The sequence below is a fragment of the Methanoculleus sp. MH98A genome (assembly GCF_000691865.1).
Lineage (GTDB): Archaea > Halobacteriota > Methanomicrobia > Methanomicrobiales > Methanoculleaceae > Methanoculleus.
Genome location: NZ_JMIO01000013.1, coordinates 1 through 55648, shown reverse-complemented (window position 1 = coordinate 55648; position 55648 = coordinate 1). Strand labels below are relative to the sequence as shown.

General features: G+C 63.4%; 58 protein-coding genes, 2 tRNA genes and 3 pseudogenes (1 of these 63 cut by a window edge). 33 read left to right on the top strand and 30 right to left on the bottom strand.

Annotated elements, in window-relative coordinates; genetic code table 11:
* From EI28_RS02830 to EI28_RS02805, 6 genes are all read right to left on the bottom strand, one after another.
* Positions 1–437 carry the 5' end (the start) of a hybrid sensor histidine kinase/response regulator gene (locus tag EI28_RS02830; protein WP_231476546.1) on the bottom strand. Its footprint begins 856 nt before the window's first position, so the window shows 437 of its 1293 coding nt (coding positions 1–437); the start codon lies at positions 435–437; the stop codon falls past the left edge of the window.
* A gap of 31 nt (positions 438–468) precedes the next feature.
* Positions 469–2763 carry a chemotaxis protein CheW gene (locus tag EI28_RS02825; RefSeq protein ID WP_048112479.1) on the bottom strand — a complete coding sequence of 765 codons (2295 nt, stop codon included), beginning with the start codon at positions 2761–2763 and terminating at the stop codon, positions 469–471.
* Between the two features lie 11 nt (positions 2764–2774).
* The gene (locus EI28_RS02820) at positions 2775–5135 is read right to left on the bottom strand and encodes a methyl-accepting chemotaxis protein (RefSeq protein ID WP_231476545.1); all 2361 of its coding nucleotides are present in this window, start codon (positions 5133–5135) and stop codon (positions 2775–2777) included.
* 151 nt (positions 5136–5286) lie between these two features.
* Positions 5287–6258: a chemotaxis protein CheW gene (locus EI28_RS02815; RefSeq protein ID WP_048112475.1), complete on the bottom strand. Its 972-nt coding sequence runs from the start codon at positions 6256–6258 to the stop codon at positions 5287–5289.
* Between the two features lie 197 nt (positions 6259–6455).
* On the bottom strand, positions 6456–7292 hold the full coding sequence (locus EI28_RS02810; protein WP_048112473.1) for an ABC transporter permease: 837 nt from the start codon (positions 7290–7292) through the stop codon (positions 6456–6458).
* 4 nt (positions 7293–7296) lie between these two features.
* Positions 7297–8247 carry an ATP-binding cassette domain-containing protein gene (locus EI28_RS02805; protein ID WP_048112471.1) on the bottom strand — a complete coding sequence of 317 codons (951 nt, stop codon included), beginning with the start codon at positions 8245–8247 and terminating at the stop codon, positions 7297–7299.
* A 348-nt stretch (positions 8248–8595) separates the two neighbouring features.
* On the opposite strand from EI28_RS02805, the gene EI28_RS02800 reads away from it, so the two are divergent.
* A complete protein-coding gene (locus EI28_RS02800) occupies positions 8596–9090 on the top strand; it encodes a hypothetical protein (RefSeq protein ID WP_048112469.1) in 495 nt (164 codons plus the stop codon).
* A 39-nt stretch (positions 9091–9129) separates the two neighbouring features.
* Here the strand turns inward: EI28_RS02800 and EI28_RS02795 are convergent, their stop codons facing one another.
* Complete coding sequence (locus EI28_RS02795) at positions 9130–9330, bottom strand: hypothetical protein (RefSeq protein ID WP_048112467.1); 201 nt, start codon at positions 9328–9330, stop codon at positions 9130–9132.
* A 196-nt stretch (positions 9331–9526) separates the two neighbouring features.
* On the opposite strand from EI28_RS02795, the gene EI28_RS13910 reads away from it, so the two are divergent.
* The 5 genes from EI28_RS13910 to EI28_RS02770 all read left to right on the top strand — a co-directional run bounded on the left by EI28_RS13910 (position 9527) and on the right by EI28_RS02770 (position 12776).
* On the top strand, positions 9527–9691 hold the full coding sequence (locus tag EI28_RS13910) for a hypothetical protein (protein WP_155937225.1): 165 nt from the start codon (positions 9527–9529) through the stop codon (positions 9689–9691).
* Positions 9692–9696: 5 nt separating this feature from the next.
* Positions 9697–10995, top strand: coding sequence for an arginine deiminase family protein (locus tag EI28_RS02785; RefSeq protein WP_048112463.1), 1299 nt, complete (start codon positions 9697–9699; stop codon positions 10993–10995).
* Between the two features lie 4 nt (positions 10996–10999).
* Positions 11000–11944, top strand: coding sequence for a carbamate kinase (arcC, locus tag EI28_RS02780; protein WP_048112461.1), 945 nt, complete (start codon positions 11000–11002; stop codon positions 11942–11944).
* Positions 11945–12032: 88 nt separating this feature from the next.
* Positions 12033–12344 (top strand): DUF5518 domain-containing protein, encoded by a 312-nt coding sequence (locus tag EI28_RS02775; RefSeq protein ID WP_048112460.1) that lies wholly within the window; start codon positions 12033–12035, stop codon positions 12342–12344.
* A 57-nt stretch (positions 12345–12401) separates the two neighbouring features.
* A complete protein-coding gene (locus EI28_RS02770; RefSeq protein WP_155937223.1) occupies positions 12402–12776 on the top strand; it encodes a DUF5518 domain-containing protein in 375 nt (124 codons plus the stop codon).
* On the opposite strand, the gene EI28_RS02765 is transcribed toward EI28_RS02770, so the two are convergent.
* Positions 12766–13980, bottom strand: a complete 1215-nt coding sequence (locus EI28_RS02765; RefSeq protein WP_048112458.1) for an MFS transporter — start codon at positions 13978–13980, stop codon at positions 12766–12768. The two genes, EI28_RS02770 and EI28_RS02765, sit on opposite strands and share 11 nt — an antisense overlap.
* A 131-nt stretch (positions 13981–14111) precedes the next feature.
* Here EI28_RS02765 and EI28_RS15255 point away from each other — a divergent pair, with 131 nt between their 5' ends.
* From EI28_RS15255 to EI28_RS02745, 5 genes are all read left to right on the top strand, one after another.
* A complete protein-coding gene (locus tag EI28_RS15255; protein WP_255342061.1) occupies positions 14112–14924 on the top strand; it encodes an MFS transporter in 813 nt (270 codons plus the stop codon).
* Positions 14813–15487 carry an MFS transporter gene (locus tag EI28_RS15250; protein WP_255342060.1) on the top strand — a complete coding sequence of 225 codons (675 nt, stop codon included), beginning with the start codon at positions 14813–14815 and terminating at the stop codon, positions 15485–15487. Before EI28_RS15255 ends, EI28_RS15250 begins: the two co-directional genes overlap by 112 nt.
* 87 nt (positions 15488–15574) lie before the next feature.
* Positions 15575–17188 carry an ATP-binding protein gene (locus EI28_RS02755; protein ID WP_048112457.1) on the top strand — a complete coding sequence of 538 codons (1614 nt, stop codon included), beginning with the start codon at positions 15575–15577 and terminating at the stop codon, positions 17186–17188.
* A gap of 85 nt (positions 17189–17273) precedes the next feature.
* A complete protein-coding gene (locus EI28_RS02750; RefSeq protein WP_011843108.1) occupies positions 17274–17432 on the top strand; it encodes a rubredoxin in 159 nt (52 codons plus the stop codon).
* 289 nt (positions 17433–17721) lie between these two features.
* A complete protein-coding gene (locus EI28_RS02745; RefSeq protein WP_338151806.1) occupies positions 17722–17883 on the top strand; it encodes a rubredoxin in 162 nt (53 codons plus the stop codon).
* Positions 17884–17988: 105 nt separating this feature from the next.
* Here the strand turns inward: EI28_RS02745 and EI28_RS02740 are convergent, their stop codons facing one another.
* Genes EI28_RS02740 through modA form a run of 5 tightly spaced genes read right to left on the bottom strand, consistent with a single transcriptional unit; the run spans position 17989 to position 21701 of the window.
* Entirely contained in the window at positions 17989–18510 is a 522-nt protein-coding gene (locus tag EI28_RS02740; RefSeq protein ID WP_048112454.1) for a hypothetical protein, read from the bottom strand.
* A gap of 34 nt (positions 18511–18544) precedes the next feature.
* Positions 18545–19594, bottom strand: coding sequence for an ATP-binding cassette domain-containing protein (locus EI28_RS02735; protein ID WP_048112452.1), 1050 nt, complete (start codon positions 19592–19594; stop codon positions 18545–18547).
* The gene (locus tag EI28_RS02730; RefSeq protein ID WP_048112450.1) at positions 19595–20407 is read right to left on the bottom strand and encodes an ABC transporter permease; all 813 of its coding nucleotides are present in this window, start codon (positions 20405–20407) and stop codon (positions 19595–19597) included. It lies immediately after the preceding gene.
* Positions 20408–20409: 2 nt separating this feature from the next.
* The gene (gene tsaA, locus EI28_RS02725) at positions 20410–20901 is read right to left on the bottom strand and encodes a tRNA (N6-threonylcarbamoyladenosine(37)-N6)-methyltransferase TrmO (protein WP_048112448.1); all 492 of its coding nucleotides are present in this window, start codon (positions 20899–20901) and stop codon (positions 20410–20412) included.
* Positions 20898–21701: a molybdate ABC transporter substrate-binding protein gene (modA, locus tag EI28_RS02720; protein WP_048112446.1), complete on the bottom strand. Its 804-nt coding sequence runs from the start codon at positions 21699–21701 to the stop codon at positions 20898–20900. The genes tsaA and modA overlap by 4 nt, the downstream gene beginning before the upstream one ends.
* Positions 21702–21867: 166 nt before the next feature.
* Between modA and EI28_RS02715 the strand changes: the two genes are divergently transcribed.
* Complete coding sequence (locus EI28_RS02715) at positions 21868–22236, top strand: nuclear transport factor 2 family protein (RefSeq protein WP_048112445.1); 369 nt, start codon at positions 21868–21870, stop codon at positions 22234–22236.
* Here EI28_RS02715 and thiE read toward each other — a convergent pair.
* Together thiE and thiM are read right to left on the bottom strand one after the other, a co-directional pair.
* Positions 22233–22867, bottom strand: a pseudogene (thiE, locus tag EI28_RS02710) (thiamine phosphate synthase). The gene EI28_RS02715 and the pseudogene thiE overlap by 4 nt on opposite strands.
* Positions 22867–23706 (bottom strand): hydroxyethylthiazole kinase, encoded by an 840-nt coding sequence (gene thiM / locus EI28_RS02705; protein ID WP_048112443.1) that lies wholly within the window; start codon positions 23704–23706, stop codon positions 22867–22869. The pseudogene thiE and the gene thiM overlap by 1 nt, the downstream one beginning before the upstream one ends.
* Positions 23707–23835: 129 nt before the next feature.
* On the opposite strand from thiM, the gene mch reads away from it, so the two are divergent.
* The gene (mch, locus tag EI28_RS02700; RefSeq protein WP_014866041.1) at positions 23836–24780 is read left to right on the top strand and encodes a methenyltetrahydromethanopterin cyclohydrolase; all 945 of its coding nucleotides are present in this window, start codon (positions 23836–23838) and stop codon (positions 24778–24780) included.
* A 515-nt stretch (positions 24781–25295) separates the two neighbouring features.
* On the opposite strand, the gene EI28_RS13905 is transcribed toward mch, so the two are convergent.
* The 5 genes from EI28_RS13905 to EI28_RS02680 form a co-directional block, all read right to left on the bottom strand.
* A complete protein-coding gene (locus tag EI28_RS13905) occupies positions 25296–25565 on the bottom strand; it encodes a hypothetical protein (protein WP_156147523.1) in 270 nt (89 codons plus the stop codon).
* A gap of 290 nt (positions 25566–25855) precedes the next feature.
* Positions 25856–26128, bottom strand: a complete 273-nt coding sequence (locus EI28_RS02695; RefSeq protein WP_014866042.1) for a 4Fe-4S dicluster domain-containing protein — start codon at positions 26126–26128, stop codon at positions 25856–25858.
* Positions 26129–26134: 6 nt separating this feature from the next.
* Entirely contained in the window at positions 26135–26614 is a 480-nt protein-coding gene (locus EI28_RS02690) for a hypothetical protein (RefSeq protein WP_048112493.1), read from the bottom strand.
* 5 nt (positions 26615–26619) lie between these two features.
* Complete coding sequence (locus tag EI28_RS02685; RefSeq protein WP_048112441.1) at positions 26620–27111, bottom strand: pyridoxamine 5'-phosphate oxidase family protein; 492 nt, start codon at positions 27109–27111, stop codon at positions 26620–26622.
* 18 nt (positions 27112–27129) lie between these two features.
* Entirely contained in the window at positions 27130–28218 is a 1089-nt protein-coding gene (locus tag EI28_RS02680; protein ID WP_048112438.1) for a (Fe-S)-binding protein, read from the bottom strand.
* 317 nt (positions 28219–28535) lie between these two features.
* Between EI28_RS02680 and EI28_RS02675 the strand changes: the two genes are divergently transcribed.
* Both EI28_RS02675 and EI28_RS02670 read left to right on the top strand, forming a co-directional pair.
* Positions 28536–29390, top strand: a complete 855-nt coding sequence (locus EI28_RS02675; RefSeq protein WP_048112436.1) for an Mrp/NBP35 family ATP-binding protein — start codon at positions 28536–28538, stop codon at positions 29388–29390.
* A 42-nt stretch (positions 29391–29432) separates the two neighbouring features.
* Positions 29433–29624 (top strand): hypothetical protein, encoded by a 192-nt coding sequence (locus tag EI28_RS02670; protein ID WP_014866047.1) that lies wholly within the window; start codon positions 29433–29435, stop codon positions 29622–29624.
* An 8-nt stretch (positions 29625–29632) separates the two neighbouring features.
* On the opposite strand, the gene EI28_RS02665 is transcribed toward EI28_RS02670, so the two are convergent.
* Entirely contained in the window at positions 29633–31504 is a 1872-nt protein-coding gene (locus tag EI28_RS02665) for a PAS domain S-box protein (protein WP_048112435.1), read from the bottom strand.
* Positions 31505–31714: 210 nt separating this feature from the next.
* Positions 31715–31799 (bottom strand) — tRNA-Ser (locus EI28_RS02660).
* Positions 31800–31850: 51 nt separating this feature from the next.
* On the opposite strand from EI28_RS02660, the gene EI28_RS02655 reads away from it, so the two are divergent.
* Positions 31851–32054, top strand: a complete 204-nt coding sequence (locus EI28_RS02655) for a hypothetical protein (protein ID WP_048112434.1) — start codon at positions 31851–31853, stop codon at positions 32052–32054.
* Between the two features lies 1 nt (position 32055).
* Here the strand turns inward: EI28_RS02655 and thsA are convergent, their stop codons facing one another.
* From thsA to EI28_RS02630, 5 genes are all read right to left on the bottom strand, one after another.
* Positions 32056–33645 (bottom strand): thermosome subunit alpha, encoded by a 1590-nt coding sequence (thsA, locus tag EI28_RS02650; protein WP_048112433.1) that lies wholly within the window; start codon positions 33643–33645, stop codon positions 32056–32058.
* Between the two features lie 214 nt (positions 33646–33859).
* On the bottom strand, positions 33860–34474 hold the full coding sequence (locus tag EI28_RS02645) for an orotate phosphoribosyltransferase-like protein (RefSeq protein WP_048112432.1): 615 nt from the start codon (positions 34472–34474) through the stop codon (positions 33860–33862).
* A 21-nt stretch (positions 34475–34495) separates the two neighbouring features.
* Positions 34496–34951: an NOB1 family endonuclease gene (locus EI28_RS02640; RefSeq protein WP_048112431.1), complete on the bottom strand. Its 456-nt coding sequence runs from the start codon at positions 34949–34951 to the stop codon at positions 34496–34498.
* Complete coding sequence (gene rtcA / locus EI28_RS02635; protein ID WP_048112429.1) at positions 34948–35934, bottom strand: RNA 3'-terminal phosphate cyclase; 987 nt, start codon at positions 35932–35934, stop codon at positions 34948–34950. The genes EI28_RS02640 and rtcA overlap by 4 nt, the downstream gene beginning before the upstream one ends.
* Positions 35921–36718: a ribose-phosphate diphosphokinase gene (locus tag EI28_RS02630; RefSeq protein WP_369792241.1), complete on the bottom strand. Its 798-nt coding sequence runs from the start codon at positions 36716–36718 to the stop codon at positions 35921–35923. The genes rtcA and EI28_RS02630 overlap by 14 nt, the downstream gene beginning before the upstream one ends.
* Positions 36719–36857: 139 nt before the next feature.
* Here EI28_RS02630 and lonB point away from each other — a divergent pair, with 139 nt between their 5' ends.
* From lonB to EI28_RS02550, 17 genes and pseudogenes are all read left to right on the top strand, one after another.
* The gene (gene lonB / locus EI28_RS02625; RefSeq protein ID WP_048112491.1) at positions 36858–38795 is read left to right on the top strand and encodes an ATP-dependent protease LonB; all 1938 of its coding nucleotides are present in this window, start codon (positions 36858–36860) and stop codon (positions 38793–38795) included.
* Positions 38796–38801: 6 nt separating this feature from the next.
* A pseudogene (locus EI28_RS02620) lies at positions 38802–40129 on the top strand (TldD/PmbA family protein).
* Positions 40126–41418 carry a TldD/PmbA family protein gene (locus tag EI28_RS02615; protein WP_048112427.1) on the top strand — a complete coding sequence of 431 codons (1293 nt, stop codon included), beginning with the start codon at positions 40126–40128 and terminating at the stop codon, positions 41416–41418. The pseudogene EI28_RS02620 and the gene EI28_RS02615 overlap by 4 nt, the downstream one beginning before the upstream one ends.
* Positions 41419–41682, top strand: coding sequence for a pro-sigmaK processing inhibitor BofA family protein (locus EI28_RS02610; RefSeq protein ID WP_048112425.1), 264 nt, complete (start codon positions 41419–41421; stop codon positions 41680–41682).
* A 243-nt stretch (positions 41683–41925) separates the two neighbouring features.
* A complete protein-coding gene (locus tag EI28_RS02605; protein WP_048112424.1) occupies positions 41926–42528 on the top strand; it encodes a hypothetical protein in 603 nt (200 codons plus the stop codon).
* Positions 42529–42640: 112 nt separating this feature from the next.
* Entirely contained in the window at positions 42641–42793 is a 153-nt protein-coding gene (locus EI28_RS14345; protein ID WP_197018459.1) for a hypothetical protein, read from the top strand.
* On the top strand, positions 42777–43313 hold the full coding sequence (locus EI28_RS02600; RefSeq protein WP_052379641.1) for a hypothetical protein: 537 nt from the start codon (positions 42777–42779) through the stop codon (positions 43311–43313). The genes EI28_RS14345 and EI28_RS02600 overlap by 17 nt, the downstream gene beginning before the upstream one ends.
* Before the next feature lie 51 nt (positions 43314–43364).
* Entirely contained in the window at positions 43365–43694 is a 330-nt protein-coding gene (locus EI28_RS02595; RefSeq protein ID WP_048112422.1) for a V-type ATPase subunit subunit G family protein, read from the top strand.
* Positions 43681–45621 carry a V-type ATP synthase subunit I gene (locus EI28_RS02590; RefSeq protein WP_048112420.1) on the top strand — a complete coding sequence of 647 codons (1941 nt, stop codon included), beginning with the start codon at positions 43681–43683 and terminating at the stop codon, positions 45619–45621. Before EI28_RS02595 ends, EI28_RS02590 begins: the two co-directional genes overlap by 14 nt.
* 4 nt (positions 45622–45625) lie before the next feature.
* The gene (locus tag EI28_RS02585) at positions 45626–45883 is read left to right on the top strand and encodes an ATPase (RefSeq protein ID WP_048112417.1); all 258 of its coding nucleotides are present in this window, start codon (positions 45626–45628) and stop codon (positions 45881–45883) included.
* An 11-nt stretch (positions 45884–45894) separates the two neighbouring features.
* Positions 45895–46473 (top strand): V-type ATP synthase subunit E family protein, encoded by a 579-nt coding sequence (locus EI28_RS02580; protein ID WP_048112415.1) that lies wholly within the window; start codon positions 45895–45897, stop codon positions 46471–46473.
* Positions 46474–46486: 13 nt separating this feature from the next.
* A complete protein-coding gene (locus tag EI28_RS02575) occupies positions 46487–47542 on the top strand; it encodes a V-type ATP synthase subunit C (RefSeq protein WP_048112413.1) in 1056 nt (351 codons plus the stop codon).
* Between the two features lies 1 nt (position 47543).
* A complete protein-coding gene (locus EI28_RS02570) occupies positions 47544–47846 on the top strand; it encodes a V-type ATP synthase subunit F (RefSeq protein ID WP_011843141.1) in 303 nt (100 codons plus the stop codon).
* On the top strand, positions 47846–49600 hold the full coding sequence (locus EI28_RS02565) for an ATP synthase subunit A (protein ID WP_048112411.1): 1755 nt from the start codon (positions 47846–47848) through the stop codon (positions 49598–49600). Before EI28_RS02570 ends, EI28_RS02565 begins: the two co-directional genes overlap by 1 nt.
* A 2-nt stretch (positions 49601–49602) precedes the next feature.
* Positions 49603–50987: pseudogene (locus EI28_RS02560) on the top strand (ATP synthase subunit B).
* Between the two features lie 6 nt (positions 50988–50993).
* Positions 50994–51620 (top strand): V-type ATP synthase subunit D, encoded by a 627-nt coding sequence (locus EI28_RS02555; protein ID WP_048112408.1) that lies wholly within the window; start codon positions 50994–50996, stop codon positions 51618–51620.
* A 22-nt stretch (positions 51621–51642) separates the two neighbouring features.
* Entirely contained in the window at positions 51643–52857 is a 1215-nt protein-coding gene (locus tag EI28_RS02550; RefSeq protein ID WP_048112406.1) for a phosphoglycerate kinase, read from the top strand.
* A gap of 1498 nt (positions 52858–54355) precedes the next feature.
* Here the strand turns inward: EI28_RS02550 and EI28_RS02545 are convergent.
* From EI28_RS02545 to EI28_RS02535, 3 genes are all read right to left on the bottom strand, one after another.
* On the bottom strand, positions 54356–55213 hold the full coding sequence (locus tag EI28_RS02545; RefSeq protein WP_048112404.1) for a DUF89 domain-containing protein: 858 nt from the start codon (positions 55211–55213) through the stop codon (positions 54356–54358).
* A gap of 42 nt (positions 55214–55255) precedes the next feature.
* Positions 55256–55329: transfer RNA gene (locus tag EI28_RS02540), tRNA-Pro, on the bottom strand.
* A gap of 63 nt (positions 55330–55392) precedes the next feature.
* Positions 55393–55590, bottom strand: a complete 198-nt coding sequence (locus EI28_RS02535) for a hypothetical protein (protein ID WP_231476543.1) — start codon at positions 55588–55590, stop codon at positions 55393–55395.
* Between the last annotated feature and the right edge of the window lie 58 nt (positions 55591–55648).

The following is a 55648-nucleotide window of genomic DNA, read 5'->3' as shown; positions in this document are numbered from 1 at the left end:
CTTCCGGCGGCGATGGTATAGGTGCTGCCGGCGAAGGGGATCTCCAGTTCGGCGGGAGAATCTTTTGGTTCCGGTATCTCCCGCGTTCGCATGACGGCCTCGATCTGGGAGCGGACGTGTTCGGGGTCGACGGGCTTGACGATGAAACTGTCCGCGCCCGATGCCAGCCCTTTCAGCACGTCGGCGGGATCGAAGAGGTTGGTGACCAGGATGACGGGTGTGTCCGGGCTCTGCTGCTTGATCCGGCGGCAGAGTTCGTAGCCGTCCATCCCGGGCATCACGATGTCGCTCAGGACGATATCGGGCATAACGGCCTCCATCCGCCGTATCGCCTCGGTGCCGTCGGCTGCCAGGGTGACGTCGAACCCTTCCGTCTCGAGGACGTGACGGATGAACTCGGCCTGCGTCCTGCTATCCTCTACCACCAGAACGCTCATTCTCGTTCCTCCTTCGTGTTTCCCTTCCATATCATCGCTCCTGTGTCTCTCCGTCGCGGCGACGCATCAGGCGCCGGATTATCATGAGAAACTCGTCTGCCTCGAAGTTCTTCTTGACGATATATGCATCCGCCCCGACCGCCTTGCCCCGTTCCCGGTCTTCGGGCGAATCGAGCGAAGTGACCAGCACCACCAGGATCCCGGCAAGGTGCCCGCCTTCGGCACGTATCTTCTCGGTGAGCGTAAAACCGTTCATCCGGGGCATATCAACATCTGAAACGACCATATCAAACTCATGCTGCTTAAGCCTTGCGAATGCGTCGATCCCGTTGACAGCGGTCTCTACCTGATATCCGGCCCCCTCGAGGACGGCCTGCAGCAGGGCACGTGAGGTGACCGAGTCCTCGACGACCATGACCCGCCGCTCTGCCTCCTGTGGGAGTGCGGATGCCGACACCGACCGTTCCGCCTGCATCGCGTCCTGGATCAGTTCGAGGGGATCGAGCACGAGCGCCAGACGCCCGTCCCCGAGGATCACGGCCCCGTCGATCCTCCGTACGGAGGTGAGCTGGCTGCCGAGCGGCCGGACGACGATCTCCTGCACCCGGATCACCTCGTCGACCATACATGCGATCTGCCCGGCACCGTATGCGATGATGACGAGGGGTTTCGGCCGGTCCACCTCCGTGGGGGCGCTGGACAGGGGGATGCCCAGGGCGTCGGTGAGCCGGATGACCTCGATCGTCTCCTCCGAGAGGAAGATCGTCGGCCGGCCCCTGGAGATAGTCAGGGAATCCGGGCGAACCCGGAGAACCTGCTTCACCTGCTGCATCGGGAGGACGTACACCTGCCGTTCGGACCGGACGAGCAGCCCGCGGAGGGTGGCCATCCTCACCGGGACGGTCAGGGTGACTGCCGTTCCCCTGCCGACGGTCGAGGAGACCGTCACCTCTCCCCCGAGACGGGAGACGGTGTCTTCCACGATTGCAAGCCCGAGCCCCCTCCCCGAGAGGTCGGTGACGATCCGGCTCGTGGTCATCCCCGACCGGAAGATGAGCCAGATCGCCTCGCTGCCCGTGAGGCTTGCATCCTCGTCCGCCGTGATCACTCCGTTCTCGACGGCGGTTCTCCGGATCGCGCTGCTGTCGATGCCGGCACCGTCGTCGGCCACCTCGATGCCGACCCTGCTCCCCGACCGGGGGAAGACCCGGATACGCACTGAGCCGCAGGCCGGTTTCTGGCGCCCCCTCCTGACGTCCGGGCTCTCGATGCCGTGATCGATGCTGTTCCGTATGAGGTGCATGATGGGGTTCTTCAACGCGTCGAGGATACGGCGGTCGACCTCGATCTCGCCCCCCTCGATCGTGAGGTCGACCGATTTCCCCGAGGTGCGGGAGAACTCTCTCACGAACACGGAGAACGGGGTAAGTATGGTTGAAGCCGGGAGCAGCGCGGCATCGTGGATGAGGTCGGATATCTCGGAGGTGCTCGTCTCGAGCGCCGACCGGTCGATCTCCATAAAACGCAGGTGCGTGGCGAGGTCGTGCTGCAGGTAGGTCACGAACTCGCGGTTGTACTCCAGGAACTCGACCGCCCGCTGGAGCGGCAGGACGAGATCGGGGGGAATCGCCGCTTTCTCTTCCCCGAAGGCTCTCCTGCGAATCATCTGCAGGTCGTTGAACACCTGGGAATGGTTCCACTGCCAGAGGGAGAAGCGGGTCACCATCTCCTCGAGCTCGCGTATCCTTTGCATGATGAAGAGCCGGGTCGTGAGGAGACTGTCGGCTCCGGCGGTGAGCCGGTCGAGTTTATGGGCGGCAATCCGCACCGTGCTCCGGTCGGTCCCCTGCTCGCCGCCGTTATAACCTCCTGGCGCGCCGTAAGCGTGGTTCTCCCGGGAGGCCGGACCAGGTTCGGCCGGACGGCTTCCCGGAGAACCGATCCCGCCGGGGATGGCCCGGAGCGCCCCGTTGATCTCTGTCGGCGAGGCATCGGGCCTCTCTCCCCGGAGAAGGCTCTTGATTACCGCGACTGTGCGGTGGAATAGGTCGAAATCGTCCACTCCCGGGACGTACTCGGCCCGCTTCATGAGGGAGAAGGCGGTCTCGAGGTTCTGGCAGATCGACTCGATCTCCCGGTGATTGACCGCGCGCGACGCTCCTTTCAGGCTATGGACCGTCCGGTAAACCCGCTCGACCAGCTCGGGCGTCGGCCCGGCCTTCTCAAGCGCGATCAGCCCCTCGGTGATTGCTTCAAGGTACTCGTCCGCCTCCTCGCGGAATGTCTCGAGGAGACGGGCACGAAATACGTCGTCCGGTCCGGTCATGGAAGGTTGTGCTAGACCCGGTACTGCTGGGTGATCCTCTTTAAGCGGGCACCGAGCTCGTGCAGGTCCTCGGCGGTCTTCTCCGCCTTATGGGTGGTTTCGAGGTTCTTCTGCGCCGCGTCCCGGATGTTCTCCATCGCGCTCGAGATCTGGTCTATACCTGAGGCCTGCGTCTGGATCGAGGAGGCGATCTCGATGACCTCCTGCGAGGTGTCTGCTATCGACCGGGCGAGCACCTCGATAACCTCCTGTGCGTTGCTCGTCAGCTGGGCCGCGTCCGCGACGGACCGGATCCCCTGTTCGGTCGAGGCCGCGGTCGAGGAGACCCCCTGCTGGATGTCGGTGAGGATAGCCCGGATGTTCGAGGTCGCTTTCTTCGACTGCTCGGCAAGGTTATGGATCTCGTTTGCGACGACGGCGAACCCTTTCCCGAACTCCCCGGCCTTCGCGGCTTCGATGGAAGCGTTCACCGCAAGCAGGTTGGACTGTTCGGAGATGTCGTTCACGGTCGCGATGATCTCGCCGACGGCCTGGCTCTGCTCGGAGAGCCTGATGACGCTCATCCGGACGATATCCATCTGGCGCTGGATCTGGTTCATACCTTCAAGGGTCTCGCGCACGGACTTCTGGCCGCCCTTGGAGACCTCCAGCGCCCGCATGGCCTTCTCCGAGACTCCCTTTGTCTTCAGGTTCACGAGCTCGGTCTTCTTCCTGACGCTCTCGACCGAGTCCGAGGTCTCGTTCACCGTCGCGGCGGTCTGGGAACTGGCTGCGGCGAGCTGGCTCGTGACCGCCAGGATCTCGTTTGAAGCGAGCGAGAGAACCGAGACGCCTTCGTAGAGTTCCTCGCTGATCAGTTTCATCAGCCGCGAGAGTTCGATCCCGATGGTGTTGAGGGCGTCGCGGTAGGCGACGAACTCCCCGGCGACCGGGATATTTTCGTCGAACCGGGCGGTGAAGTCGCCGGATGCGTAGAATCGCGCAAGCCGCATCGCTTCGTTCACCGGCTCGGTGATCGACTCGAGGGTCTTGTTGAACCCGGCGATGATCATCCGGTAGCCGCCGCGGAACGCCTTCTCATCGCCGCGGATGGAGAGATCGCCCGCACGGGCGGCGTCGGTGAGTTTGAGCGTCTCTTTGTGGAGGTGGTCGAGCGACTGGACCATCATCGCGAGCGCGGGACGGATCTCGTCGCCTTCGTCGGCGACCGGGAACTCCTGGACGTACTCGCCGAGAGCGATCTTTTTGAGGTTCCCGACGACGTTCTCCTGGAGATCGCCGGCGAACTCGTCCATTGTTCTGGCCATGACTCCGATCTCGTCCTGCCGCCTGATGTTGAGCCGGGCGGAGAGGTGCCCGCTACGGAGCTCTTTGAGCATCAGCACGACCTGCTGCAGGGGATCGGAGATCGAGCGGCCGAAGAGGATGGCGATTGCGACGCCGATGGCGATGGATGCGAGGACGACGATGACGATCGTGTTCCTGATGGTGTCTATCGGCCCGGTGAAGTCGGAGAGTTCGGCACGCGAGACGATATGCCAGTCGAGCGGTTCGTAGTAGGTGTATGCATCGATGATATCCGTCCCGTCGACCTGGTGGCGGATGATGCCGACCTTATTCTCGATCATCTCCTGGACATAATCCTCGTCGGCCTTGCTCTCCCCCTCCTGGGACGGGTGTATGAGCAGCTGGCCGTTGCTGTCGACGACGAACATGTAGCCGTTTCTGCCGATGACCGTATCCTTGAGGCTCGACTTGACGACGTCGAGTGTCTCCTGCTCCTCCGTCCCGACGAAGAGAACGCCGACGATGTTTCCGCGGCTGTCCCGTATCGGCTCATACGCGGTGACGTAGCGCTTGCCGAAGAGGTCCCTGCTCCCGTAGTAGGTCTCCCCCTGGTTCACCACGACGTCGTAGACGTTCTGGGTCAGCTCGGTTCCGACCGCCCTCGTCCCGTCGGTCCCGATGACGTTTGTGGAGATCCTGATGGCGTGGTCGTCGTAGACCTGGAAGACCGTCGCCGCGCCGCCGACCAGCGACTGGACCTGGTCGACGATCTCGAAGTTGTCGTTGATGACGTACGGGTTGCCGGTCCCGTCCACCAGGGCCAGTTCCCCGTCGATGATCTCGGGAGTTCCCCGGGCGTAAAAGTTCTCGTGGAGGACGTTGAGGTCGCTGTTCACCTTATTGCGCGTGAGTTTGTAGACGTCGTTGGTCCATCCCCGTGCGTCGTGCACCTGCGTCTCGAGCAGCGTCTCGATCTGGTCGTTAATCACGCCGCTCGAACTGGTATACGCCACTATGCCGATCATAAGCGTCGGGATGATCGCCAGAAACAGGCAGATGACGAGGATCTTCGTCCCGACTTTCATGTCTGAAAAAAATGTGAGCATGATACTTCCGTTCCACTCGCTCCTGTAAGACGACTTAATAGATTGATGCACACCCCGGGTTAAATAATGATCCGTCCCGCGAATGGCGCTCCAGGGTCCCCGTTACCCATAATGGGCGGATAAAATCTGTTTATTTTCTGGTCTGGCCGACCACCATTGCGGGGTCGCCGAGGATCGCCGCAGCATCGAGGACGAGCACCGATTCGTCCGTGACGCCCAGGAGGTAACGCTGTTTTATAGGGGTCGTTTCAGGCTCTACGGGGGAGAACTGGTCGGTCGGCCTGATGTAGATGTCCGTGATGTAGTCCGCAAGGATTCCGAAGGTCACCGTTCCGTCGGAGAGAACGATGACCCGGTTGAGGTCGGTCAGGCCGTGCTTCGGGATCGAGAAGAGTGCGCGGAGATCGACGACGGAGATGATCTCTCCCCTGACGGCACAGATCCCGGCGATGAAGTCGGGCACCCCGGGCACGGGGGTGATCTCGTGCATGATGAAGACTTCGCGGATGTACTGCGTTTTGATGGCATACTCCCGGTCGGCGAGCCTGAACGTGAGGAGTTCCGAGAACGGGGTCTCGCCGCCCGTCTCCTCTTCCGGCCGCGCGAACGCCCGCGCCCGTTCTGCGAGGATCTCACCGCCCTTTCCGTCGTCGTAAGGAGGCGCCTCCTCCCCGGTACCGGCCGTGCCCGGGAGGGAGTACTGCGCGGTCTCTTCCGTTGCAAGGAACGCGCCGAGATCGTAGATGATGATCTCCTCTTCTTCGGTCAGCAGCATGCCGGGAGGGGAGGTGGCGTCGGGTTCGGGCGGAAGTTCGACCGGGCTCTCCTGCACCCCCCGTACCCCGTCCGCCCAGAGCGCCACGCATTCCCCGGAAGCGATGATGAGAACGTCGTTTGGGAGAGGAGGGCGGTCGGCGAGCCCGAGGAGTCTCCGGAGCGAGTAGACGGGGACGGCTCTGCCGTGCAGGTTCATGGTTCCCGCTCCCCCGCGGCGGTTCCCGGTTTCCGGCTGGAGGTCCACCATGCCGACGACCTGCCGGGTCTCGGCAAGAGGGAGAGCACAGGTTATCCCCTCAACGGTAAAGGACAGAAGATGCGTCATGGCGGATCATCGGATGCTCGAAGATTGGTCCCGGGCGAATAAAAGGTTACGGGGGGTGCGCCGGTCAGGGCCCGAAGAGGTCGATGCCGGCGTTCGAGGTTTTGACGGTGACGGTCGGGCCCCCGTTGCCTCGATTCCGGGTTGAAGATAGGTCGCGATCAGGATGCGTCATCAATATCATGAGATGGGGGCTGCAGTCACGTCACGACCGCCCTCTCAAACGTCCGCCGGGCAAGGAGATACATCACCGCCGCAAAGATCACCAGGTACGCGAACGATCCGAGGACGTCGGCCGTGGTGGAGGTGTAGCGGGCGCCGACGGCGAAGAAATCGCCCCCGAGGGCGAAGTAGCGGATCCCGTTGACCAGGTGGGTCAGCGGATTGAAGATCGAGAGCGTCTGTAAAAACGGCGGGAACGCCTGGATCGGGTAGAGGGCGTTCGAGACGAAGAAGAGCGGCAGGGTGAGAAGCGTGATGATTCCCTGCAGTCCTTCGGGGCTTTCGAGGCGCATCGAGATGGTGGAGGAGAAGAGGAGGAACCCGAGCGAGAAGACACCGACGAACACGAATATCCCGAGGATCGAGAGGGCGATCCGGGCGGCGGAATACCCCGGGAAGAACTGCACCCCGAGGAGGAGACCGAAGGCCATGATGATGGACGCCTGGATGAATGATTTCGTCATCCCCGAGAGGCTGACCCCGAGCATGATGTGCGTCCGGGGCATGGGGCTTGCAAGCATCTCCCGCATCAGCCCCCAGTTCTTATCGAAGAGGAGGCTCATCCCTCCAAAAAGGCTCGTAAAGAGGGTCGTCATCGCGATCACCCCGGCGGCCATGAAGGTGAGGTAGTCGAGGGGGACGACTCCCGCAGGAGCCGGGATCGACGACGTGAACCGGTCGAAGTTCGAGGACATCGCGATGCCGAAGAAGGCCATCCAGAGCGCCGGCTGCAGGAGCGACGAGAAGAGCTGCGTCCTGAACCTGACGAACCGGATCATCTCCCGCCAGTAGACGGTAAGGAACTCCCATGCCATCCGTTCACGCCCCCGCGTCGCGCAGTTCGCTCCCCGTGTAGTGGACGAAGACGTCGTCCATCGTCGGTTTTTTCAGGTTCACGTTCGAGATGGCGATCCCGGCGCCGCGCACCCGCTCTATGATCCGCGGGAGGCAGTGGCTCCCGTCTGCCGATATCGTGACCGAGAGGCCGCGGGGCGACTCCGTGACCGACCGGATCTCTTCGATCCCAGAAAGAGCGTCCCTGGCCTTCTCGTCGTCTTCGGTCTCCAGGTAGACGACGTCCTCGCCGAGGGCGTCCTTCAGTTCGGCCGGGGTTCCGGAGACGACGATCCTGCCGTGATCGATGATGCTTATCCGGTCGGAGAGCATATCAGCCTCTTCCATGTAGTGCGTCGTTAAAAATATCGTCGTCCCGGTCGCGTTCACCTGCCGGATATAGTCCCAGATCCGCATCCGGGTCTGGGGGTCGAGCCCCTGCGTCGGTTCGTCCAGAAAGAGCACCTCCGGCTGGGTCATCAGGCCGCGTGCGATCTGGAGCCGCCGTTTCATGCCGCCGGAGAGGTTCTTCGTCCGTTCGTCCCGTTTGGACTCAAGTTCGACGATCCCGAGCAGGTCGTCGATACGCCGCCGCCGTTCTTCCCGCGGGATGCCGTAGAGCCGGCCGTGGAACTCCATCGTCTCCCGAACGGTGAGGTCGCGGTCGAGCACGTCTTCCTGGAAGACGATGCCGATCGTCTCCCGGACCTTCGCGGGCTCCCGGGCGACGTCGTAACCGGCCACCCGTACCGTGCCCTTCTGGAGGGGGAGGAGCGTTGTCAGGATGTTGATGGTGGTGCTCTTGCCGGCGCCGTTCGGGCCGAGGAACGAGAAGATTTCGCCGTTTTTGACGGTGAAACTGATGCCGCGAACCGCCGCGAAGTTGCCGAACGCATGTTCGAGGTCTCGTACCTCGATGATATCGTCCCCTCCCATCGATCGCCATCCGCTCCCGCGCTCTTGTTACCTCCATGCACGGTGCCGTCATATCTCCTTTTCCCTCCCGGGATGCGCGAGCCCGCACACGGACTCGCGCGATTACTCCCCTCCTCCCTCCGCCGCTTCTCAGGGGTAGCGGCCGGGGCGGCAAATACATCCCGGCACCCTTCGGCAGCCGGGCCGTATAGATATCCTGAAATACCAGAACCAGCCATCCATCCTCGGAGACGGCATGTGCGGCAGCAGTTTGCTGACCAATAAAGGCGACGAGCGGGCCTGCTCCGCGTATAGCATCGCTCCCGGAGCCGGCGCACCGGAGCGCGAAGAGCGGGCGGGAGGAGGACGGTGATCCCGCGCCTCCGGACGATCCTCGTCCTTTTCCTCGCGGCGCTGGCTCTCACCGCGCCGGCGGGGGGGCTCGTGGTCGAGAACGCCGACCTGACCCCGGCGGAGGTGAACCTCCTCTTTGCGATGCGGGAGTATACCCTGACCTATAACGAGTACGCCGACCGGCTGCCGGGGTGGGTGACCGGGCCGTTTGCGGACGAGAAGGTCAACCTCTACGTCACGTCTCCCGACGGCGTGCTGGTCATGGGGATCACGTTTCACGACAAAAAGGTCATCCAGTTCGACGCAAGAGGCTGCCCGGACCCGATCGTCACGGTGACCACCGACGCCGCGACGGTGGAGGAGGTCATGGTCTCCGACCGGCCGTTCGACACCTTCCGGGCGGCGATGCAAAACGGCACGGCCACGATCGAAGGGAACAACCTCCTCGGGGTGTTGCGGACGGGAATGGTTCTCTTCGGGTTTCGGGTGATGGACATCCTCGGGATGTGACGCCCTCCAAAAAAAGCGGTGTTAACGATTTTCCCTCTCTTAGAGGCCTGCAAGGCGCATACAGGCCCCGATGGTCAGCCCCGACATCGAGGACGTCGCCGAGAGGGCCGCGAGCACGGCGGCGTTCATTACCGGACCGATCCTGATCGGGGTGTAGGTCGGGTTGCACTGCAGTCTCCGCACGACCCTGAACGGTTTTGCGGTCGTCGAGATCGGGGGTTTATACCGTCTGATCCTCACATGAACACCTCCCTGTGTGAATTTCTCTTTTGAGTCTTGGTCGTTTCTCCGGTAGATATTTTTTATGGTTTTGTTTGCCGACCGGAGGGTACGGCCGCTTGCGAAACCCCGGCACCGGGTTTTTTGCTCCGCTTTCCGGATCCGGGCCGGAACCCGCGACAGGTTTATCCGTTCTCCGGGCGAGGACACTCTTCTGATGCATCGGTATGCGAAACTCCTTCTCTATGGCGTTCTTGCGTTCGTCGTCTTCGTCGGCATCAGTTTCACCCTCGGCGGCCGGGTGAACTGGGTGCTCGCGGCGGCGACGGCGGCCGGGGTGATGATCGCTTACTTCTTCGCGGCTCCCCGGAGAGAGAGGTGAGCCGGATGGCGGCGGGCGTGCGGGCGGAGTGGGAGCGGCTCCAGACGGTGGTCGTTCACCGCCCGGGGATCGAGATGTTCTTCGGGCTGCTCGAGCCGTACGCAGCGCTCTACGAACGGGCGTTCAGCCGCCACGAGGCGCGGCGCGAGCACGACGCTCTCCAGCGCACGCTCCGGGACGAGTTCGGGGTCCGGGTGCTCCGGCTCAAAGAGACGGTTCTCGATGCAGCCGATCGCGACCCGGCGGTGCGTCGGCGGCTCGTCGACCGGGCGCACGAGACCGTCGCCGTCCGGGGCGGTCGGAAGGAGGTGGCGGAGGCCCGGCGGAGCATGGAGCAGAACGCCGATGCCCTGGACTCGCTGCACTTCTTCACCCTCCTGCTCCTGAACCCGGTCATCGACGTGGGCAGGAGGGGTGCCGGCGGCGGGGTGGACGTCCATATCCTTGAGCAGACGCCTCTTGCAAACCTCTACTTCATGCGCGACCAGCAGGCGGCGACCGCCCGCGGTCTCGTCGTCGGCCGGCCGGCAAAGCGGCAGCGGGCAAGGGAGCCCGAGATCACCCGGTTCCTCTGGGAGATTCTCGGCATCCCGATTGCCGGGACGGTGCAGGCGCCGGGAACGTTCGAGGGCGGCGATTTCATGCCGATGGGGGAGTTCGCCCTCGTCGGCACCGGGGATCGGACGAACCGCGAGGGGGTATCCCGGTTTCTCGACTTCGCCCCGGGGTTCGACGAGATCGGCATCGTCCACCAGCCGGGCCACCCGCTCATCCCGGGCGACCGGCCCGACCCGATGGTCGACATGCATCTCGACACCTACTTCAACGTCGCGGGAAGCGGGGTGGTGCTCGGCTCGGAGCGCCTCCTCCGGAGGGCGCGCCTCGAGGTCCGGCACCGGTCGGACGGAGGCTACGAGCCGTCGGGCGAGACGACGACCCTCTACGACTACATCCGATCGAAGGGGTTCTCCGTGATCGATCTCTCTATTCTCGAGCAGCTCTCCTACGCCGCGAACGTCCTCTGCGTCCGTGACGGGAGCATCCTCGCGGTGGAGGGGGAACGGGTGATGCGGACGGTGCTCTCGAACCTGGAGAGGAAGGCCGTCCGCGACCCGCGGCGTTATGGACGGCTTTTACGCCACGCAGAAGAAGACTATCGCCGGATAAAGAACGGGGGGCACGTCTTTCCGCACAAGCCGGAGTTCTCCCGGCACGGCATCGAGGTCTGCCCGCTGCACCTGGAGAACCTGACGGGGGGCTACGGCGGCCCCCATTGCATGACCTGCACGCTGGAGCGGGGGTGACGGGGTGGCGGAAAGAACGGTGGTGATCGCGCTCGGCGGCAACGCCATCCTGCAGCACCGGGAGACCGGGACGGCCGAGGATCAGTTCGAAAACGTCCGAAAGGCGTCGCGCCGCATCGCAGAGATCGCGGCCGAAGGCTACACCGTCGCCGTCACCCACGGGAACGGGCCGCAGGTGGGAGATATCCTCCTCCGAAACGAGCTCGCGAAGGACACCCTCCCGCCGATGCCGCTCGACGTCTGCGGGGCGGAGAGCCAGGGGATGATCGGCTACATGCTCCAGCAGTCGATGCAGGAGGCGCTCCGGGAGGCCGGGCTCGACCGCCCGGTCGCGACGGTGCTCACCCAGACCCTGGTGGACGGCGACGATCCGGCGTTTGAGAGCCCCGAAAAACCCATCGGCCCGTTCTACACGCCGATGCAGGCGAAGAGGCTGGAAGCGGAGAAGGGCTGGCGGATGGTCCGGATCCCGGGGGAGGGTTACCGGCGGGTCGTCCCCTCGCCGCGCCCGATCGCCCTCGTGGAGGAGCGGGCGATAGTCCGGCTCGTCTCCGCCGGGGCTATCGTGATCGCCGCGGGCGGGGGCGGCGTCCCGGTGGTCGCGGACGGTGGAGGCGCCCTCCGGGGTGTCGAGGCGGTCGTGGATAAGGACTACACCGCGGCGATCCTCGCCCGGCTCGTCGGTGTCGAAGACCTCCTGATCCTGACCGACGTCGAGCGTGTGGCCTTGAACTACGGGCGGCCCGACCGGCAGGAGATCAGCGAGATGACGGTCCGCGAGGCACGGGAGCACCTCGCGGCGGGGCAGTTCCCTCCCGGGACGATGGGGCCGAAGATCGAGGCGGCTATTGAGTTCCTAGAGACCGGAGGAAAGCGGGCGATCATCGCATCGCTCGAAGAGGCATCGACGGCGCTTGCCGGGCGGGCCGGAACCCGGCTTCGCCCGTAACGGCCACCCGCCCCAACGCTTATATACCACGTTCCCGAAGTCCCGCCGGTGATGGAAGGTTATGGCGGATAACTTCTGGACGTGAGTCATCGTCGGGTGGCTCGTGGGGCTTGTTCTCGGCTTCCTGCTGCCGGTCATCGGACCACTGGTCGGCGGGTTCGTCGCCGGCTGGATGGTCCGGGGCGGGATAGGGAACGGTGCAAAGGCCGGGCTGCTTGCCGGCATCCTCGGCGCCATCGTTATCGCGGTGCTGCTCCTCGTCGGCGGCACGGTTCTCCTCGGCGCGTTCGGGTTCATCACGGGCCTCGGAACGTCGCTCGTCATCATCGTGATGGCGTTCGTCTACCAGGGTCTTCTCTCCCTGATCGGCGGCGTCATCGCCGGGGCAATCCGGCGGTAATCGGAGGTCGAACGCCGGGGGGCCTTCTCCCCGGCTCTTCTCGTTTCGGAGGAGCGATTGGCGGAAAATAATGGTCCCTTCTGGCTCTCCACGCTCGTAGGCCTCGTATTCATGCTTTTTGTCAGCCCGTTCTTCCCGGTAGGGGGTCCGATCGCCGGGGGGATCGTCGGCGGTTACCTCGGGTCCCCGGGAGCGGTTCGGGGCGCGCTCGGCGGACTCCTCGGCGGGCTCATCGTCGCCGCGATCTTCTCGGTCGTCGCCGTCGTCGGCGGGACGGCGCTCCTCGGCCCTCTCGGCACCCTCATCGGCCTCGGGGTTGCCGTTCTCCTCTTTGCCCTCGCCCTCTACTTCGGCATCCTCGGCGCCGTCGGCGGTGCGATCGGGGGGGCGCTGAAAGCGTGGATGGTGTCGCGGCGCAGGGTTACGGGATGATCTCCCCGAGCCCCTCCTGGAGCCTCACCACGATCCGGGAGCGGTACATCCAGAGATAGGCGGCGACCGCCGCGGCCTCGACGACGACGACGTAGGCGACGATATGCCCGATCGATACGTCGTAGAGGACGCCCATCACGGCACTCCCCACGAACCACGCCGTCCCGAAGACCGCGCTCACGTTCCCGTAGACCTTCCCCCTCCGGTCGAGCGCCGTGGACTCCGCGATCGACGCCCGGAGAACAGGCTCGAAGATCCCGATCCCGGCTCCCCAGGCGAGCGCTCCCGCGACTGCCGCGCCCGGTTCGGGCGAGAAGGCGAGCACGACCGTCGCGATGCTGAGGGCCGGGATGGCGAGGAGGATATGGGTGCCGATGCGGTCGAAGACCCGCCCGACGAGCAGCGCCACGGCAACCGAGACCGTCATCGCGGCGGCGTAAAAGAGAGGGATGGCGGCGTCGGGGACGATCGATTGGGCTTTTAAGTGGAAGGAGATAAGCGGGAAACTGGCAAACCCGGCCATCCCGAGGAATACGAACGCGGCATACGGCACGATCCCGGGCAGGTTGTCCCTGTCCCCTTCCCCCATTCCTTCCAGGCGTCCCGGTCTCGGCACCTCCGATTGCGCGAGGAAGAGAGCGACTGCAACACCGGCGAGAGGAATCCCGAGCAGGAGGAACCCCACGCCGTAGCCGCCGGTGACGGCCAGGGCGGCGGCCATGACCAGCGGGCCGGCGACCGCACCGACCTGGTCGAGCGCCTTGTGGACGCCGAATCCCCACCCTCTCCCGACGGCCGTCGTCGCGTGAGAGAGGATCGTGTCGCGCGCCGGTGTCCGGACGGCCTTTCCTATCCGTTCGGCGATGATGAGAACGGCGGCAGTCTCCCACCGTCCGGCGACGGCAAGGAGCGGGATGGCGGCGAGCAGGCCGTAGCCGGCCGTCGCCGCCTTCCAGTATCGGTGGTTTTTGCCGACGTAGATGCCGGTGGCCGAACGCAGGGCATACCCGATGAACTCGCCGGCTCCGGCGACCAGCCCGACGATTGCCGCGCTTCCCCCGAGGAGGAGGATGTAAGGGCCGGTGACGCTCCTGGCGCCGTTCGAGACGAGGCTCCCGCAGAGGCTTGCCGCGCCGAGGAGCAGGATGAGCCGGATCGAGAGATCGCGGAGATCCTGTCGGGTCTCGGGGGGAGGGTCGGGCATACTCTCTCCGGTGCCGTTCTCATTAAAGTAATCCGCGGGCGGCGGCAGTGCTCTTATCTGCGCTCGCCGCGAACACTTAATCACGCATACCCGGGGCAGGATCGGGATGTTTCAGGGGCACGAGGGATACCGTGGAGCAGGAAGAGAGCAAATCGTATTCGCGAAGGTTCATCCTCATACTGGTCACCGTCGCCACGTTTTTAAACCCCTTCACGGGCTCCGCCATCAACCTCGCCCTGCCCGCCATCGGCGGGGAGTTCTCCGCCGACGCCGCCACGCTTGCCTGGGTCACGAGCGCCTATCTCCTCGCATCGGTCATCTTCCTCCTCCCGGCAGGGAGGCTCGGCGACTCGCGGGGGAAGGTCACCGTCTTTTTAGCCGGGATCGTGGTCTATACCGCCGGGTCGCTCCTCACCATCCTCACGCCCACGATGGATCTCCTCCTCGTCTGTCGGTTCATCCAGGGTATGGGCGGCGCCATGATCTACGCAAACAGCGTGGCCCTGATCACCCACCTCTACCCGCCCGGCGAGCGAGGCTACGCGATCGGGCTGAATACGACGGCGGTCTACGCCGGGCTCTCGCTCGGGCCGTTCCTTGGGGGCGCCCTGACCCAGTTCCTCGGCTGGCGGAGCATCTTCATCGTGACCGCGCTCCTCGCCGTCCCGGTCCTCTTCTACGCCGGAAAGTTCCCGGCGTTCTTAAACGAGCGGCAGCGGGAGCACTTCGACGTCGCGGGTCTGATCCTCTCCTCCGCCCTGATCCTCTGCCTCTTCCTGGGCCTGGCCTGGGTGACCACCCCGACCGGCGCAACGCTCCTCGCGGCGGCCTGGTGCTCGGGGCGGTCTTCTTCCGGGTGGAGCGCGGCCGCCAAAACCCGCTTCTCCCGGTCACGCTTCTCGAGAAGAACCGGGTCTTTGCCGCCTCGAACGCCGCCGCCCTGATCAACTACAGCGCAACGTTCGCGGTCGGGTTCCTCCTCTCCCTCTACCTCCAGTACATCCGGGGCTACGAACCCGTCGCCGCGGGCACCCTCCTCCTCCTCCAGCCGATCGTCCAGGTCTTCGTCGCCCCGGCGGCGGGCCGCCTGGCCGACCGGATGCAGCCCGGGCTCGTCGCTTCGGTGGGGATGGGGATTACGGCCGTGGGCCTCTTCGGCTTCTCGCTGCTCGGCGAGACGACGCCGATCGCCGCGATCCTCGCCCTCCTGGTGCTGCTGGGCGTGGGGCTCGGGATCTTCTCGTCCCCGAACACCACCGCCATCATGGGCTGCGTGGAGAAACGCTACTACGGAAGCGCGTCGGCGATGGTGGCCATGATGCGGTCGCTCGGGATGATGCTGAGCATGGGGGCGGTTCTCGTGGTCTTTGCGGTCATCATGGGGTCGACGACCGTTACCCCGGCGATATTCCCTGAGTTCCTCGCGAGCCTGCGGCTGATCTTCCTCGCCTTTGCGGTTCTCTCGGCTTTCGGGGTCCTCCTCTCGCTCCGCAGGAACAAATGCTGACGAGAGGTGCCCGATCCCCCGAACAAATATCACTGAAACGAAAAGGAAGCGTTAAACCTCTCGCCGTCCTGTGATCTTCTTGAACTGATGGAGATCGTAATCGGAAAGGACGGCGACCGCGACGTCGCCATCGACGCCCAGGAACTCGTCACGGGCAGGACCTGTGTCATCGCGCAGTCGGGTGCCGGGAAGAGCTGGGGCATCGCGGTTCTCTGCGAGCAGCTCCTGCAGGCACGGGTAGGGTTCTGCCTCATCGATACGGAGGGGGAGTACTTCTCGCTCAGGGACCGGTTCCCCCTCCTCTGGATTGGTTCCACCGACGACTGCGACGTGGATATCGGACAGGTGAACCTCCGGGAACTGATGCAGAACGCGATCTGCTCCCGGACGGCGGTGATCTTCGATGTCTCGGAAGCCGACATGCAGGAACGGGTGTCCTACCTTGCGGAAGTCCTCTACGACCTTGAGAGCGAGTTAAAGCAGCCGTTCCTGCTGATCGTGGAGGAGGCGGACAAGTTCATTCCCCAGTCGGGGGAATCCATCAAGAAGATCGAGGAGATCTCCCGCCGGGGGCGCAAGCGCGGACTCGGCCTCCTGGTCGCGACCCAGCGGCCGTCGCTCGTGACGAAGAACGTCCTCTCGCAGTGCAACAGCCAGATCCTCGGGAAGCTCTCGATCGAGAACGACTTGAAAGCGGTCAGTCTCTTCTTCTCGTCCCGGAAGGAGGCTGGAGAGCTCGCGGATCTCGAGCCGGGGGAGTTCTTCGTGATGGGCAAACTCTCAAGGGAGAATGCGACGAAGATGCGCTTTGGAGCCCGGCTGTGCGAACACCGGGGGCTGACGCCCAAACTCGTGCCCGCAGAACCGGTTGAGCCGGTCAAGCCTGCCAGGCCTTCCCGGGCGGAACCGGTCCGCGCCGAACCCTGCGCTCCTGAGGATACCTCCCTGGAAGAGCCGGAGGTTCCGCCCGCGGTCGAGAATGCGGTGATCCCGGTGCTGCTCCGCGAGGAAGCGCTCGATATCGCGAAGGCCAAACGGAAACGCCGGTACCGGATCCTCGAACCCGAAGAACGGATAGTCTCGGGAGAACGGATCTACCGCCCGCTCCACCGGGTGGAGGTCCGCTACATCGGCGGACTTCTCCGGAAATCGACGAGAACTGCTTCGTTTGTCCTCGACGGCTGTACCGGCTGTATCATCGAGGTGGATCGGGGGATGAAGATCAGGCCGGGGTTCTCGGAGCTCCTGGGACTCGACGAGGCCGCGGTGAAGATCGTTGCCGGGCTCGCGAACGGCGGCTCGACCCTGACCGAGATCGAGGCCGATACCCACCTTGCGCCCGGCGTGGTGAAGAAGGCGATGAAGAGCCTTGCCGATGTGAAACTCATCACGGAGATGAAGACGGTGGGCGACACGAAGGTCTACGTGCCCCTGCTTGCGGCGGATGTCCCGGCGCTCTCCTCCCTCAGGCAGGGAGCGGACCCCCCGATGGAGTCGCTCCGGGAGAAGCCCCTCGAGGCGAAGGTCACGGAGTCGTCGCTCCGGACGATTCTCAAAGGGCTCGAACCAACGGCGGAGATCGTCGGGTTCGAGACGATCTACTACCCGGTCTACCTGATCCGGTTCGCCTCGGAGCGGGGAGAACGCTCGATCGTCCTCGACGGCTGCACGGGGAAAGAGCTCCTCTTCCCGGTGTCGTGACCGGAGCGCTTATCCTCACGAGGGAGTATGAGGGATCGTATGTCCTGCCGTCCTCGCGGTCGGTGGGCGGAGAGGTGAAGAAGCAATGGATTCATACCGGTGCACTCTGTGCGGCTACGTCTACTTCCCGGCAATTGGCGACACCGACCACGGCGTCAAGCCCGGCACGGCTTTTGAAGACCTGCCCGAGACCTGGAAATGCCCCCGGTGCGGTGCGCCGAAGAGCCGGTTTAAGAAGGTGTAAGGAGAGAGCCGTTCCTGACCGGATCCGGTCTTTTCTTCTGGTTACGCGCGCCGTTTAGCGTATCGCTCTCTCGCCTGAACCGGAAGGGCTACGGTTCCTCCGCCTCGAAGAGCGATTCGCCCGGGGGGCAGTATGCCGGCCGTTTCACCGTACCGGTCGTCCCCGATGGGCTTGCCGACGGAAAACCCCATCTCCCGATCTCCTGACCGGAGTACTTATCACTCAGAGGGTACATGGTGGCCGTGCCCCGGTCGACGTTGCGGCCGGTCGGGGCGGTGAGGTGAAGGAGATGATGGATTCATACCGGTGCGGACTCTGCGGCTACGTCTACAACCCCAGGGCCGGCGAGCCCGGCCAGGGGATCGAGGCCCGCACGGAGTTTGGAGACCTGCCCGAAACCTGGGCATGCTCCCGGTGCGGTGCGGAGAAGAACCTGTTTCGGAAGGTGTAAGGGGCGGTTCGGGGCCGGCCTCCCCACAACACATCTTCCCTTTTAGGGGTGTGGTCGTACGAGAGCGTTATATGGCGTTCTATTCTCCCGGCCGCACAAACTTCCTCACCCGAACCGGAAGGTCCGGAGCCCCTCCCCGCGGATCTCGCGCCCGGCGAGGTGCTCCATCTCGTGGTCGATCCCGCAGGCGGTGGAGCCAGAGAACTCCATCTCTGCGGCATCGAGGTCTTCGGCCCGGATCGTCCTCTCGAGCGGGTGAACGGTCGCCCTGATGACCCGGCGGGCGCCGAGCCGTACCCGGTAGGGCCGTTTTACGAGCAGCCGCGCGGGAGCGCTGCCGCACTTCTCCAGCCGGTAGACGGTTCCCTCCCGGTGCAGGAGTACCGGGTCGACGAAGAGGAAGATCTCCTCAAGCGAGTAACCTATCAGCCGTTCATCATCGTAGACCGTGGTTTTCTTCACCGCCGATATCGCGGTGAGCCCCTCCGCGGCGTAGCTCCAGTCACCCCCGTAACGGAGCGAGAAAAGAAGGGGGACGAGCGCGTCGGCGGGTATCCCGAACCGCTCGGCGAGGGCGGCCTCCCGGGCGGCAAAGACGAGTTCTTCCCGGATATCGTCGGCATTCATCGGCTCGCCCCTGCGCCGGGGGACCGGATAAATACTACCGCTTGAAGACGTGGACCGCGGAGGCCTTGAAGGTGACGTTGGCCGGCTCGCCCTCGACGAGGCCCAGGCGAGCGACGCTCTGCCGGGTCAGGACGGCGACGAAAAGCAGTCCCGTATCCACGACGACCCGTGAAAACATTCCGTTCTGCCGGATCTCTATCACCGTGCCCGGGAAGGTGTTTGCGGCGCTCGACTCGAACGGCCGGCGGGAGAGGATCACCTCCTCAGGCCGGATGCCGACGCAGACGTCGCCCTCGATCGCGGTGACAGTCCGGACGACGATCTCCCCGAGGTCGATCGCCGCTTCCCCGTCCCGGACCCTGGAAACCCCGCAGTAGACGTTTTCCATGCCGGTGAAGGCGGCGACGAACTCGGTGGCAGGTTTCCGGAAGACCTCATCAGGCGTGCCCGTCTGGACGATCCTGCCGTCCTGCATCACCGCCACCCGGTCGGCAAGGGCGAATATATCCTCGAAATGGTGGGTGATGTGGATGACCGTCGTTTCGGTCGTCCGGTGGATCGCCTTCAGTTCCCTCCGGAGCCGTTCCCGGGTGACGGTGTCGAGCGCCGAGAGCGGTTCGTCGAGGAGCAGGACGCGGGGCCGGAGGACGAGCGCCCGGGCTATCGCCGCCCGCTGCTGCTCGCCGCCGGAGAGCGTCCCCGTCGTCCGATCCAGGAGATGCCCGATCCCGAGGAGGGCCGCGGTCTCCTGCACGCTCTCCCTGATGCGGGCGGGATCGGTCTTCCTCTGCTTGAGGCCGAACCCGATGTTCTCCCCGACGGTGAGGTGGGGAAAGAGCATGTAGTCCTGGTAGACCATGCCGATCCCCCGGTCTTTCGGGTCGGTGCGGGTGATATCAAGGCCGTCCAGATCGATCGTTCCGGCGTCCGGGGAGTATATCCCTGCCAGGGTCTCGAGGAGGATGGTCTTTCCCGCGCCGGTCGGGCCGAGGACGACGAAGTACTCGCCGTCGTCGACGGTCATATCCACGCCGTCGAGAGCGAAGTCCCCGAGACGTTTGGCGAGCCCGGCGATCCTGAGCACCTAGAACACCCCTCGTCCGCCGGTGTAGCGTTCAAAGACCGCGAGTGAGATCACCGATATGGCGATCAGGATGACGGACGCGGCGACGGCAAGGTCGAGATCCCCGGTCGACATGTTCAGGAAAAGCGCGATGGGCAGGGTCTCGGTCTTCATCCGGGTGGCCCCCGCGAGCATGAGAACCGCGCCGAACTCCCCGATGGACTTCGACCATGTGATGACCAGACCTGCGATGAGGCCGCTTCTGGCGAGAGGAAGGGTGACCTGGCGGAACGCGCCCCACTCGGTGCACCCGAGCGTCCGGGCAACATGCTCGTAGCGGGGGTTGATCGTCTCGAAGGCCGAGCGTGTGACCCTCACCATGTAAGGGAGATTGACGAAGAATTGGGCGACGACGATCCCGAGCGGGGTGTAGATGACATCGAGTCCCCACTCCGAGAGCATCTTCCCGAACGTCGAGGGGCCGTAGAAGATGAGCAGCGCCACGCCCGCAACGAGCGGCGGGAGGGTGAGCGGGATGTTGAAGATGGTGTTTGCCACCCCTCTGCCGGGAAACGAGAACCGGGCGAGCGAGTAGGCGACCGGCACGGCGGCGATGACGCAGAAGGCGGTAGAGACCGCCGAGGTGACGAGCGAGAGTTCGACGGCAAAGAGGATCTCGGGGGAGAGCAGGCTCTCGATGAGAGCCGGGAGCGGCGGATAGACCACGAGGCCGGCGATGACGACGAGCATGTAGGCGATCAGGCAAAACGAGACGGCGAGAAAGATCGCCTTGAACGGGGAGGGGCGGGGGAGAGCGGCCCGGTTCGGGAACACAGTTAATCTACCCTGAAGGACGCGCTCTGTTTTTTGATCTGCTCGACGTGCTGCGGCGTCACCCACCCTGAGGCAGCATCGGGAAGGCTGTCGAACGCCGGGATGTAGGGCTTGATGTCCAGGATCGGCGTCCCGTCCAGGAGGTCGATGCCCTCGACGGCGAGCGTGGCGCCGTCAATCCCGGTAAGCCTGACGACCGATATCCCGAGCATGTTCGGGCGGTTGAAGTGCCGGGTGGCGAAGATGCCGTGCGGTTCGGTGCCGTCGACGAGCGGTCGTTCGGCGATTTCTTCACCGGCGGCCCGGTGGAACCGGTAGATGAGGATGAGGTGGGAGAACCCCGCGAGCGCCGCAAGACCGTCCCGGAATTCGGGGTAGACCTCCACCGTCCCGCGGGCGGTGGCGAAGGTCGCCTGGATGGGGGTGGCGGCCGGGTCGGTGAACGGCGTCCGGGCGACGCCGATGGCCCTGCAGGTGTATTCCGTGCCGTTCATGGCTCCACCCCCGCGTATGCCGGGTCGGGGTAGGCCGGGAACCCGTGGTCGACAAAGATTGCCTTCCCCTCGTCGGAGGTGACGAACTCGACGAACGCCTGAGCGGCGTCCGGCTGCTCCGTGAAGGTGGTCGCCCCTATCGGGACGATAAGGGTGAGGCTGTCTTCCTGCGCCAGAGCGATCGTGTCCATCGTCTCGGGGTTCACCATATCGAGCGTGATGAGCGCGGCATCGGCGGTGCCCATGTTCATCGCCACGACCACCTCGTTGATCGTCGGCCCCCGGAGGATGACGTTTGTCTCGACGGCGTCGAGGATGCCGTGCGCCCGGAAGAGTTTGTCGCCGGCCCTGCCGATGGCGGTGGTGTTCGCGCCGCCGAGCGCGATCTTCAGTCCGGGCCGGGCAAAGTCGTCAACCGAGGCGATGTTCTTCGGGTTTCCTTTCGCGACGACGATCACCGGGACGTGGTAGGCGGCGTAGCCGGGCTCCCCGACCAGTCCTTTATCCTGCGCGATCCGGTAGTCGGGCGTCCCGCCGGGAATGAAGGCGTCGCCTTTTTGGGAGAGTTCCATCTGGGCGATGAGCGTGCCCGAACCGGCGAAGGTGTACTTGACGTCGATACCGTACTTCTCGGTGAACGCCTCTCCTATTGCGGTCATCGGCTTCTTGAGGCCGGCGCCGGAGTAGACGAGCAGTGTGGCGTCGTCGCCGGCAGCGGTGTTATCCCCGGTGACGGTGGTGCATCCCGCCGCGAAGAGGAGAAGGGCGAGCGTGACCAGTGCTATGGCATTTTTTGACATGGATACCATTCAGTACCCGCTATACTGATATTAAAGTGATTTCTTTTACTTTTGAGTTGATTTAAAATGTTTTACTTGACAACATCCCTGTTTAACCTTGCTGTTCTCAGGGTGGACAGGACCCGGGGAAACGATTAATATCGACTCGTGCGTCCAGACGCTCCTTATGGAAGACCTGTTATCTATTCTGCTGGATCTCGAGAAGCGGGCCTGGAGGGCTGCCGATGTCCGGGACGTGGAGTTCTACCGTGATTATCTCGCGCCGGAAGCCCTCGTCGTCACTCCTTTCGGAGTCCTGGACAGGGAAGGGATCCTTCGTGATCTCGTGGAGAACCCCAACGAGCTGCCGGCGTATACGATCACGGACCCGAAGGTCGTTTCCGTCGGGGAGGAGGGAGCCGTCCTCACGTATACCGTCTCCTTCGGCGGGCAGACGATCTTTGTATCGACCGTGTATGCACGGAGCGACGGCCGGTGGCGGGCGCTCTTCCACCAGCGGACGCCTGCTTCCCCGGCGACCTGCCCGGCGGATTAACGCCCTCCCGCTTTCGCCGCGGCGATCCGTGCGCGGAGGTCGCGTGCGGCGGCGGTGACGTCGTCCTCCCCCACGACCGCCGAGATCACCGCGACGCCGTCCGCACCCGCGGCGATGACGTCGGAGACGTTCCCGGCGGTGATGCCCCCGATAGCAACAAGCGGGAGGGAGACCGCGGCCCTGATCTCCGAGAGCGCTATAAGCCCGCACCCCGGCCCCGCGTCGTCCTTTGACCCGGTCGCAAACGTCGGGCTGAGCGCCACGTAGTCGGCACCCGCTGCGGCGGCCCGGACAGCCGCGGCGACGGACCCGACCGATGCCCCGATGACGAACCCCGGCGGGGCGATGCGCCGCGCCTCGCCCACGGCAGATCGCTTGCGCCGAGGTGAACGCCGTCGGCACCGGCCGCAAGGGCCACGTCCAGGCGGTCGTTCACGATGAAGAGCGCGCCGGCGTCACGGGTGATCTCGCGTATGGCAACCGCCGCGCTGAGGAGGTCCCGGCCCGGGAGCCTCTTGTCGCGGAGCTGGATCACGTCCGCGCCGCCGGCGGCGGCGAGGCGGGCAAGTTCCGTGTGAGTGCGTCCGCGCCCGATCGCTTCGTCGGTGACTACGTAGAGGTCATACGCCATTACCGCTCCTCGATCCGTGCATGCCTGGCAAGGTCATCGGGTGAAAGCCCGGCAAGTTCGTCGAAGAGCGCCGTCCGAAACGTGTAGGGGCCGCGTGCCCCTGCCGCGCCCCGCTCCCCGGCAAGGCCGAAGGCCGCGAGCGCCGCGGCCGACGCGACCGCATAGTCGTCCGCGACCGCGACGAACGCCGCGGTGACCGAGGAGGCCATGCACCCCGTCCCCGAGAGCCGGTCCATCGCGGGGTTGCCGTTCCTGACAAGGAAGACCCTGCTACCGTCGGTCACAACGTCGATCGCCCCCGTCATCGCCACGACTGTTCCGGTCGAGCGTGCGCACTCCCGCGCAGTCTCGACGGGGTCTCCCGCAACGCCGCCCGAGTCGACCCCCCGGACGCTCCCGCCCGTCCCGGCAAGGACGCCGATCTCCCCGGCGTTCCCTTTCAGGACGGCGATATCCAGGGCATCGAGGAGTCTGTGGGCGGTCGCTGTCCGAAACTCCGTCGCCCCCACGCCGACCGGGTCGAGGACGACCGGGATACCGAGTTCGTTTGCCCGGCGCCCGGCGATCAGCATGGCCTCGACCTGCGTGGCGGAGAGCGTCCCGATGTTCAGGACGAGGGCTCCGGCGGCTGCGACCATCTCGCCGACCTCCTCGGGGGCCTCGGCCATCACCGGGGCGGCCCCGGCGCAGATGGTTATGTTCGCGCAGTCGTTGATCGTGACGCTGTTCGTGATGTGATGCACCAGCGGCCGCCCTGACCGCACGGCGGCAAGGAGGCCGGCGGGGATCGCGCCGTCCACGAAGCGTGCCGATGAACTGTTGTTCGTGCTGTCCGGCATAGGTACTTACCTATTTCTCGGGCAGTTGCATAAAGCCGGTCGTTGCCGGGTGCGCGTCGGACCGGATTGCATGCCTGGAGGGGAACTGCTAAAGCGATCTGCACCCTACCGCTGAGATAGGTGAGGACGATGCTCAGCGTAAACCGCACGGCGATGCCCGCCGTCAGAGAACTGATCGACCGCCGGGACGAACTCGGGGTGGCGGTCGCGGAGCAGGAGAACGGTGCGACGTGCATCGACTGCGGCGTGCACGTCGCCGGGAGTTACCGGGCGGGGGCCCTCTTCGTGGAGATCTGCCTTGCGGGGCTTGCGACGACGGCGATAACCATGGGCCGGGTGGGCGGCGTGCCCGTCCCGTTCCTGCACCTCACCGTGAGCCGCCCCGCTCTCGCGTGCCTCGGTTCGCAGAAGGCGGGATGGGTGCTCAAGGCCGGGGGCTACTCCGCGATGGCTTCCGGTCCGGCGCGGGCGCTCTCCTTAAAGCCGAAAAATACCTACAAAATGCTTGGCTACCGCGACACCTCTGAGATCGGCATCCTCGCGCTGGAGGCGGACACCCTCCCGGGCGAGGAAGTCACGGGCTTCATCGCGGAGAAGTGCGGCATCGAACCCGAAAACCTCTATGTCCTCGTCGCCCCGACCCGGAGCCTGGTCGGCTCGGTGCAGATCTCCGGCCGGGTCGTCACGGCGACCCTCCACAAACTCGAGGAGAAAGGATACGACGTCCTCCGCATCAGCCACGCGGCGGGCCGATCGCCGATCGCGCCCGTAAAGCGGACCGGCATCGAGGCGATGGGGACGACCAACGACTGCAACATCTACTACGGCTCGGTCTCCCTCGTCGCGGAGGGCTACGACCCGGTCTTTGCGACCCTCCCCTCACAGACCTCCCCCGACTACGGGAGGCCGTTTGCCCGGGTGCTCAAGGATGCCGGCTACGACTTCCTCAAGGTGGACTCGCTGCTTGCCTTCTCGCCGGCGGAGGTCACGGTGAACGATTCGGAGAGCGGCGAAGTCCATCACTTCGGCAGCCTGAATGCCGACGTGCTGCTTGAGTCGTTTGGGTTTCTGTAGAACCAGGTATGAGTCTGGATTCAAGGCCTTTGTTGAATCCCTCTACTTTCTTCAGGAGGTATTTCAGGGCAGCTCCGTTCTACTCACATAACTCCATCAACCGATATTCCCGGGCATCGCCATGCACTGCCCCCGCCCCTTGGGGCGGGGAACGACGGACAGGACGTCCGGAGCTTGAGAAGACCGAAGGTCTTCGAGTGGAGGTTACAGGCGTATAGTTATCTGTAGAAATTGATTCTGGACACTGAAGACATGAGGCAGAGACAGGGAAGGGGGCGAGCCCCCTCCCCGTCAGCCCCACCCCCGTGGCGATATCCCCACGGTCCACAGTATGGGGAGATTCCGAAAAAGAACAGAATCCCAACTCGCTCCCGGGACACGGCTTCCCACCGGCTATCGCCACGCACTGCCCCCGCCCCTTGGGGCGGGGAACGACTGCCGGGAGCGTAGCGGACGGCAGGAGTTTGAGCACCGAAGGTGCGGAGGAGGAGGCCGGAGGCCGGGTGGGGTGGGGGTCACAGGTATAGCCTTATGGAGTAGAGACAGGGGAGGGGGGCTGCTCCCTCGAAGAACTTCGTTCTTCTCGTGTTCGCTTCGCTCCCCCCTCGAAACTCTTCGAGTTTCTCATGCTCACTCCGTTCGCACCTCGACGCCTCACGGCTTCTCGTGCTCCGCTCCTCCGGAGCATCGCACTCGCACCTCCGGTGCTCAAGCTCGCTTCGCTCGCACTCCCTGTCAGCCCCACAGCGAAGACCTTCGGTCTTCTCGTTTTCGCTTTCGCTCACACAGCGAACCCCTTCAGATTTCTCGAACTCCTGTCTCGCACCTTCGGTGCTCACGCTCCAGTTCTAGCGAACTGTCGCGTCCTGCGGACAGTCGTTCCCCCAATGGCGGTAAGCGACTGGCCGAAGGGCAGAAGCTCGAGCACCATCAGGTGCGCAGCCACCACGGTCCAGCGTACTGGTAGGTGCTGTGGCCCAACACACTCTCATAGGTGTGTGTTTCAGGATGCCCTTGTTTCCATCGACAGCGAGACACCACTCATGGAACGTAAAAAAGGAGCCTGATCCCGGAATTACTCCGGGCTCGTCTTCTCGCGGTAGCGCTTGAGCGCCTTCTCGACGTAGGACGTCATCTGCACGGCGCCCACGACGCAGGCATCGGCGCACTTCCCGCAGCCGATGCAGGTCTCCGGGTTCGTAATCCAGGCCTTGTCGATCTTCTTTCCGAGATCCACGAGCTCGATCGAGCCGGTCGGACAGACCTCGACGCAGTCGCCGCACCCCTCGCACGAGAAGGGGATGATCCAGGGGAACTGTTTAGGAATCTTTTTTTCGTCGCTGCTCATCAGAAATCAGTCCCTCTTCCTCGGCACGTCCTTCCAGCGCTGCCGCTCCCACGCATCGAGTTCCTCCGGCGTCATGCCGTCGAGCCGCTGCCCGGCCTCGTACCCGGGCTTCGTGCAGTAGAGTTCGGTCAGGCGGACGAGGAGCACCGATTCCGCGTCAATCCCTTTCTCCTCTTTTGCCTGTGCCGCGATCGTGTCGAAGACCGATCCGGAACGGAGGAGTTCTCCGGTTCCCTTGAACTGGTACGCCGCGCGGATACCGCCCTGGCGCGAGACGCCGAACGCCACCCGGGAATTCTCCGACAGCACGGGCGCGATCACCTTCGCTTCGTCCTGTGCAAGCGCGAACGCCACCTCGCCGTTGCCCGTCACCTCGGCGTAGCGGCCCAGCACCACGAACGGCACGCCCTCCGGCGTCGCGACGCAGAGGTGGCAGCCCATCGCCTCGATCCAGGCCTTCATCCTGTCTGTAAGATTCACCGTCATCTCGATCACCCCGTTAGAACCTTCTCTCCCACGTGCCCCGGCTCGATGGAGTAGGCCTCCTCGACATGCACGACCACGACCCCGCGCTGGACGGCTTTCGGGAAGACGATGTCCGGCGGCACCTCATCCGGCGGTTCGGCCTTGTTCCAGTTCCCCCACTCGTTCAGGATATCCGTCGCGTTCGCGCCGTACCAGTCGAAATCGCGCGGGAACCCGTACTCCATGTCCACGGCCTTACCTTTGAAGACCCACCACCGCCCCTCGTCGAGCGGGTGGCAGATCGTGACCGCGACCTCGGGGTTCTCCTTGATGTTCGCCTTCGTCTTCAAGAGGAACATATCGGCGATCAGGATCTTGTCGTCCATGTGCGTGGCGACGAACCGCATCGCGGCGATGTTCGGGTTGCCGTCCCTGCTCGACGTGCAGAGGTAGATCAGGCTCCCTCCCTTGCCGGGAACCCGCAGGGCTTCTTTCATCTCCTTCGTAAACTTCACCATTCTTCTCACCTCGTCTGGCTACTTCACCGGATACCCGAACGCGGCGGTTCCGGCAGGGCCGAGTTCCTCGCCCAGCGCCTGTTTCACGAGCTGGGTGATGTAGATCGGCTCGATCTCCATCTTCCGGCAGGTCGCCCGCATCACGGAGATGCAGGCCGGGCAGATGAAGACGAGTTCTTCGGCGCCGGCTTCGGCGGCATCGCCGATGTTTTTACGCTGGATATCGACCGCTCGCTCGTGCTGGGTGTGGAAGATCCCGCACCCGCAGCAGAGCCGGTCATCTCCCGTATACGTCCGCTTCTCCTCGACGGACTCTACACCGATCATCTCGAAGATATCGGCGAGCCAGTCCGACCAGATCTCGCGGTCCCCGCCTCTCGGGGCGTAGCGCGTCGTGCAGCCGCCCTGCACCGCGATGCTGATGCCGAGCGGGTTTTTGATCCGGTCGGGGTGGTCGCGCAGCCAGTTCCTGATGTGCTCGAGGAGATGAACCGGCCGGAACGGCACCTCTACCCCCTGCTGCATCGCGAGGGTCGTCGCCACGTTGTAGCAGGCGTCGTGGGTGAAGACGATCTCGTCGACCCCGAACTCTTCGGCCGCTTTCGCGAGATTCTCGATGAACTGCGGGAGGTTCTTCAGCGGCCGGGACGCCCGGCCGAGGTGGGTCTCGGTGAACCCGCACGCGTACGGCCCTCCCCCGATGATGGTTGCGTCCTCAAACACCTGTCCCGTGAGGAACTCCGCCTGGGGCACCACCTCGTAGATCCCGCCGGCCGAGATCAGCGCCCCGCCCGGCTTTCCTCTCCGGATGACTACGGCCGGTTTCGTCAGCCAGTCGCTCGACGGCTTCGCGTCCGCCGGGATGCCGAGAGCATCCGTCTCTTCCTGCCGCCGTGCGATGAGGTCCCAGGGATCGGCGCCCAGCGGGCAGAAATCGTTGCACGCTGCGCAGGTGATGCACTCTTTCAGGATCTGGTGGCGTTCTCCCTCTATCAGGGACTTCATTGCTCTCTTTGCGTCGTCCTCGTCGTATGATACGTACGGGCAGCGGGCGAGACATTCTCCCCTGCAGCGGGAGAAGTCGCATTTCGATAGATCAAATGCCATCACATATCCCTCGTTCTACCCTGTGTCAATACCCTCACTTTAACGTGGGGTTCCCGGCAAGACAGGTTTCGAACCGATCTCCGGCCCTTTCCCGGCGGAGAACCGTTCAGGGAGTAGATCCGGTGGGTGCCGTGGATCCCTGAGAGGGGCCGAACATGTAAGTATCAATACTACTTTCTGTTAACGTTGTTAACATTATTGTGCGAGCCGTGTTGCATGACCCTGTTCGGGAAGAACACTCGTGCGGGCTCACAATCACTTCGTGACCGGTGGACGGACGATTCCGCCCACTGGAGATGAGGTGTTGAGGGTACGTTATGGCAGAAACAGACAATACAACGAAGGATGCCGGACAGCAGCAGAAAAACCCGTTTGAAAAGGTTTCCGTGAGCGTCAAGCACGTCATCCTGGTGCTGAGCGGAAAGGGTGGCGTCGGGAAGAGCACGGTGGCCGCGAACCTTGCAATGGCGCTTGCGAACCACGGCTACCAGACGGGCCTTCTCGATCTCGATATCCACGGCCCCAACATCCCCAAGATGCTGGGCATCGAGGAGACCAAACTCACGTCGACGAACGGCACGAGGATCGAACCGGTATACGTGGTGCCGGCACTCGGCGTCGTCTCGATGGCGTTTCTCCTGCCGGATAAGAGCACTCCTGTCATCTGGCGCGGCCCCATGAAGATGCAGGTCATCAAACAGTTCCTCGCGGATGTCAACTGGGGAGACCTGGACTACCTCGTGGTGGATCTGCCCCCGGGCACGGGAGACGAGGCGTTATCGATCATCCAGCTCGCCCCGAACGTTGCCGGTGCCGTTATTGTTACGACGCCGCAGGAGGTTGCCATACTCGACTCGACCAAAGCCGTAAAGTTCGTCGAGAAAATGGATATTAAGGTTCTCGGGATAGTCGAGAACATGAGCGGCATGGTTTGCCCGCACTGCGGCAAGGAGATCGACCTCTTCGGACAGGGCGGGGGGAAGAAGGCCGCAGAGGACCTTGGCGTGCCGTATCTCGGCAATATCCCTCTGGACCCCGACATGCGCAAAGCCGGTGACGAAGGACGCCCCTTCATCGTCCGGCGTCCGGGTATGAGCGCGGATAACCCCACGTGGGAGCATGTGGACAGGGTCATGCAGGCAGTTCTCCGCAGTATCGGAGAGACACAGTAGGATGCAAGCGGATGCTGCAGTGAGACGGAGGCAAGCAGAGGCATGAAAAAGTTCCGTATAGAACTGACCGGGTTCATCGAGATGGACACCGACCAGGAGCGCGACGCGCGGATACTGGCCGAGCGGATTCTTGAGGAGATCCGTTCGGTCTTTTCCGGGCACGGCGCGATACAGGACTGCGACGTCGGGATAGACTCTGTCACGGAGAAACCGCTTACCCGGCGCTACAGGTAGGCCGGACGTCACTCCCGGTCGTGCCGCCGGAGGAACGCGCGAACTTCCCGCGACTCCACCCATCCCCGGTCCAGCTGCCTGATATACTCGTTGATCCGCTCGACCTGATCGTGGATAACCGCCGACGTCTTCGGATCGTCGGCCAGGTCGGCCATGCCGAGGATCACCTGCAGGGGCTGGCGTATGTGATCGCCGAGGACGGCGAACTGCTCGATGTTCCGTTCGATCTGCTCGAACGCCTGCTGGTTAAGCTGCTCGGTCTGTTTCCGTTCGGTGATGTCTCTTCCCACCGCCTGGACGCCGACCACCTTTCCGTTCTCCACGATCGGGGATTCGTTCAGCTCGACGAAGGCCGTCGTTCCGTCCTTTCGGCGGAACTCGACTTCGAGCCCTTCGATCGATTCGCCTCTCGCCATTTTCTTTTGCCCCTCCTCCCATGCGGCGAGCGATACGGGGGTGACGTAGTCACGGCACTTGCAGCCGATGAGTTCGGCGGGGGTAAAGCCGAGGATGCGGGTCACGGCCGGGGACATGTAGGTGATCCCCCGGTCGTGGTAGCAGGTGTAGATCATGTCGAAACTCCGCTGCGCTATCTCGCGGAACTTCTCCTCGCTCTTGCTGAGCGCCTCTTCGGCCGCCTTTCGCTTGAATCCCAGTGCCAGAACGTTTGCGGCCGCCTGGACGAAGTTGATGTCGTCCCGGGTGAACCTGCGCAGGGTCCGGGTATGGGCGCCGAGCACCCCGTACGGTGCCTCGTCACCCTGGATAATGACGCTGATGCCGCTCAGGATCCCCTCGTTTCGCAGGAGGGCCGGGCCCCGGAACCGGGTCTCGGCGTCGAAGTCTTCGACGATCACCGGCTCATGAGAGAGAAGGGTGTACCCCGCCTGGGAATCGGTTCCTCCATCCACTTTCTCGGTACCGACCCGGACTCCGCCGAATCCCACCGCCGCCTCGAGGATGAAAAGATATTCATTGGGCAGGTACCGGAGCACTTTGGCGTACTCGACTCCCAGACACTCCGCCACCATCCGGACCACGGCGTTCATCAGTTCGGGAAGCTCCGCCCCTGCAAGAGCGAACTGGCCGAGGTCCGCGATGGCTGCCTGCTGCGCCGCACGGACGGCGGTGAGCCGCTCGGCCTGTTTTCTCGCGGTGATGTCGAGATTGATTCCGGCCCAGAGGACGATCTGCCCGTCCCTGTCACGGATCGGCGCTCCCCGGGAGAGGATGGTACGGCACTCCCCGTCGGGATCCGGAACCCTTAACTCGCGATCCCAACGGCACCCCATATCGAGGCACCGTCTCCAGTCGGAACGCACTGCTGCCGCGTCCTCGAGCGGGATGCACTCCAGCCACCCGGCGTGCCGGCACTCCTCGATCGTCCTTCCCACCAGTTCGAGGAACGAGGCGGAAAGATAGAGCACGTTGCCGTCCGGCCCGCATACCCAGAGGCCGTAGGGCACCAGTTCTCCGACGGCGGTAAAGACCGACTCGGCCCTGATCCGTGCCATCTCCTCCTGACGTCCGGGAGTGATCTCCCGGAACCGTGCAAGCCTCTCCCCGGCGCCGGGCTCGCCGGAGATCACCCGGCACGAGAAGGAGAAGTGACGCACCTCACCGGTGGAGGTTCGCATCCGGCAGGTCTCGTGCGTCACCTCCTCGCGGTTCCGGAGTGCTTCGATTATCCGGTCGGCAGAGTCCCTCTCCTCGAAGAGCGGTGCGAGGTGGCGGGCGATGAGGTCGCCTATCTCCATGCCGCGGGCAGCATCATCGCCGATCCCGAACGTTTCGCAAAACGATCGGTTCAGCCGCACAACGGTGTTATCCCGGTCAAGGATGACGACGGCATCGTCGAGTTCGTCAAAGCAGTGGTACACGGGAGATCTCCATCGGCCGGCGCGGGATGATCCCGGACAGCAGGCGCTACGTACCAACTGTGGTTTACCGTGACCATAAATATCTCTCCCGGAACCGCACGCATCCGCGCCGATACCGGGATCGCAGAAAAGGTTCCGGTAAACGGTCCCGAAAACCAGGTTCCGCCCCGTCCCGGGGGCGTGCCGGGCCCTATATGAGGAACCTGAAAACGCCGAGGGGGAGATTTGAACTCCCGAGGTGCCGAACACCAGTGGCTTTCGAGGCCACCGCCTTCCCGGACTAGACTACCTCGGCACAGAATCGGCCTAGAGTATTTAGGCTCTACGGCTATAATAGTATCGAGATATGCTCTGTCGGTTCACCCTTATCCCGGACGGTCGTGTGCTGGTCTACCGCGGGCAGCCGGGCGACACGTATGAGATCGCTCTCCTCTCCTTCGGGATCAACCCGGATACGGCGCTGATATTTTGCCGCGGGCGGAGCGTTCCGCAGGACGAAGAAATAGCAGAAGAAGAAGCCGGGATCTTCCTGGCCTCTTCGCGCGGGTGACTTATTGTGCGGCCGGCTGTCCGGCCTGGGTGACCATCATGTCGTCGACGCGGACGAGGAGCATGGCCGTCTCGGTCGCGCTCTTGATCGCCTGGGTCTTCACCCGCTCGGGTTCGATGACCCCGGCCTCCTGCATGTCGACGACCTCGCCGGTGTAGACGTTGAGCCCGGCATGCTTCGCGCCGTCGGCGTGGGCCTTTCGGAGAGCGACAACCTTGTCGATCGTGTCGAATCCGGAGTTCTCCGCGAGCGTCCTCGGGACGACCTCGAAAGCGTTCGCAAACGCTTCGATAGCGAGCTGAACCCGGCCGCCGACGGTTGCGGCGTAGTCGCGGATGCGCATCTGGAGTTCGGTCTCGACCGATCCGCCGCCGACGACGAACTTGCCGTCCTCGATGGCGTCCTGGACGACCCGGGCCGCGTCGTAGACCGCCCGCTCGAGTTCGTCCAGCAGGAGCTGGGAGGTGCCCCGCAGGAGGATCGTGACGGCCTTCGGGTTTTCGCACCCGGAGATGATCGTCAGGTCGGCGTCGGGGACCTCCTTGGCCGCCTCGGCGTGTCCGAGCGTCTCCCCGGTGAGTTCCTCGGGCTTGTTGACGATGCTGCCGCAGAGCGCTCTCGCGGCGAACTTCATGTCGGCTTCTTTCACGTCTTCTATGGCGTAGACACCGTGCTTGGCCAGGTAGTACTGCACCGCATCGGCGATTCCCTTCTGGCAGAGGACGACGTTCGCGCCGGCGGCAACGATCTGCTCGGCAAGTTCCCGGAGGGACTCGCGCTCCTGCTCGGAGAACGCCTTCATCTGGTCGGAGGAGGTGATCTTGATCTTCGACTTCACCTGGGTCTTCGTGATCTCGAGCGGCTGGGCGAGCAGGGCAACTTTGGCGTCCTTGATCTTATCGGGCATCTGCTCGAAGACGCGCTTCTTGTCGATGACGATGCCCCGGATCAGTTCGGCGTCGTCCATGGAGTCGCCGACCTGCTTCTTGATCTTGATGTCGTCCTCGTCCACGGCGTAGGTGCCCTGACCGGTCTCGGTCGCGACCAGCCGCACTGCGTCCACCACGATGGTGGAGATCTGGTCTTTGATTGCCTCGATGGACTTGCCGGTCATGGCGGTTCCGGCGAGTTTGATGAGGTTTTCCTGGTCGTCGGCACTGATGGAGATGGCCAGTTCCTTGAGGATTGCAAGGGCCTTCTCCATGCCGAGCTGGTAGCCTTGCGCGATGATGGTGGGATGCACCTCCTGGGCAAGCAGCGTCTCTGCCTCTTCCATAAGGGACCCGACGAGCACGGTCGCAGTCGTGGTGCCGTCGCCGACCTCGTCGTCCTGGGTCTCCGCGACCTCGACGATCAACTTGCCGCCGGGGTGCTGCACGGACATCTCGTGCAGGATGGTTGCCCCGTCGTTCGTGATCACCACGTCACCGCTGGAGCTGACCAGCATCTTGTCCATTCCCCTGGGACCGAGCGTCGTCCGAACGGCGGCCGCGATTGCCTTTGCAGCCATGATATTCGAGCGCTGCGCCTCGAATCCGCGAGTGCGCTCAACGTTGTCCCGCAAAATAATGATGGGCTGTCCAGCAAGCATTGTATAATCCTCCTTTGCTCGTTAGGTTTGTTCAGAGGTTCTATATAAATTGGTCGATGCCGTTCAGCCTTCCGGGGACGCCCCCGCCCAACGGCGGTGCTGTATCATCCGTCAGCCACCGTTACGCGCCCGGATCCCCCGAACCGGTTGCGATCCGTTTTGCCGTTCCCGCCGGAGCGGGTTCAGGGCGTATCAAAAAAAAGTGCCGGGCCGTTCACCCGAGCCTCGATATCACGAAGAGCGAATGGACCGGGACCCCGTCGATCTCCCTCGCCCCCCGCTTGTCGAAGAGCGACCAGACCGCCATCGGCGTGGCTCCGTGCTGCCGGAGAAACGTTATCGTCTCGGAAAGCGTCGTCCCGGTCGTGACGACGTCGTCGACGATGATGCACCGCTTGGCGGCGATCGCGGAGAAGGTGCCCGAGAGCGACCCGATGGGCGTTTCGCTCCGGCTGTGCTTCGCCGGGAGGTAGACCGCGAGTTTCAGCCCCTCCTCCGCGGCGATGAGGGTGGCGAGCGGGGCACCCGACGGCGCGATCCCGACGACCGTGTCGGGGAGATCGTCGACGGCACGTACGCCTCCTCCCTCCGCCAGGTAGAGGAAGCGTTTGAGCATCATCATCGCCATGTCGTTTAAGAGCACGCCGTGGCTCCCCACCGCCGCCCAGTCGATGTGGACGTCTTTGGGGGCCTCCATGCCCTTCTGCTGGGTGAGCAGCCAGGTGACCGTCTCCATCGAGAGACCCAGCTCGTCGGAGATCTGGCCGGGGGTGTGCCCTTCTGCCTGGAGCGCCTTTGCCTTCGTGATCAGCTCTTCGAGCGCGGACATGGAGAAAAGATCTCCGGTTGATTATTTAAGCTTTCTTTTGATTGGTGCGCCGCAGATCGGGCAGTCTCCCGGCTCCCTCCAGTACCGCCCGCACCCGCTACACCGGTAGCGCCACCGGATAGGCCGGGCGGGCCGCTGCCTGATGCTCCGGGTCTCGATGCCGAGGCGGTGGGCGACGTTCTGGATGGCGAAATCGTCGGTGACGAGGACGGCCGAGAGTTCCAGCGCGAGCGCGAGGATATCCCGGTCGGTTCCGGAGAGCACCCCGCTATCTCCCGTCCGGAGTGCGGCCGCATCCACTCTTGCGAGATCTTCCCCGCGCGGCTCCCGGACCGTGAGTCCCGCGGCCGTGAGGACCTCGAAGCGACACTTCGCGTGGGTGTCGGTGAGTTCCTCGACGACCGACGGTGTGGTCGAGATCGGGCCGTTGACGGGGATCTCCGTGAAAAAGACCGAGGCGTCGAGGACAAGCGTCATGCGGAGAACCTCACGATATCGTTCTTTTTGCAGGCTATGGGATACCCGAACTCCGCCAGGAGAGAGCCTGCGGTCTCTGCATGCATCGAGAGGGTATGGGTGCTGTACTCTCCCCCGTAGAGGGCAAGGTAGACGAGGAGCTGGTCGGCGAGGTGGACGTCGACCGTGCCGGGGCTGCGGCATTCGTCGGCGAGGGCCCGTGCCGCCGTCCGGCCCACCTCCTCGGCCGGAAGCCCCCGCTTCCCGAGCGCGACGGCACCCTTCGCCCCGCTCCACACCGTGACCGAACTCCCGACGCTCGGCCCGCCTTCCCGTGAGTCGAGCGTCGCGGTGCAGGAAAGATCGAGTTCGCCCTCAAGGAGATCGCGTGCGGCCGCCGCCTGGCGCTCCGCGACGTGCGCGGGAAGGCGCGCCGAGCAGGATACGATCCCGCAGTTCCTCTCCTCCCCTTCCGGGACCGCGATCGGGCCCGGGCGGGACGGTTCCGCCCGGACGTGCACCCGCCCCCCTCCGCGGGGATAATACCCTCTCCCGCGCACCGCAATCTCGATCGAGGCCCCGGCGCGCCGGAGCACCGGCGCGAAGACATGCTCCAGGTAATCGATGGTCGGGCTCCACGGCACCTCGGTCCCGCCCGAGACCGTGATGCTCCCGCCGGCGGCGAGGCCGACCGGGAGCCACGCCTGGACGATGAGGGGTATGCTTCCGGCGGTGCCGGGGTCGATCTCCAGATCGGCCCGGCGAACCCGGCCGGGAGCAAACGAGATCTCCCGGCTCCCCGGCGTTAGACCCGTGCATTCCGCATCGCAGGCGCCGGCGACCGCCCGGACCGCAGCGATGTGCTGGGGGGCAAGCCCGGGGTTCGGCCGGTTCTGCCGGATCCTGGTCACGGTGACCGGAGTGGCGGAGATGGCCGATAAGGCGACCGCCAGGCGGAGGATCTGCCCGCCTCCTTCGAGGTGTGATCCGTCAACGGTGAGCATCTTCCCTGATCGCGGTGACGATAGCGCTCGCGGCCGATATGAAACTTGAGGCGTTCTCGTAGGTGTCGCTGGAGACGACCGAAGAGACTCCCGCCGCCCGCAGGCGGGTGTAGGCGCCGCTCGTGAGCACCCCGTGGACGCAGGCCGCGTGGATGGACGCGGCCCCCCGCTCCCGGAGCATGCAGGCGGCGGTCGCGAGGGTTCCGCCGGTGGATATGATATCGTCCACGATCACGACGTCCCGTCCGGCGGCATCGATGGTCTTCGGGGCGATCCTGACCTCCTCGCCCGAGAGCCGGGTCTTTTCGAGGTGGTCGCAGTCCCACCCGCCGACCGCCGCGACGTCCGAAGCGAAGTCGATCGCGCCCTCGTCCGGCGCGAGAACCAGGGGGTTTTTCAGGCGCAGGTCGCCGACGTAGCCGCCGACGGCCGGGGCGATGGTGACGTTCTTTGCCGGGACGCCGAAGTGACCCAGCACGCCCGGGTCGTGGATGTTGACGACGTAGACCCGCTCGATGCCGGTTGAAAGCGCCCGTGCGACCGCCCGGGCGCTGATCGGCTCGCCGGGGGAGAAACGTTTGTCCTGCCGGGAATAGCCGAGATACGGAATCACCAGCGTGTTCCTCGATTGATCGGCGGCATCGATCGCGAGAAGGGTCTGCATGAACATATCGTTGTCCACGATGCTGCTGACGATCAGGGTCTCGTCGTCCAGTTCTCCGCACTTAAGATACAGTTCCCCGTCGGGAAATCGGGTGAATTTTGTCTCGACCAGTGGGGCCAAGTTTTTCGGCAACGCGGGCTGCAAGAACCTGGGACCGCTCCGTGCTGATTATTCTCATGAAACACCTTTGCTAGAAAGTATTTGAACGAGGATGAATAAATTATATAAGTACCAGTGCAGCAAAGAGGTAAACTCGACGATGGATTCGACGCCAACAACAAAAATTCCCAACATCGAGCTCACGAATGACGAACTGGAGGAGGCCGATGTCTTTTCCGGTCTTGAGCTGAGCGCATCGTCCGATATCGACGTACCCCCGAATCTCATCGACCAGGTCATCGGCCAGGAGCACGCCGTCGAGGTGATCCGGAAGGCCGCCGTCCAGCGCAGGCACGTGATGATGATCGGCACCCCCGGGACCGGCAAATCGATGCTGGCGAAGGCGATGGCCGAGCTCCTCCCCAAAGAGGAACTGCAGGATATCCTGGTCTACCCGAATCCCGAGGATAATAATAATCCCATCATCAGGACCGTCCCCGCCGGCCGCGGCAAACAGATCGTCAACGCTCACAAGGTGGAGGCAAGGAAGAAGATCCAGATGCGGAGCACCCTTATCATGCTCCTCATCATCGGCATCATCGGCTACGCGATCATCACCTACCAGTGGCTGATGGGCATCATCGCCGCCGCGTTCGTCTTCATGGCGTTGAAGTATTCGATGCCCCGCGAGGAGGCGATGGTCCCGAAGCTCCTGATATCCCACGACTCGAACACCATGGCGCCCTTTATCGACGGCACCGGTTCGCACGCGGGCGCCCTGCTCGGCGACGTCCGGCACGACCCCTTCCAGAGCGGCGGGCTCGAGACACCTTCCCACGACCGTGTCGAGGGAGGGGCCATCCACCGGGCGCACGGGGGGGTGCTCTTCATCGACGAGATCAACACCCTCACCCCCCACTCCCAGCAGAACCTGCTGACCGCGCTCCAGGAGGGCACCTTCCCGATCACCGGCCAGAGCGAGCGTTCGAGCGGCGCGATGGTCAGGACGGAGCCGGTTCCCTGCCGGTTCGTGATGATCGCGGCAGGCAACATCGACGCCATCCAGGGGATGCACCCGGCGCTCCGGTCGCGTATCCGGGGCTACGGCTACGAGGTCTACATGCGCGAGACGATGGAGGACACGGCGGAGAACCGGAAGAAGTTCCTCCGGTTCATCGCGCAGGAGGTCAAGAACGACGGGAAGATCCCCCACTTCGACCGGGCCGCCATGCTCGAGGTGCTCCGCGAGGCCCGGCGCCGCTCGAACCGGAAGGGCCACCTGACCCTGAAACTCCGTGACATGGGCGGGCTCATCCGGGTGGCGGGTGACCTTGCCCGGCAGGAAGGTGCGGAGTTCACCTCGGCAAAGCACGTCCTCGCCGCGAAATCGGCCTCCCGCTCGATTGAAGACCAGATCTCCGACGAGTATATCAGGCGGAGCCGCGACTACGACCTTGCCGTCGTGGAAGGCACCCGGGTGGGCCGGGTGAACGGGCTTGCGGTGATGGGGAGCGATTCCGGTTCGGTGCTTCCCGTCATGGCCGAGTGGACGCCGCGCCAGGGGGAGGACGGCACGGTCGTCGCGACCGGTATGCTCCAGGATATCGCCAAGGAATCGATCATGAACGTCAGCGCCTTCATCAAGAAGTTCACGGGCAAGGATGTCCGGGAGATGGACATCCACGTCCAGTTCATCGGCACCTACGGCGGTGTCGAGGGCGACTCCGCCTCCGTGACCGTGGCGACGGCGGTGATCAGCGCCATCGAGAACATCCCGGTGCGCCAGGACGTCGCGATGACGGGGTCACTCTCTGTCCGGGGCGACGTCCTCCCCATCGGCGGTGTCACCTACAAGATCGAGGCGGCGGCAAAGGCCGGGATCAAGACGGTGATCATCCCGCGGTCGAACCTCGACGACGTGCTGATCGAGGACCGCTATCGCGAGATGGTCGAGATTTTGCCGGTCGACCACATCAAGGAGGTTCTCCAGAACGCGCTCGTGCCCGAGAACCGCGAAGGGTTTATTTCGAAGCTCCGGAAGATGGCGGTCAATCCGACCGGCATCTTCGACCCGAATGTCGGGCGTTCTCCGGTCTGATGCCCTATGGCTGAAGTGCGTTACTACGATATACGGTGCGTACGGGGCGAGATCACCCTGGTCGATATCGACAACGGTGTGATCGAGTCCGCGGGCACCTCATTTTTCGATAAAGCCGTGATCCGGGTGCTGGGATCGAAAGGCTGGGGGATCCTCACCCGCGATCACGTCGATATCGATTCGAAACGCGAGGTCGAGAGTCTCGTCGAGGCGGCATCGCGCCTTGCGGTCGTCACGGAGGATCATCTCGACCTTGCCGACGCGCCGCGCGGCGTGCTCCCGGTTCCGCCCCTTGGGGAGGATCCCCGGGACGTCGATCTCGAGGAGAAGACCCGGCTGCTTGCCGGGATAGAGGAGGCGGCACGGGTTGCCGGGGTGGGAAACACCCGCGCGCGCTACACCGAGGGGATCGATGCGGTCCGGTTCCTGGATTCGAGTGAAAACGAGTACTCTTACGAGGCCGTCCGGTCCGGGTTCTCGGTCGTCGCCATCGCGTCCAGGAACGGCGTGATGCAGATGGGGAGCGAACGCGACCACATCACCACCGGGTTCAACCTCCGGAACAAGCAGGATCTCGGCCGGAAGGCGGGCGAGGTCGCGGTCTCCCTGCTCGACGCGAAACTCCCGAAAGGCGGGACAAAACGGGCGGTGCTCGACCCGGAGCTTGCGGGCGTCTTCACCCACGAGGCGGTCGGCCACGCGAGCGAGGGCGACCTCGTCCGCGAAGGCGCATCGGTCCTTGGCGGGAAGATCGGCGAACGCATCGGGTGCGAGGGGCTCGTGATCGTCGACGATCCCTCCCTCCCCGAGTTCGGTTCATGCCCGTCGACGCCGAGGGCGTTGCCGTGCACCGGACGGAGATCATCCGCGACGGCATTCTCTCCTCCTACCTGCACAACCGCGAGACCCTCGCGGCCGTGGGAGACGGTGTTCCCGGCCACGCCCGGTCGGAGCACGGGGCACCGCCGATCGTCCGGATGAGCAACACCTTCATCGAGAACGGCGACGCGGCCTACGACGAGATCCTCGCGGAATGCAAAGACGGTATCCTCCTCATCGGGTCAAGGGGCGGCCAGGTCGATCCCGGCCGCGGCGTCTTCCAGTTCAACGCGGAGTATGGCTACCTCATCGAGGGTGGCGAGAAGGCCGGTATGGTCCGGGACGTCTCGCTTTCGGGCGAGATCCTCTCGACGCTGCACAACATCGCTCTGGTCGGCAACGACCGGAAGATGAGCCCGGGATACTGCGGGAAAGGCGGGCAGAGCGTCCCGGTCAGCGACGGCGCGCCCCATCTCCTGCTCGAGAATGCAACCATCGGGGGACGCGGCGAATGAACGGCGAAGACCTGATCGAGAGGATTCTCCGGGAAGGAGAACGCCGGGCGGACGAGGTCGAGGTCTTCTACGCCCGGGGACTGAGCGTCGGCACCGAGATCAAGAAAGGGATCCTCGGGAACGCCGAGGAGTCGGAAGCCTGGAACATGGCCGTCAGGACGGTCAGGGACGGGCGAATAGGGTTCTCGGCCACGAGCGACCCCGACCGGTGGAAGGAATGTCTGGATGCCGCGCTCGCGAGCGGGCGACTCGCCACCCCGCAACAGTGGGGCGGGTTCCCGAAACCGGCCGATCTTGCGGGCACTCCTTCCGCGGCCGACGGGGATCTCGTCGTCGCGGTGGAGGATGCGGCGAAGATGGTCGGCGATCTCCTTGCCGGTGCCGCGGAGCACCCGGTTGAGGTCGTGGGCGGGAGCGCGGATCTTGCCCGGTCGTACCTCGCGGTCGCGAACTCGAGCGGCGTCTTCTACGGCATGGACCGGACGGTGGCGGCGGTCTCCCTCGAGGCAATCAGGGAGCAGTCCACGGGTTACGAGTTCGACGCCTCCCCGTACCTCGCCGATATCGATGCGCGGTCGGTCGGGGAGCGGGCCGCCTCGCTTGCTGCGCGCTCTCTATCGGGGCGCGATATCGAGACCGGGCGCTACGACGTCGTTCTCTCCCCGGTTGCTGCGGCAAGCCTCCTCGGCCAGGTTCTTCTCCCGGCCCTCTCCGGGCGGAACGTGAAGGCCGGCCGGTCGTTCCTTGCGGACAAAGTCGGCGAACAGGTCTTTGACGAGCGGCTCTCCGTCTACGACGACCCGTTTGCTCCCGGCCTCGGGAGCACCGCCTGGGACGCGGAGGGGACCCCGGCCCGGCGCCTGGTCTTCGTGGAGCAGGGAGTGCTCCGGCAATTCGCCTACGATCTCAAGACCGGCTACCGCTACGGCGAGGGGAGCACGGGGAGCGCCGTCCGTTCCGGGAGCGAAGGCCCCGGGATCGGCGTGCACAACCTCTTCATCGACGGCCCGCGGGTAAAAGAGCCCGGCGACGATCGGGCGGTCTGGATCCACGACGTCGTGGGCGCCCATACCGCGAACCCGTTCTCCGGCGACTTCTCGGTGGAGATCTCGAACCCCTTCTGGATCGAAGGAGGGGACCTCACCGAACCCATCCGGACGGCGATGCTCTCCGGGAACGTCTTTGAAATGCTCGCGGGCATCGGGGGGCTCGGGAATGACGCAAGGCGCGTCGGACGTCTGACGATTCCATCAATACGGTTAAATAACCAGCAGATCATTGGTAAATAGATGATGGAAGAGATCCTTGCCATCCTTCTCGCGGTCGCGATAGCCGCGGCGCTCTACTACCTCATGAAGAAGGCCATGACGCTCGTCATCAACGCCATCGCCGGGCTCATCACGCTCTGGCTCCTGAATTACTTCAACGTTCTCGCGTGGTTCGGCGCTCCCGACATCCAGATCAACCTGGTGACGGTTCTCATCTGCGCCCTCGCAGGGCTGCCGGGCGCCCTGGTCCTGGTTCTACTCCACCTTGTGGGGATCGCGATCTGAGGAGGGTTTTCGACCGCTTCTTGCTTTTCGATGCCCTCCGTCAACTCACGCGAAGCCGCGAAATCGCGAAGTCCACACAGGTGTCGATCGTCCATTTCGCGTCCTTCGCGCCTTCGCGTGAGACCATCTCAAAGACAGGGCTGGTAGAAGCCCCGTAAGGATAGCGATACACCTCACGCGAAGAGCGGCGGATGGTACATCCGGGCCGAAACCCTTATCCCCTGCCGTGAGTTCTCTGGAACCGTGGCCCCGACCCGGGCGGGTGCGCTCTTTGCAGCCGTCACCCTGGCCCTGTTTGCGCTTGTTGCCGCGGTGGTGCTGACCGCACCGTACGAGGATCTGTTCAGCGTCATAGCGCGCCTTGCCGCGCTGTGGGGGTTCCTTGCTCTCGGCATCGCGACCCTCCTGACCCCGTTCCTCCGTGAGATCATGGAGGTCTTCGGGAGATCGTTTCTCTCGGTGCACCACACCTTCGCCGCCGTCGGCCTTCTCCTCCCCACGCTGCACCCCGTGACCCTCGCCATAGGGGCGATGAACCCCGCCGTGTTCATCCCGGTCTTCTCCCCGTGGGAGCGGTTCTGGGCGCTCGCAGGCCGGCCCGCGCTTTATCTCCTCTATATCGCGTTCGCCGGCGTGCTGCTCCGAAGAAGCATCCCGAACTACTGGCGGTGGGTGCACGGGCTGATGTACGTCGTGCTCCTCTTTGCCGTCGTCCACGGGAACCTGATCGGGACGGACTTTGAAGACCCGATCATATGGGTGCTCTTCAACACGCTCTTCGCCCTCAGCGTCGCGGCATTCGTTCTCAAGCGCTGGCGGATGATGCAAAAGAAGGCAAACCCATAGGGACGGCGGTGCATGAAGGCGGACACATTCCGCGCCGCAGATCCGGGTTTTTCAAGGCTGCCGCGATAGGGTTTTATCCTCTGCCCTCCTCCCTCTCTTCTGGTGATGCCAGATGTGTACAGTCGGTGGACCCGTCGACATTGAGTTCAACGAGCGTGTGGAGGGCAAGAATTACCGCTGCAAAGAGTGCGGCGAGAAGTTCAAGGGCGTTGGAAAGCGGCCCATGTGCCCGGGCTGCCAGTCCGAAGATGTCGAAGAGATCTGAAGGCGGCGCTTTTGGGGCCTCCCCCGCCGGGGCGGGCGCGACGACCGTCCCCCTCGGCGGCGAACCCCTCCTCATCCGGGGAGAACGCTCTTTTCTGCTTGTTGCGAAAGCCTGCTCCCGGTTCACGCTCTGCATCGAGACCCCGGACGACGAGTACTGCCAGGCGGTCGACCCCGACGATCTGGTCGCCGTCTCCATGCCGGAAGGCGGCCCCGTCGAGCAGGCACGCATGATGCTCGAGCTGGTCCGGCGCTACCATATACCGCTTGTCGTCCTTCCTAAAGACCATCCGGGTTCGAAACGGCTATCGATGGTCGTTTCGGTCGCCCCGGCGATTCTCCTCGCCTGCGATATCCGGCGCGGAACCCATCCCGAGCAGCACCTGCTCTGCTCGTCCGCGGAGTTCTCCGGGCTCTCGCTTGCCGGGGTTCCCGGGGGCGTCGCGATTGAAAACCTACCCCCCGGGGTGGAAATGGTGCATCTGAATGCGGAAAAATCCTCAGCAGACAAACAACAATAAATATATGCCCAATTTCATCAAATATTCATACGCCGTGAGAAGGAGGGTTTGATGAAGACCGATGTCCTGAAAAGCATCAGGGAAACTGAAGAAGAGTATCAGGCGATGATCCGTGATGCGCAGGCGGAGAGGAAGAAGAGCCTCTCTGATGCCGAGCTGGAGGCTGAAAACCTGGTCGTCAAGGCACAGAAGGATGCCGAGGACTACAGGAATCAGCGTCTGGCGGAGGCACGGGCCCAGGCGCAGAACAGGTACAAAGAGATTGTCAAAGAGGGTGAAGCGCGCGCAGAGGCGCTGAGTGCATCCGGGAACGAAAACCTTGCAGAAGCTGTAGACTTTATTGTTACACGGTTTAAGGAGCAGCTGCATGTTAAGGCCTGAACGGATGCGCCGGTTGCTCATCGCAGCCCCGAAAGGTGAGATCGACGCCATCATCAGGGAACTCTACCGGCACAACGTCTACCACATCGAAGACTTCGTGCCCGAGAGTTCGTCTGAAGCGCTGTCGATCGGCCACCCGCTTCCGGAGGCGAGCGACGCAGCTTCGGCGCTCATCAAGGTCAGGGCAATCGAGAATGCGTGCGGGATAGACCCCGAGAACGTAGACGTCAAAACGAAGCTCCCCGCGTCGAAGGTCAGGGAGATGATCCGGACGGATCTGCCCGTTATCCAGAAGGAGGCGGAAGATCTTGTCGGTTCACGCTCGAGGCTGGAGGCGCGGCAGAAGGAGCACGAGCAACGCGCGAGGGAACTTGAACCGTTTGCTGCGGTTCCCCTGGATCTGGAATTCTATCGCGGATATACGCGGTTTACCGTCTTTACCGGGCACATAACCCACGACGTCGAGATCGACGTCCCGAACGAGAAGTATTTCTCCGATAAGGTGGTCGGCAACATGATCGTCGTCGTGGTGCAGAACGAGCACCGCGAGCAGGTCGAGCGGACTCTCCTCGATGCCGGGTTCCAGGCGATCCCCGTCCCTGAGGAGACCGGGGCGCCGGCCGACCGCATGAAGGCCCACCTGGAAGAGGCCCGGGGGATCGAAGGCGAGATATCTGCAATCAACGGAAAGATTGCAGGGATCCGGGAGAGGCACGCCGACTTCCTGGTAGCATGCGATGAACTACTCACGGCTGACGTAGAGCGGGCGGAAGCCCCGTTGCGGTTTGCTACCACGGAGGAGACCTTCATCACCGAAGGCTGGGTGCCCGAAGACCGGGCGGACAGGATTCTGGACGCGCTGGAGAAAGCGACCAACGGGAAGATCTACATCGAGGAACTGGAGATCGAAGAAGACACCAGTGTCCCGGTGGAATACGAAAACCCGTCGTTCGCTTCGCCGACACAGATGCTCATGGACATCTACGCGCGGCCCCGCTACTCCGAGATCGACCCGACGCTGATGGTAGCCATTGTGTTTCCCATCTTCTTCGGTATGATCCTCGGTGACGTGGGTTACGGAGCCGTCCTGCTCGCTCTGAGTCTTGGCTTACGCAAGTTCCTGAAGGGCGAAGGCGGAAGAAACCTGCTCAAGGTGCTCAGTTACGCAAGCATCTCGAGTATCGTCTTCGGCGTGCTCTACAGTGAATTTCTGGGATTCTCGCTCCCGTGGGAGCCGCTGGTCTTCTCCCGACACCTCAATATCGGAGGGCATGCGGGAGGACACGGCCCGCAGGTAGTCGAACTGATGGTCATTGCGATCTGGATCGGTATCCTGCACATCACGCTCGGGCGCATCCTTGGCATACTCAATGCACGGAGACTTTACCACGGCAGGCACGCGACAAAAGCGGTTATCTCCCACGCCGGCTGGCTCGGGGTCATGTGGGGCATACTCCTCATCATATGGTCGTTCTTCCCCATCCCGATGATGCTCGACCTTACGGGCTTCCCCGTGGCCATCGCGGTAGGCGTCGTCCTGCTGGTGGCGGGAGTCATCGGTATCGCGCAGGAGAACGCGCTCGAGATCGTCGAACTTCCGACGATCGTCAGCCACGTATTGTCGTATGCCCGTCTTGTGGCGGTGGGCCTCTCGTCGGTCGCAATCGCGATGGTGGTCAACTACATCTCGATCGGCATGATGATAGAGCCCCAACTTGAAGCAATCACACCGGTCGGTGTGATCCTCATCATCGTCGGCATTCTCGTCTTCCTGATGGGGCACGTGCTGAACACGGCACTTGGCCTCCTCGGCGGCGGTCTGCATTCGATTCGTCTTCACTATGTTGAGTTCTTCACCAAGTTCTACAAAGGTGGAGGCAAAAAGTACAATCCATTCGGTATGATATCAAAGTTTACGGAGGAATAAGAAAATGGTAGATTTTGGCACAGCAGAACTGACTCTTGAAATGATCCAGGCATCGCAGGTAGGAATGAGCGCAGTCGGCGCAGGTCTCGCAGTAGGTCTCACCGGCGTCGGCACCGGCCTTGCCGAGATGGGTATCGGTGCGGCGGCCGTCGGCGCAACCGCAGAAAACAGGGACATGTTTGGTCTCGCACTGCTCTTTACGGTCATTCCGGAAACCATCGTCATCTTCGGTCTTGTGGTTGCACTGCTGCTTCTGTTCTGATGGAGTGAACCATGGGACTCGAAGCAGTAGTGAACGAGATCCGGGAGAAAGGGCGAAAGGAGGTCGAGGCGATCCGGGCAGAGACCCGGACCGACGTTGAGGAGATCCTGGTGGACGCACAGACTCGCGCCGCCGGGATCAAGGCGTCGGCACAGGAGGAAGCGGACCGGGCAGCCACCCACATCATCAACCAGGAAGCCTCGGCGGCGAACCTCGTCGTCAAGCGGCAGGTCCTGAACGCCCAGAAGACGCTCCTCGATCAGGTCTATTCGGCCTCGCTTGCCGCTGTCGGTGATCTGCCCGCCGAGTTCCAGGAGAAGGCGCTCACAGCCCTGCTGAAGAGAGCGGTAAAGGAGATCAAGAAGGGCGTCGTCCATGCAAACGAGCGGGATACCCCGGTTGTCGAAGAGATCCTCTCCCAGTTGAAGATGTTCTCGGGCTACACCGTGGGCGCCCCGGCCGACATTCCCGGCGGCATCATCGTTGAGAGCAACGACGGCGAACTGCAGATCGATTACAGTTACCGCACGTTCCTGGACGAGATCTGGGAATCCGGTTTGAAGGATGCGTCGGATATTCTGTTTACATGAGGAGGGTTCATAAATGGCAGGGGTAAGTAGCGGATCGGCCCAGTACATTTACGCCTGCACCCGCATGCGGGTGCGTAAATCGCTGCTGATACCGCGCGAGGATTATCTCCGCATGCTGAATATGAGCCTGCCTGAGATCACCCGGTTCATCGGCGAGACCATCTACCGGTCGGAGATCGATGAACTCGGCACCTCCTTCTCCGGGATCAACCTCGTCGAGGTGGCCCTGAGCTGGAACCTCGCCAAGGAGTACCAGAGCATCCTGGAACTGGTTCCGGGAGATCTGAAGCACTTTACCGCCAGTTACCTGCGCCGCTGGGATATCCAGAACGTCGTCACCGTCCTGCGCGGGAAGATGCAGAAGATGCAGCCGGGCAAGATCAAAGAGGTCCTGGTCCCGGCCGGCAGACTCGATCGGGTCGCTCTCGACCGCCTTGTCGCGGAAGAGTCGCCGGAGCGGGTCGCCGAGTCGCTCAAGGGCGAGCGGTTCTACCCGGTCATCGAGAGAGAACTGCCTCGCGCGATGGAGACCGGATCGTTTGCTCACCTGGAAAACGAGCTCTACAAGGGCTACTACGCGCGGCTCATCGCGGACGCGAAAGGAGGCGTCAAGGGCGGGGATATCTTCCTCAAGTATATCCAGCTCGAGATCGATATCCGGAACATCCAGAACCTCTTCCGGCTGCGGGCCGGGCAGGTCCGGGAGGATGTCAGGGAACTGATGATCGGTGGCGGTTCGTTCACGGTGGACGAGTTGCAGCGGCTCTCGGGACTTGAGAGCCCGGATGAGTTCATCGACGCCTTGAAGAGGCAGGTGAAGATGATCCCGCTCTTAAACGCGCTTGAGGAGATCCGGGGCAAGACCGCACTCCACGAGATCGAGGTTGCGCTGACCCGGGTCCAGCTGGACCAGATGGAGCGGATGTCGAAGCGGTACGCGTTTTCGATCCTTCCGATCCTCGTCTACCTGGAGAAGAAAAAGTACGAGGTCGCGAATCTTCGCGCCCTTGCCCGGGGCAAGGAAGCCGGCCTCCCCGGTGAGCGATTACAGGGCTACCTGGTGATGTAGAATGGAGATCGCAGTTGTCGGTACCGGTGAATTCATCCTTGGTTTCAGGCTCGCGGGTGTCAGAAAGACCTACGCGGCCGAGACCGACGAGCGGCTGGTCGAGCATATCAACCAGGTGCTGGATGACAGAGACGTCGGCATCCTCGTGCTGAAGGGCAGCGACATGGAGCGGATTCCCCTGCGGCTTCGCACCACCCTCGAAAATTCCGTCAAGCCGACGGTGATCGCGATCGGCGGAGAAGAGGGCGGCCTGTCGATGAGAGAGAGAATCAAGAGATCGGTGGGTGTTGATCTGTGGAAGTAATGGAGAAAGGAAAAGAGAACAGGACTCAGGGAGTCCTGAAGCGGATTTCAGGGCCGGTCGTCACTGCTGTCGGTCTCGACGCACACATGTACGACGTGGTGAAGGTCGGCAATGAAGAACTGATGGGGGAGGTCATCAAGATCCAGGGTGAGAACATCATCATCCAGGTCTATGAAGACACCGCCGGCATCAGACCCGGTGAGCCGGTGGGGAACACCGGTCTCTCGCTTGCTGTTGAACTCGGGCCCGGGCTGCTGACCAGCATCTACGATGGGATCCAGCGGCCGCTCGAGGTGCTTGTGGACAAGATGGGCAACTTCATCGAGCGCGGCGTCTCGGCACCCGGCCTCTCCCACGAGAAGAAGTGGGAGTTCGTGCCCACGGTGAAGAAGGGCGACGAAGTCAAGGCCGGCGACATCATCGGCACGGTCCAGGAGACGAACATCGTCCATAAGGTCATGGTTCCGCCCAAAGCGAAGGGCGGCAAGATCAAGGAGATCTCGGGCGGCAGTTTCACGGTCGACGAGACCGTCTGCGTCCTCGAGGACGGCACCGAGATCGCGATGCTCCAGCGCTGGCCGGTCCGTGTGCCCCGCCCGGTGACGGAAAAACTGAACCCGGACATCCCGCTGATCACCGGTCAGCGGATCCTGGACGGTCTCTTCCCCATCGCGAAGGGCGGAACGGCAGCCATCCCCGGCCCGTTCGGCAGCGGCAAGACGGTCACCCAGCAGCAGCTTGCGAAGTGGTCGGATGCCGAGATCGTCGTCTACATCGGCTGCGGCGAGCGCGGCAACGAGATGACCGAGGTTCTGACGGAGTTCCCGGAACTCGAGGACCCGAAGACCGGCAAGCCGCTGATGGAGCGGACGGTGCTGATCGCGAACACCTCGAACATGCCTGTCGCGGCCCGTGAAGCGTCGGTTTACACCGGCATCACGATCGCCGAGTACTTCCGTGACATGGGCTACGACGTCTCGCTGATGGCCGACTCCACCTCCCGGTGGGCCGAAGCCATGCGTGAGATCTCGAGCCGTCTCGAGGAGATGCCCGGTGAGGAAGGCTACCCCGCGTACCTTGCGGCACGTCTCTCGGAGTTCTACGAGCGTGCGGGCCGTGTCATCTCCCTGAACGGAGAGGGCGGTTCCGTCTCCGTCATCGGCGCGGTTTCGCCGCCGGGCGGCGACTTCTCCGAGCCGGTCACCCAGAACACCCTGCGTATCGTCAAGGTCTTCTGGGCACTGGACGCGAAGCTCTCGCAGCGCCGGCATTTCCCGGCGATCAACTGGCTGAACTCCTACTCGCTCTACCTCGACGCGCTCAACGAGTGGTACGACAAAGAGGTCTCGCCCGAGTGGAACCCGCTCCGGGCGTGGGCGATGGGCGTCCTCCAGAAAGAGGCCGAACTCCAGGAGATCGTCCAGCTGGTCGGTTCCGATGCCCTGCCCGACGAGGAGCAGGTCACCATCGAGGTGGCCAGGATGATCCGTGAGATCTTCCTGCAGCAGAACGCCTACGATGCGGTGGACACGTTCTGCCCGATGTCCAAGCAGTACGACATGATGAAGGCGATCAAGCACTTCGCCGACCTCGCGCATACCGCCCAGGCGGGCGGCGCGACGCCGCAGCAGGTCATCGCCATCAAGAGCAAGAACGAGCTTCCGCAGATCAAGTTCATCAGGGACTACGAGCCCGAGCTTGAGAAGATCATGAAGGATATGGAAGCTGAATTTGACGCGATGAGGACGGTGTGACCATGAAGGAATACAGAACGGTTGCACAGATTGCAGGGCCGCTGGTATTCGTCGAGAAGACTGAGCCGGTCGGCTACAGCGAACTCGTCAACATCGTGACCGCCGACGGCACGGTCAAGCGCGGCCAGGTGCTGGATACGAGTGACGAGATCGTGGTCGTCCAGGTCTTCGAGACCACCGCGGGTATCGGCAGGGACTCGGGCATCCGGTTCACCGGCGAGACAATCAAGATGCCGGTGGGGAAAGACATGCTCGGCCGTATCCTCTCCGGAGGCGGCAAGCCGATCGACGGCGGCCCGGATATCGTGCCCGAAAAGAGGCTCGAGATCACCGGTGCGGCCATCAACCCCTACGCCCGCTCCTCGCCTGAGGATTTCATCCAGACGGGTATCTCGACGATCGACGGGACGAACACCCTCGTCCGCGGCCAGAAGCTCCCGATCTTCTCGCATCGGGTCTGCCCCACAACGACGTGGCGCTCCAGATCGCCCGCCAGGCAAAGGTGCCCGGCTCGACCGAAGAGTTCGCCGTGGTCTTCGCTGCGATGGGCATCACCCGGGAAGAGGCCAACTACTTCATGGCCGACTTCGAGAAGACCGGCGCTCTCGAGCGCTCGGTCGTGTTCCTGAACCTTGCCGACGACCCGGCCGTCGAGCGGACGATCACGCCGCGTCTCGCGCTCACCACAGCCGAGTACCTGGCGTTCGACCTCGGCTACCACGTGCTGGTCATCCTGACGGATATGACCAACTACTGCGAGGCGCTCCGTCAGATCGGCGCGGCCCGTGAGGAAGTGCCCGGCCGGCGCGGTTACCCCGGCTACATGTATACCGATCTTGCAAGCATCTACGAGCGTGCGGGTATCATCAAGGGTGTCAAGGGCTCGGTGACCCAGATCCCGATCCTGACGATGCCGGGCGACGATATCACTCACCCGATCCCGGACCTGACCGGTTACATCACCGAAGGCCAGATCGTGGTCAACCGTGAGCTGCACCGGAAGGGTATCTACCCGCCGATCAACGTGCTGCCCTCGCTGTCGCGTCTGATGAACCTCGGTATCGGTGAAGGCCACACCCGCGAGGACCACAAGAAGGTCTCGGACCAGCTCTACGCGGCATACGCGGAGGGTAACGATCTCCGGGGTCTCGTGGCCATCGTCGGCAAGGACGCGCTCTCGGAGCGCGACCGGATGTTCCTCGAGTTCGCCGACCTCTTCGAGGACCGGTTCGTCAGGCAGGGCCTCTACGAAGACCGGTCGATCGAGGAGACGCTCGACCTTGGCTGGGAACTCCTCTCGACGCTGCCCGAAGAGCAGCTCGTCCGTATCGACCGCGAACTGATCCAGAAATACCACCCGAAGTACCGGAAGAAGGCACAGGGGTAAACGTCCATGGCGCTGCGAGATATCAAGCCGACCCGATCGGAGCTGATCAACATCAAGAGGAGGATCAAGCTCTCGGAGCGCGGCTATAACATCCTCAAGATGAAGCGCGATGGGCTGATCCTGGAGTTCTTCAAGGTGCTGCAGCAGGCGAAAGACAGCCGCGGCGCACTGCTGGAGCGCTACGAGCGTGCAATGGAGATGATCGCCCTTGCGGAGACCGTCGAGGGCGCGATTGGGGTAAAGGCCGCCGCCTTCTCGACGGCGGACGCCCCCGCCATCTCCCTTAAAAGCAAAAACATCATGGGCGTCGTCGTCCCCGAGATCGATGCGTCTTCGGTTCGGAAAGGCGTGCTCGACCGCGGCTACGGGATGCTCGGCACGTCCGCCGTCATCGACGAGACCGCGGAGGCGTTCGAGGATCTGCTCGAGGCCATCATCGAGGCCGCCGAGATCGAGACGACCATGAAGAGGCTGCTCGACGAGATCGAGAGCACCAAGCGGCGCGTGAACGCGCTCGAGTTCAAGGTGATCCCGGAACTCTCCGAGGCCAGAGACTTCATCAAGATGCGGCTCGATGAGATGGAGCGTGAGGAGCTCTTCCGCCTGAAAAAGATTAAGGCACGGAGCACCTGAAGAGAGAGACTGGTGATACCCGGTGGAGATCGGTACGCTCGCAGATACTGGGAAGTTGACGGGAACGGTGATGCTGCGGGTTGATTTCAACTCGCCCATCGATCCTTCCTCAAACCAGATTTTAGACGACAAACGGTTCCGGGAACACCTGCCGACGGTGCAGGCGCTCGAGGACGCGCGGCTTGTCGTCCTCACGCACCAGAGCAGGCCCGGCAAGAAGGATTTCACGACGCTTGAGGCGCATGCGGCGAAACTGGAGCGGCTGCTCGGTCGCCCGGTGACGTATGTGGAGGACATCTTCGGGCGGTGCGCCCGGGATGCCATCCGGAGCGCAAAGCGCGGGGACGTCCTGATGCTCGAGAACCTCCGGTTTGCCGCCGAGGAGAACCTGACCCTGAAACCGGAGGAGGCGAAGAAGACCCTCCTCGTCCGGAGGCTGGCGTCGATGGCCGATGTGTACGTCAACGACGCGTTCGGTACGGCGCACCGGTCGCAGCCGTCGATCGTGGGGCTGCCGCTCGTGCTCCCGTCGGTGGCCGGCCTCCTGATGGAGAAGGAGGTCGCGAACCTCTCCCGGGTCTTTTCCGGCGCCCCACGTCCCGTCACCTTCGTGCTCGGCGGGACGAAGGTGGACGACTCGATCGCGGTCGCGCAGAATGTCCTCGAACGGGGAACGGCCGACCGCGTGATCGTCGTCGGCGTGGTGGGAAACGTCTTCCTGCTTGCGGCGGGCCACGAGATCGGGCGGCCGTCGGCCCGGCTGATCGACGACCTCGGCTACCGGGCAGAGATCGATAAGGCGAAAGCCCTCCTGGAATCCTACGCCGACCGGCTCTCTCTGCCGCACTCGGTCGCCGTCCGCGAAGACGGCGAGCGCGTCGAGTACCCCCTGGACACCGTCCCGGAGGACGCCCAGGTGCTCGACATCGGGAGCGATTCGATCGAGAGTCTTACGGAGACGATCTCGGGCTCGGGAACGGTCGTGGTGAACGGTCCGGCGGGGCTCTTCGAGGAGGAGCCGTTCGCCGTCGGCACCTTCGAACTCCTGCGGGCGGCCTCTGCCGTGGAGTTCTCGGTGGTGGGCGGCGGGCATTCCGGCGCGGCCATCGAGCGGCTCGGCCTCGAGAGCGAGTTTACGCACATCTCCACCGGCGGAGGGGCGGCAATCGAGTTCCTGACCGGGAAGAAGATGCCCGCCATCGAAGCGCTGGAGATGTCCCGCAAGACCTTCGGCTGAGAGGAGCACTGTGCGACTGCCCGTTAGGGCAGGGGCTGGAGCCCCGGAGGTGCGATCCCCCTCTTCTTTCTCTCCGATTTTTCCGCTATGCTTCCGTTGCATCGGCTCTGTTGAACCTCCTGCTTGCTCCAGACGGCCGCAATCAGGGGTACTCAGGGGCACGGCTTTGCACCGGGTTGGGCACCTTCGGTGCTCATGTTCCCGCCCTGGCGGCCGGTCGCATTCCGTCCATCGCACGTCCAGGACCTTCGGTCTTCTCCTGCTCCGGTTCTTCGCACCTCACGGTGCTCACGCTCCCGGCCTCTGGCCAGTCGCGTAACGAACCATCGCAATCGCCACGCACTGCCCGCCCCCCTGGGGGCGGGAGGAGCGCGAAGCGCGGGTGGTGGGGGTTACAGAGGTCCATGACAACGTGGAGACAGGGGAGGGGGAGACCCCCCTCCCCGCGAGCCCCACAGCGAAACCCTTTGGGTTTCTCGAACTCCTGTCCTGTGGACAGTCGTTCCCCCAATGGCGATATGCGACTGGCCGAAGGTGCGACGTTCCTCTGGAACGGAGCTGGAGCACCGTTAGGTGCGGGGGCAGGAGCACGAGCACCAAAGAACGACGTTCCTTCAGGATGCGACGGTTCGTCAGAATCGAAGCTGGAGAAACCCGGGAGGGTTTCGGGAACGGAGTTTGAGCACCGTAGGTGCGAAGTGCGATGCTCCGAAGAAGGAGAGTTTGAGCACCGTTAGGTGCGAAATGCGATACTCCGGGGAGTGGAGCACGAGAAGCCGTGAGGCTTCGAGGAGCGCAGGCCACCATGGTCCCCTGCATGAGGACATGCCCGAGAAAAAGGTCGTCCCCGGGGACAGCCTGATCTGGCACCAGCCTCATCAGGGACAGGATGAAGATCGGAACAGGGTTTCAACAAAGCCGTTGCATCGTCACGTGAGGTTGTATGCCTCCGATTCCGTCAGAGGCATGCAAAGCCGCGAATGCTGCGCCGGACAGGGAGCGTTTCCGGTACAATAGCAGCGGTTCGAGTTTTTTGCGACCCGGGGGCTAAGAAAAGTGAGGTGGGGTTGGCCTTATGGAATGAGGTGGGGGGGCCACACCCGAAGGCTTCATAGTCCGGTGTAATCTCGCTTGTGGTTGCTGAGCGCTGGTTCGGGGGCAGTTGGGTGCTCCCGAACCGAATCCTTACATCGTTGGGGGTGTAGTCGGTTGTGGTGATTGCTGATGGAATTGAATGACTGGTGATTGCTGATGGAATTGAATGACTGGTGATTGCTGGGTGTGGTAGTTCCCCGCTCCAGTATCTATTCTACCAATTATATATTAGTTTCCAATAAATAACTAAATGAATATATCTTTCAAAATACCAAACAGGAGATTCACACACTGTCGTTAACCGGGAGAACGATTCATATCCCGGAAAAATGTTGCCGCAAAGGTTATATGTCCCCGACCGTCGGGCGGCACTTCCCGGGGGAACTCAGGCCCCCGCGCCGGATCACTCACGGAGGAGGGCGACCCGGGAACCGACCGGGATGCCGATATCCGCACCGATCGGGCCACATTTCACCGACATCAGGTAGGCGACGGGGGGGAGGTCGCGATCGTCGGAGAGCGACTCGTAGTTGGCCATGCCCTTTGCGATGACGAGCGTCGCGCGATCGAGAGCATCGGCGAGCGCCGGGGGGGTGAGGTCGCGGTTGAGCCCGAGTTCGGCGATGCCGTCCGTGGTGGGGGTGAGCAGGTCGACCCGGCGGTCGAGCCCGAGCGCCACGGCATCCTCCATCGTTGCGTCGTTTAAGATCGGGGCTCCCCGGACGGCGAACGTGACGTGCGACCCGCTTTTCTTGAGGTAATCGGCAAAAAGGGTGTCAAAGACGATCTCCCCGCAGTTGTCGGCGAGGTAGACCACCCGGGAGGTGTGCCTCTCGATCGCGGCGGTGTCGTCGACGGTCAGCCCCGCCGCAAACTCCCGGCGGAAGAACTCGACGAAGTTATCGGTGACGGTATGCGCCATCGCCCCGTAGTCCAGGGTATTCCCGATGACCGATGCAAGCGCCAGGTCGCGGAACGTCGAAAGATCGCCGCGCACCTCCCGGCAGACCGCCGCCGCGTCCTCGTTGTTGCCCTTCTTCAATGACCGGTAGGGGTCGTCGTCGCCGATCATCCGGTAGGCGAGCCGATGCACCCGGCTCGCGATGACGGGTGCGGGCACCGGGTCGGCGATGGTGCGCCCAAGAAGGTCCCGGCACGCATCGACGATCTCGGAGACGCGCAGGGAATCGTCGATGCAGAGCCGGCTCTCGTACTCGACCCGGCTCATCAGGCAATCCGTGCAGCCTGCAGTCAACTTCATGCTGCGGATAACTCTGTCGGGGACAGAGAAAAAATGGTCTGATGGGGCCACTGCGATTTGAACGCAGGTCAGAAGACCCCCAGTCTCCTAGGATGGCCAGGCTACCCTATGGCCCCTTCCCTATTAGCTAGGTTCGAATTACACATATATCTTCGCTTTGCGGAGCCGGAGTAGAACCTCTATCCGCGGGCGTTCTTATACTCCTCGACGCTTCTTGTCAGTTGTTCCAGTTCGCTGCCGGTGATCTCCATTCTGCCGGTCAATGACTCGACCTCTTTGAGAAGCTGCTGGATGCGCACGTACATCACGTACATAATAAACAGCAGGCAAACGATGGTTACCGAGAGCAGGACTATCATGATTGCGTTAATATCCATAGTCATCATGGTTCTCTCCTGAATAGTGCGCGGGCGAACCGCTCAACAAATCCTTCCT

Bases quoted from the DNA above. Each gene is read 5' to 3' on its own strand.
- EI28_RS02825 (WP_048112479.1), bottom strand. From the start codon at position 2,763: ATGACCGGACCGGACGACGTATTTCGTGCCCGTCTCCTCGAGACATTC.
- EI28_RS02820 (WP_231476545.1), bottom strand. From the start codon at position 5,135: ATGAAAGTCGGGACGAAGATCCTCGTCATCTGCCTGTTTCTGGCGATC.
- EI28_RS02815 (WP_048112475.1), bottom strand. From the start codon at position 6,258: ATGACGCATCTTCTGTCCTTTACCGTTGAGGGGATAACCTGTGCTCTC.
- EI28_RS02810 (WP_048112473.1), bottom strand. From the start codon at position 7,292: ATGGCATGGGAGTTCCTTACCGTCTACTGGCGGGAGATGATCCGGTTC.
- EI28_RS02805 (WP_048112471.1), bottom strand. From the start codon at position 8,247: ATGGGAGGGGACGATATCATCGAGGTACGAGACCTCGAACATGCGTTC.
- EI28_RS13910 (WP_155937225.1), top strand. From the start codon at position 9,527: ATGCATCGGTATGCGAAACTCCTTCTCTATGGCGTTCTTGCGTTCGTC.
- EI28_RS02785 (WP_048112463.1), top strand. From the start codon at position 9,697: ATGGCGGCGGGCGTGCGGGCGGAGTGGGAGCGGCTCCAGACGGTGGTC.
- EI28_RS02765 (WP_048112458.1), bottom strand. From the start codon at position 13,980: ATGCCCGACCCTCCCCCCGAGACCCGACAGGATCTCCGCGATCTCTCG.
- EI28_RS02755 (WP_048112457.1), top strand. From the start codon at position 15,575: ATGGAGATCGTAATCGGAAAGGACGGCGACCGCGACGTCGCCATCGAC.
- EI28_RS02750 (WP_011843108.1), top strand. From the start codon at position 17,274: ATGGATTCATACCGGTGCACTCTGTGCGGCTACGTCTACTTCCCGGCA.
- EI28_RS02745 (WP_338151806.1), top strand. From the start codon at position 17,722: ATGATGGATTCATACCGGTGCGGACTCTGCGGCTACGTCTACAACCCC.
- EI28_RS02740 (WP_048112454.1), bottom strand. From the start codon at position 18,510: ATGAATGCCGACGATATCCGGGAAGAACTCGTCTTTGCCGCCCGGGAG.
- tsaA (WP_048112448.1), bottom strand. From the start codon at position 20,901: ATGAACGGCACGGAATACACCTGCAGGGCCATCGGCGTCGCCCGGACG.
- modA (WP_048112446.1), bottom strand. From the start codon at position 21,701: ATGTCAAAAAATGCCATAGCACTGGTCACGCTCGCCCTTCTCCTCTTC.
- EI28_RS02715 (WP_048112445.1), top strand. From the start codon at position 21,868: ATGGAAGACCTGTTATCTATTCTGCTGGATCTCGAGAAGCGGGCCTGG.
- thiM (WP_048112443.1), bottom strand. From the start codon at position 23,706: ATGCCGGACAGCACGAACAACAGTTCATCGGCACGCTTCGTGGACGGC.
- mch (WP_014866041.1), top strand. From the start codon at position 23,836: ATGCTCAGCGTAAACCGCACGGCGATGCCCGCCGTCAGAGAACTGATC.
- EI28_RS02695 (WP_014866042.1), bottom strand. From the start codon at position 26,128: ATGAGCAGCGACGAAAAAAAGATTCCTAAACAGTTCCCCTGGATCATC.
- EI28_RS02690 (WP_048112493.1), bottom strand. From the start codon at position 26,614: ATGACGGTGAATCTTACAGACAGGATGAAGGCCTGGATCGAGGCGATG.
- EI28_RS02685 (WP_048112441.1), bottom strand. From the start codon at position 27,111: ATGGTGAAGTTTACGAAGGAGATGAAAGAAGCCCTGCGGGTTCCCGGC.
- EI28_RS02680 (WP_048112438.1), bottom strand. From the start codon at position 28,218: ATGGCATTTGATCTATCGAAATGCGACTTCTCCCGCTGCAGGGGAGAA.
- EI28_RS02675 (WP_048112436.1), top strand. From the start codon at position 28,536: ATGGCAGAAACAGACAATACAACGAAGGATGCCGGACAGCAGCAGAAA.
- EI28_RS02670 (WP_014866047.1), top strand. From the start codon at position 29,433: ATGAAAAAGTTCCGTATAGAACTGACCGGGTTCATCGAGATGGACACC.
- EI28_RS02655 (WP_048112434.1), top strand. From the start codon at position 31,851: ATGCTCTGTCGGTTCACCCTTATCCCGGACGGTCGTGTGCTGGTCTAC.
- thsA (WP_048112433.1), bottom strand. From the start codon at position 33,645: ATGCTTGCTGGACAGCCCATCATTATTTTGCGGGACAACGTTGAGCGC.
- EI28_RS02645 (WP_048112432.1), bottom strand. From the start codon at position 34,474: ATGTCCGCGCTCGAAGAGCTGATCACGAAGGCAAAGGCGCTCCAGGCA.
- EI28_RS02640 (WP_048112431.1), bottom strand. From the start codon at position 34,951: ATGACGCTTGTCCTCGACGCCTCGGTCTTTTTCACGGAGATCCCCGTC.
- rtcA (WP_048112429.1), bottom strand. From the start codon at position 35,934: ATGCTCACCGTTGACGGATCACACCTCGAAGGAGGCGGGCAGATCCTC.
- lonB (WP_048112491.1), top strand. From the start codon at position 36,858: ATGGATTCGACGCCAACAACAAAAATTCCCAACATCGAGCTCACGAAT.
- EI28_RS02615 (WP_048112427.1), top strand. From the start codon at position 40,126: ATGAACGGCGAAGACCTGATCGAGAGGATTCTCCGGGAAGGAGAACGC.
- EI28_RS02610 (WP_048112425.1), top strand. From the start codon at position 41,419: ATGATGGAAGAGATCCTTGCCATCCTTCTCGCGGTCGCGATAGCCGCG.
- EI28_RS14345 (WP_197018459.1), top strand. From the start codon at position 42,641: ATGTGTACAGTCGGTGGACCCGTCGACATTGAGTTCAACGAGCGTGTG.
- EI28_RS02600 (WP_052379641.1), top strand. From the start codon at position 42,777: ATGTCGAAGAGATCTGAAGGCGGCGCTTTTGGGGCCTCCCCCGCCGGG.
- EI28_RS02595 (WP_048112422.1), top strand. From the start codon at position 43,365: ATGAAGACCGATGTCCTGAAAAGCATCAGGGAAACTGAAGAAGAGTAT.
- EI28_RS02590 (WP_048112420.1), top strand. From the start codon at position 43,681: ATGTTAAGGCCTGAACGGATGCGCCGGTTGCTCATCGCAGCCCCGAAA.
- EI28_RS02585 (WP_048112417.1), top strand. From the start codon at position 45,626: ATGGTAGATTTTGGCACAGCAGAACTGACTCTTGAAATGATCCAGGCA.
- EI28_RS02580 (WP_048112415.1), top strand. From the start codon at position 45,895: ATGGGACTCGAAGCAGTAGTGAACGAGATCCGGGAGAAAGGGCGAAAG.
- EI28_RS02575 (WP_048112413.1), top strand. From the start codon at position 46,487: ATGGCAGGGGTAAGTAGCGGATCGGCCCAGTACATTTACGCCTGCACC.
- EI28_RS02570 (WP_011843141.1), top strand. From the start codon at position 47,544: ATGGAGATCGCAGTTGTCGGTACCGGTGAATTCATCCTTGGTTTCAGG.
- EI28_RS02565 (WP_048112411.1), top strand. From the start codon at position 47,846: ATGGAGAAAGGAAAAGAGAACAGGACTCAGGGAGTCCTGAAGCGGATT.
- EI28_RS02555 (WP_048112408.1), top strand. From the start codon at position 50,994: ATGGCGCTGCGAGATATCAAGCCGACCCGATCGGAGCTGATCAACATC.
- EI28_RS02545 (WP_048112404.1), bottom strand. From the start codon at position 55,213: ATGAAGTTGACTGCAGGCTGCACGGATTGCCTGATGAGCCGGGTCGAG.
- EI28_RS02535 (WP_231476543.1), bottom strand. From the start codon at position 55,590: ATGGATATTAACGCAATCATGATAGTCCTGCTCTCGGTAACCATCGTT.